At 68.6% G+C, this 57,671-nt stretch carries 53 protein-coding genes and 1 tRNA gene (1 of these 54 running past the window's edge); 29 read left to right on the top strand and 25 right to left on the bottom strand.

Going from position 1 to position 57,671, the window contains the following annotated elements; genetic code table 11:
- Positions 1–314: 314 nt before the first annotated feature.
- Positions 315–2,000: an MDR family MFS transporter gene (locus O3I_RS05785; RefSeq protein WP_014981961.1), complete on the bottom strand. Its 1,686-nt coding sequence runs from the start codon at positions 1,998–2,000 to the stop codon at positions 315–317.
- A 290-nt stretch (positions 2,001–2,290) separates the two neighbouring features.
- On the opposite strand from O3I_RS05785, the gene O3I_RS05780 reads away from it, so the two are divergent.
- The 6 genes from O3I_RS05780 (at position 2,291) to O3I_RS05755 (ending at position 5,782) form a co-directional block, all read left to right on the top strand.
- Positions 2,291–2,364, top strand: a tRNA-Met gene (locus tag O3I_RS05780).
- A gap of 248 nt (positions 2,365–2,612) precedes the next feature.
- The gene (locus tag O3I_RS05775; protein WP_167829103.1) at positions 2,613–2,996 is read left to right on the top strand and encodes a DUF4258 domain-containing protein; all 384 of its coding nucleotides are present in this window, start codon (positions 2,613–2,615) and stop codon (positions 2,994–2,996) included.
- Positions 2,997–3,147: 151 nt separating this feature from the next.
- A complete protein-coding gene (locus tag O3I_RS42405) occupies positions 3,148–3,567 on the top strand; it encodes a toxin C-terminal domain-containing protein (RefSeq protein ID WP_014981959.1) in 420 nt (139 codons plus the stop codon).
- The gene (locus O3I_RS05765) at positions 3,560–3,952 is read left to right on the top strand and encodes a hypothetical protein (RefSeq protein ID WP_014981958.1); all 393 of its coding nucleotides are present in this window, start codon (positions 3,560–3,562) and stop codon (positions 3,950–3,952) included. Before O3I_RS42405 ends, O3I_RS05765 begins: the two co-directional genes overlap by 8 nt.
- Positions 3,953–3,965: 13 nt before the next feature.
- The gene (locus O3I_RS05760; protein WP_014981957.1) at positions 3,966–4,262 is read left to right on the top strand and encodes a hypothetical protein; all 297 of its coding nucleotides are present in this window, start codon (positions 3,966–3,968) and stop codon (positions 4,260–4,262) included.
- 176 nt (positions 4,263–4,438) lie between these two features.
- Entirely contained in the window at positions 4,439–5,782 is a 1,344-nt protein-coding gene (locus O3I_RS05755; protein WP_014981956.1) for a hypothetical protein, read from the top strand.
- Position 5,783: 1 nt separating this feature from the next.
- Here the strand turns inward: O3I_RS05755 and O3I_RS42400 are convergent, their stop codons facing one another.
- Both O3I_RS42400 and O3I_RS05745 read right to left on the bottom strand, forming a co-directional pair.
- Positions 5,784–6,917, bottom strand: a complete 1,134-nt coding sequence (locus tag O3I_RS42400; protein ID WP_014981955.1) for a class I SAM-dependent methyltransferase — start codon at positions 6,915–6,917, stop codon at positions 5,784–5,786.
- Positions 6,918–7,015: 98 nt separating this feature from the next.
- A complete protein-coding gene (locus O3I_RS05745) occupies positions 7,016–7,384 on the bottom strand; it encodes a DUF2511 domain-containing protein (RefSeq protein ID WP_014981954.1) in 369 nt (122 codons plus the stop codon).
- Between the two features lie 203 nt (positions 7,385–7,587).
- Here O3I_RS05745 and O3I_RS05740 point away from each other — a divergent pair, with 203 nt between their 5' ends.
- The gene (locus O3I_RS05740; RefSeq protein ID WP_014981953.1) at positions 7,588–8,607 is read left to right on the top strand and encodes a glycosyltransferase family 2 protein; all 1,020 of its coding nucleotides are present in this window, start codon (positions 7,588–7,590) and stop codon (positions 8,605–8,607) included.
- Here O3I_RS05740 and O3I_RS05735 read toward each other — a convergent pair whose 3' ends face one another.
- The 5 genes from O3I_RS05735 to O3I_RS05715 are packed head-to-tail and all read right to left on the bottom strand — an operon-like array spanning position 8,608 to position 12,368.
- Complete coding sequence (locus O3I_RS05735; protein WP_014981952.1) at positions 8,608–9,483, bottom strand: ABC transporter ATP-binding protein; 876 nt, start codon at positions 9,481–9,483, stop codon at positions 8,608–8,610.
- A gap of 17 nt (positions 9,484–9,500) precedes the next feature.
- Positions 9,501–10,280 carry a hypothetical protein gene (locus tag O3I_RS05730; protein WP_014981951.1) on the bottom strand — a complete coding sequence of 260 codons (780 nt, stop codon included), beginning with the start codon at positions 10,278–10,280 and terminating at the stop codon, positions 9,501–9,503.
- Complete coding sequence (locus tag O3I_RS05725; protein WP_014981950.1) at positions 10,277–10,906, bottom strand: hypothetical protein; 630 nt, start codon at positions 10,904–10,906, stop codon at positions 10,277–10,279. Before O3I_RS05725 ends, O3I_RS05730 begins: the two co-directional genes overlap by 4 nt.
- Positions 10,903–11,802: a hypothetical protein gene (locus O3I_RS05720; protein WP_014981949.1), complete on the bottom strand. Its 900-nt coding sequence runs from the start codon at positions 11,800–11,802 to the stop codon at positions 10,903–10,905. The genes O3I_RS05725 and O3I_RS05720 overlap by 4 nt, the downstream gene beginning before the upstream one ends.
- The gene (locus O3I_RS05715) at positions 11,799–12,368 is read right to left on the bottom strand and encodes an RNA polymerase sigma factor (protein ID WP_014981948.1); all 570 of its coding nucleotides are present in this window, start codon (positions 12,366–12,368) and stop codon (positions 11,799–11,801) included. Before O3I_RS05715 ends, O3I_RS05720 begins: the two co-directional genes overlap by 4 nt.
- Before the next feature lie 245 nt (positions 12,369–12,613).
- On the opposite strand from O3I_RS05715, the gene O3I_RS43595 reads away from it, so the two are divergent.
- The 6 genes from O3I_RS43595 (at position 12,614) to O3I_RS05690 (ending at position 20,085) form a co-directional block, all read left to right on the top strand.
- Positions 12,614–12,790: a gallidermin/nisin family lantibiotic gene (locus tag O3I_RS43595; protein ID WP_115347074.1), complete on the top strand. Its 177-nt coding sequence runs from the start codon at positions 12,614–12,616 to the stop codon at positions 12,788–12,790.
- A 76-nt stretch (positions 12,791–12,866) separates the two neighbouring features.
- The gene (locus O3I_RS05710; protein WP_014981947.1) at positions 12,867–15,983 is read left to right on the top strand and encodes a lantibiotic dehydratase; all 3,117 of its coding nucleotides are present in this window, start codon (positions 12,867–12,869) and stop codon (positions 15,981–15,983) included.
- Entirely contained in the window at positions 15,980–17,356 is a 1,377-nt protein-coding gene (locus O3I_RS05705; RefSeq protein ID WP_014981946.1) for a lanthionine synthetase C family protein, read from the top strand. The genes O3I_RS05710 and O3I_RS05705 overlap by 4 nt, the downstream gene beginning before the upstream one ends.
- A gap of 16 nt (positions 17,357–17,372) precedes the next feature.
- Entirely contained in the window at positions 17,373–18,299 is a 927-nt protein-coding gene (locus O3I_RS05700) for an ABC transporter ATP-binding protein (RefSeq protein ID WP_014981945.1), read from the top strand.
- Entirely contained in the window at positions 18,296–19,093 is a 798-nt protein-coding gene (locus O3I_RS05695) for an ABC transporter permease (RefSeq protein WP_167829102.1), read from the top strand. The genes O3I_RS05700 and O3I_RS05695 overlap by 4 nt, the downstream gene beginning before the upstream one ends.
- A 5-nt stretch (positions 19,094–19,098) precedes the next feature.
- Positions 19,099–20,085 (top strand): DUF6895 family protein, encoded by a 987-nt coding sequence (locus O3I_RS05690; RefSeq protein ID WP_051066487.1) that lies wholly within the window; start codon positions 19,099–19,101, stop codon positions 20,083–20,085.
- 244 nt (positions 20,086–20,329) lie between these two features.
- On the opposite strand, the gene O3I_RS05685 is transcribed toward O3I_RS05690, so the two are convergent.
- From O3I_RS05685 to O3I_RS05665, 5 genes are all read right to left on the bottom strand, one after another.
- On the bottom strand, positions 20,330–20,539 hold the full coding sequence (locus O3I_RS05685; RefSeq protein WP_014981942.1) for a hypothetical protein: 210 nt from the start codon (positions 20,537–20,539) through the stop codon (positions 20,330–20,332).
- A gap of 14 nt (positions 20,540–20,553) precedes the next feature.
- Positions 20,554–21,264, bottom strand: a complete 711-nt coding sequence (locus O3I_RS05680) for an ABC transporter ATP-binding protein (protein ID WP_014981941.1) — start codon at positions 21,262–21,264, stop codon at positions 20,554–20,556.
- 2 nt (positions 21,265–21,266) lie between these two features.
- Complete coding sequence (locus O3I_RS05675; RefSeq protein ID WP_014981940.1) at positions 21,267–22,076, bottom strand: ABC transporter permease; 810 nt, start codon at positions 22,074–22,076, stop codon at positions 21,267–21,269.
- 73 nt (positions 22,077–22,149) lie between these two features.
- Positions 22,150–22,407: a DUF2283 domain-containing protein gene (locus O3I_RS05670; RefSeq protein ID WP_014981939.1), complete on the bottom strand. Its 258-nt coding sequence runs from the start codon at positions 22,405–22,407 to the stop codon at positions 22,150–22,152.
- A gap of 74 nt (positions 22,408–22,481) precedes the next feature.
- Positions 22,482–23,240 (bottom strand): helix-turn-helix transcriptional regulator, encoded by a 759-nt coding sequence (locus tag O3I_RS05665; RefSeq protein ID WP_014981938.1) that lies wholly within the window; start codon positions 23,238–23,240, stop codon positions 22,482–22,484.
- Between the two features lie 405 nt (positions 23,241–23,645).
- On the opposite strand from O3I_RS05665, the gene O3I_RS05660 reads away from it, so the two are divergent.
- On the top strand, positions 23,646–23,945 hold the full coding sequence (locus O3I_RS05660) for a hypothetical protein (RefSeq protein ID WP_014981937.1): 300 nt from the start codon (positions 23,646–23,648) through the stop codon (positions 23,943–23,945).
- Between the two features lie 122 nt (positions 23,946–24,067).
- Here O3I_RS05660 and O3I_RS05655 read toward each other — a convergent pair whose 3' ends face one another.
- Entirely contained in the window at positions 24,068–27,541 is a 3,474-nt protein-coding gene (locus tag O3I_RS05655; protein WP_014981936.1) for an indolepyruvate ferredoxin oxidoreductase family protein, read from the bottom strand.
- A 757-nt stretch (positions 27,542–28,298) separates the two neighbouring features.
- Here O3I_RS05655 and O3I_RS05650 point away from each other — a divergent pair.
- Entirely contained in the window at positions 28,299–29,456 is a 1,158-nt protein-coding gene (locus tag O3I_RS05650; RefSeq protein WP_014981935.1) for a lipase family protein, read from the top strand.
- 151 nt (positions 29,457–29,607) lie between these two features.
- On the opposite strand, the gene O3I_RS05645 is transcribed toward O3I_RS05650, so the two are convergent.
- Both O3I_RS05645 and O3I_RS05640 read right to left on the bottom strand, forming a co-directional pair.
- Positions 29,608–30,444 (bottom strand): SDR family oxidoreductase, encoded by an 837-nt coding sequence (locus tag O3I_RS05645; protein WP_014981934.1) that lies wholly within the window; start codon positions 30,442–30,444, stop codon positions 29,608–29,610.
- Positions 30,441–31,388, bottom strand: a complete 948-nt coding sequence (locus O3I_RS05640; protein WP_014981933.1) for a patatin-like phospholipase family protein — start codon at positions 31,386–31,388, stop codon at positions 30,441–30,443. Before O3I_RS05640 ends, O3I_RS05645 begins: the two co-directional genes overlap by 4 nt.
- 68 nt (positions 31,389–31,456) lie before the next feature.
- On the opposite strand from O3I_RS05640, the gene O3I_RS05635 reads away from it, so the two are divergent.
- Positions 31,457–32,080 (top strand): TetR/AcrR family transcriptional regulator, encoded by a 624-nt coding sequence (locus tag O3I_RS05635; protein ID WP_014981932.1) that lies wholly within the window; start codon positions 31,457–31,459, stop codon positions 32,078–32,080.
- Between the two features lie 6 nt (positions 32,081–32,086).
- On the opposite strand, the gene O3I_RS05630 is transcribed toward O3I_RS05635, so the two are convergent.
- Complete coding sequence (locus O3I_RS05630) at positions 32,087–32,632, bottom strand: histidine phosphatase family protein (protein ID WP_029898536.1); 546 nt, start codon at positions 32,630–32,632, stop codon at positions 32,087–32,089.
- Positions 32,633–32,748: 116 nt separating this feature from the next.
- Between O3I_RS05630 and O3I_RS05625 the strand changes: the two genes are divergently transcribed.
- From O3I_RS05625 to O3I_RS05590, 8 genes are all read left to right on the top strand, one after another.
- The gene (locus O3I_RS05625) at positions 32,749–37,401 is read left to right on the top strand and encodes an ATP-dependent helicase (RefSeq protein WP_014981930.1); all 4,653 of its coding nucleotides are present in this window, start codon (positions 32,749–32,751) and stop codon (positions 37,399–37,401) included.
- 27 nt (positions 37,402–37,428) lie between these two features.
- Positions 37,429–38,211: a DNA-formamidopyrimidine glycosylase family protein gene (locus tag O3I_RS05620; protein ID WP_014981929.1), complete on the top strand. Its 783-nt coding sequence runs from the start codon at positions 37,429–37,431 to the stop codon at positions 38,209–38,211.
- A gap of 235 nt (positions 38,212–38,446) precedes the next feature.
- Positions 38,447–38,632 (top strand): hypothetical protein, encoded by a 186-nt coding sequence (locus O3I_RS05615; protein ID WP_014981928.1) that lies wholly within the window; start codon positions 38,447–38,449, stop codon positions 38,630–38,632.
- 54 nt (positions 38,633–38,686) lie between these two features.
- Entirely contained in the window at positions 38,687–40,048 is a 1,362-nt protein-coding gene (gene hpnE, locus O3I_RS05610; RefSeq protein WP_014981927.1) for a hydroxysqualene dehydroxylase HpnE, read from the top strand.
- 101 nt (positions 40,049–40,149) lie between these two features.
- Positions 40,150–40,719 (top strand): TetR/AcrR family transcriptional regulator, encoded by a 570-nt coding sequence (locus O3I_RS05605; protein ID WP_014981926.1) that lies wholly within the window; start codon positions 40,150–40,152, stop codon positions 40,717–40,719.
- Between the two features lie 89 nt (positions 40,720–40,808).
- Positions 40,809–41,030: a hypothetical protein gene (locus O3I_RS05600; RefSeq protein ID WP_014981925.1), complete on the top strand. Its 222-nt coding sequence runs from the start codon at positions 40,809–40,811 to the stop codon at positions 41,028–41,030.
- A 48-nt stretch (positions 41,031–41,078) separates the two neighbouring features.
- A complete protein-coding gene (locus tag O3I_RS05595) occupies positions 41,079–41,753 on the top strand; it encodes a response regulator transcription factor (protein ID WP_014981924.1) in 675 nt (224 codons plus the stop codon).
- Complete coding sequence (locus O3I_RS05590) at positions 41,750–43,057, top strand: sensor histidine kinase (protein WP_014981923.1); 1,308 nt, start codon at positions 41,750–41,752, stop codon at positions 43,055–43,057. The genes O3I_RS05595 and O3I_RS05590 overlap by 4 nt, the downstream gene beginning before the upstream one ends.
- A 4-nt stretch (positions 43,058–43,061) precedes the next feature.
- On the opposite strand, the gene glpD is transcribed toward O3I_RS05590, so the two are convergent.
- Positions 43,062–44,828: a glycerol-3-phosphate dehydrogenase gene (glpD, locus tag O3I_RS05585; RefSeq protein ID WP_014981922.1), complete on the bottom strand. Its 1,767-nt coding sequence runs from the start codon at positions 44,826–44,828 to the stop codon at positions 43,062–43,064.
- 258 nt (positions 44,829–45,086) lie between these two features.
- Between glpD and glpK the strand changes: the two genes are divergently transcribed.
- Positions 45,087–46,586 (top strand): glycerol kinase GlpK, encoded by a 1,500-nt coding sequence (glpK, locus tag O3I_RS05580; protein ID WP_014981921.1) that lies wholly within the window; start codon positions 45,087–45,089, stop codon positions 46,584–46,586.
- A gap of 102 nt (positions 46,587–46,688) precedes the next feature.
- Positions 46,689–46,901 (top strand): hypothetical protein, encoded by a 213-nt coding sequence (locus tag O3I_RS05575; RefSeq protein WP_014981920.1) that lies wholly within the window; start codon positions 46,689–46,691, stop codon positions 46,899–46,901.
- A gap of 84 nt (positions 46,902–46,985) precedes the next feature.
- Here O3I_RS05575 and O3I_RS05570 read toward each other — a convergent pair whose 3' ends face one another.
- From O3I_RS05570 to O3I_RS05555, 4 genes are all read right to left on the bottom strand, one after another.
- Positions 46,986–48,161, bottom strand: coding sequence for a PLP-dependent aminotransferase family protein (locus tag O3I_RS05570; protein ID WP_014981919.1), 1,176 nt, complete (start codon positions 48,159–48,161; stop codon positions 46,986–46,988).
- A 95-nt stretch (positions 48,162–48,256) separates the two neighbouring features.
- Positions 48,257–49,276, bottom strand: coding sequence for a hypothetical protein (locus tag O3I_RS05565; protein ID WP_014981918.1), 1,020 nt, complete (start codon positions 49,274–49,276; stop codon positions 48,257–48,259).
- 76 nt (positions 49,277–49,352) lie between these two features.
- Entirely contained in the window at positions 49,353–50,342 is a 990-nt protein-coding gene (locus O3I_RS05560) for a hypothetical protein (RefSeq protein WP_014981917.1), read from the bottom strand.
- Between the two features lie 349 nt (positions 50,343–50,691).
- The gene (locus O3I_RS05555; RefSeq protein WP_014981916.1) at positions 50,692–52,095 is read right to left on the bottom strand and encodes an NAD(P)H-quinone dehydrogenase; all 1,404 of its coding nucleotides are present in this window, start codon (positions 52,093–52,095) and stop codon (positions 50,692–50,694) included.
- A 204-nt stretch (positions 52,096–52,299) separates the two neighbouring features.
- Between O3I_RS05555 and O3I_RS05550 the strand changes: the two genes are divergently transcribed.
- Positions 52,300–52,773: a gamma-glutamylcyclotransferase gene (locus tag O3I_RS05550; protein WP_014981915.1), complete on the top strand. Its 474-nt coding sequence runs from the start codon at positions 52,300–52,302 to the stop codon at positions 52,771–52,773.
- A gap of 57 nt (positions 52,774–52,830) precedes the next feature.
- Here O3I_RS05550 and O3I_RS05545 read toward each other — a convergent pair whose 3' ends face one another.
- The 3 genes from O3I_RS05545 to O3I_RS05535 all read right to left on the bottom strand — a co-directional run bounded on the left by O3I_RS05545 (position 52,831) and on the right by O3I_RS05535 (position 56,143).
- Entirely contained in the window at positions 52,831–54,018 is a 1,188-nt protein-coding gene (locus O3I_RS05545) for a M20 family metallopeptidase (RefSeq protein ID WP_041563415.1), read from the bottom strand.
- Between the two features lie 77 nt (positions 54,019–54,095).
- The gene (locus O3I_RS05540) at positions 54,096–55,334 is read right to left on the bottom strand and encodes a M20 family metallopeptidase (protein WP_014981913.1); all 1,239 of its coding nucleotides are present in this window, start codon (positions 55,332–55,334) and stop codon (positions 54,096–54,098) included.
- 104 nt (positions 55,335–55,438) lie between these two features.
- Positions 55,439–56,143 carry an enoyl-CoA hydratase-related protein gene (locus tag O3I_RS05535; protein ID WP_014981912.1) on the bottom strand — a complete coding sequence of 235 codons (705 nt, stop codon included), beginning with the start codon at positions 56,141–56,143 and terminating at the stop codon, positions 55,439–55,441.
- Positions 56,144–56,382: 239 nt separating this feature from the next.
- On the opposite strand from O3I_RS05535, the gene O3I_RS05530 reads away from it, so the two are divergent.
- Positions 56,383–57,162, top strand: coding sequence for a purine-nucleoside phosphorylase (locus O3I_RS05530; protein ID WP_014981911.1), 780 nt, complete (start codon positions 56,383–56,385; stop codon positions 57,160–57,162).
- On the top strand, positions 57,163–57,671 hold the 5' end (the start) of the coding sequence (locus O3I_RS05525) for a phospho-sugar mutase (RefSeq protein ID WP_014981910.1). Its footprint extends 988 nt past the window's final position; 509 of the gene's 1,497 nt are visible here — the first part of the coding sequence; it begins with the start codon at positions 57,163–57,165; its stop codon lies beyond the right edge, outside the window.

Raw genomic sequence — 57,671 nt, 5'->3', positions numbered from 1 at the left:
AATACAGTGAACCTGGGGCTAATGCTATTCAAGACGGTGTAGTCCACCTCACAAGACATTACGGATTCTTTACAGAAACAGGCCGCTGACCGGTTAGAAGAGTGCTCAAAACATCCGTTCTGACTTGGGATAATGCACAACGACTATCGACAGAATTGTCTTATTTTTCGCACTCGGGACCATTCCCGCAACCGGCGAATCGGAAATTATCATTTGCGCGAAACGGGCAAAGAATCCATTTCCATGAGAGATCTCCGTGATCCACAAACAGTTACCGCCGCGCACACACGGCAATTTCGACGCACGCCTGGCGCTTACCCGTCGAGGCCGCCGGATTCCCGTAGCGGGATCTCCTTCCAGCACAGCACGAGCACCAGCGCGAGCACCGCGAGGCCCGCGGACACCAGGTACACCGTCGACATGGCGTCGGCGAAACCGGTCTTCAGCGGCGCCGCCAACACCGGATTCAGCTGCTGGATCAGCGAACTGTCGTCGAGGATCCGCTGCACCGCCGCCGGGTCGTGCCGGACCAGACCCTGCGCGAACGCGACATCGGCCGGATTGCCACTGCGCAGACCGGCCGCGACAGCCCGCTGATAGTCCGGACTGGTGGCCGCCGTCGCGACGGCCGCGTCCACCCGCGAGGGCAGCAAGCCGAACAGCGTCGACAGCAGGGCCGCGACCCCCAGCGTGCCGCCGACCTGGCGGAAGAACGTCGCGGCCGCGCTCGACACGCCCATGTCCGCGGGCGCGGCGGCGTTCTGGATCGCCAACGTGATGGGCTGCAACAGATTTCCGAGCCCGACCCCGGTGATCGCCATGAAGATCATCGTGCGCCAGAGCGGCGTTTCCGGCGTCAGGTAGTGGAACAGGAACAGGCCGGCCGCGACGGCCGCGGTCCCGGCCAGCGGGAACACGCGATAGCGGCCGGTCCGGCTGATCAGTCGGTTGGACACGGCCGAGCCCACCAGCAGCCCGACCACCATCGGCAACAGTTGCAGACCGGCCGCGATCGGACTGGCGCCACGCACCACCTGGAGATACTGCGGCACGAGGATGATGCCGCCGAACAGCGCCGCCCCGACCACCAGCGCGATCACGACGCCCAGCGCAAACGTGCGATTCCGGAACAGCCGCAACGGAATCAACGCGGCATCACCCATCCTGGCCTCGATGGCGACGAACGCGATCAGCCCGATTCCACCGACCAGATAACAGACCACAGCGCTGGTGCCGGTCCAGCCCCAGCTGCGTCCCTGTTCCGCGACGATCAAGATCGGTGTGATGCCGACCGCGAACGCGGCGGTGCCCAGCCAGTCGACTGCGACCCGATCCGGATCCGCTCGCGGAATCCTGACCACGCGATACACCACCACCAGCGCGGTCAACCCCACCGGAACATTGACCAAAAAGACCCAGCGCCAGCCCGTTACGCCCAGAATGCTGTGCTGCCCGGCGAAGAGACCGCCGAGCACCGGGCCGATCACGCTGGCCAGGGCCCAGGTCGCCAAGAAGTGACCCTGATATTTCGCCCGATCCCGCGGGCTCACGATATCCCCGAGCACCGCCGAGGCCAGCGACATCAGCCCGCCCGCGCCGACGCCCTGGATCGCCCGGAACACCGCCAGCTCGTACATCGATTGCGCCACCGTGCACAGCAGCGAGCCGCCCACGAAAATCACGATCGCGGCGAGCAGAAAAGGCCTGCGGCCGTACATATCCGACAATTTGCCGTACAACGGCGTGGTCAACGTCGCGGTGATCAGGTACGCGGTGGTGACCCACGCCTGCAGCGAATATCCGGACAGATCGTCGGCGATGGTCCGCACCGCGGTCGCCGTGATGGTCTGATCCAGCGCCGCCATGAACATCCCGAGCACCAGGCCGCTCAGGATGATCAACACCTGCCGATGGGTGAATCCGCCCGGATTGTCCGAAGGAGCCACCACCGGTTCGGTCCGCTGCGTCCGTTTCCCGGTATGCCCGATAGGCAGCGCCATGAGCGCCTCCTGAAATCAGAAGAGAGAGTGCACGATCGGTTGTCAGCGGTCGCTCTCGTCCCCGGACCGCGGCGGTGATCCGCCCAGAAGCTACGCAATGCGAAGTAGTCACGATAAACCTGACACGGCGTCTCAGGTAACCCGGTGTGTCGGCTATCTCACCGCCACCCTTTTGGTGATGTGCGTCATATCTCAGCGGTCTTCGTCGCGGCCTTGCCGACCACAATCAGACACTCTCACCAGGCGTTTTCGCATCCGCCCCCAAGGTGTGTAAGGTTGGGGGCACCCGACGCGGGGTGGAGCAGCTCGGTAGCTCGCTGGGCTCATAACCCAGAGGTCGCAGGTTCAAATCCTGTCCCCGCTACAGCAGGCCCAGGCCGGAGACTTACCAAAGTCTCCGGCCTGGGCTATTTTTCGTCCCGGGTCAACGCACTGGGTTCCGGCTTCACTGCCACATTTACCGACCAGCTGCCACGCGAATGCCAAAGCTGGTTCCGGGCAACATTTTCGGGCGTTCCGCCGGGCACGATGAAACCGCTGGGTGCGCAGCCGGTTCGGTTGCCGCCCGATCATCCGGGCGTAGCGAGCCCAAGTAATCCAGGAGGGGAACCCTTGCGATCAATTATCCGTGCTGCCGCCGCGCCGGTGGCCGCCTTCGCCATTCTGCTGACCGGAATGCCTTTCGCTGCAGCAGCTTCCACGGCGACGCCGAATACCGCGGTCACGTTCGTCGCCGCCGAGCAGATCCCCGGCGCAGCCGATTTCAGGTTCGAGGAGGCAGCGGGTCGCCGCCCGCACTACATCTCCGGCTACACCGACCACGCCCGCCAGCGCATGGCTGAGCGCAGGATCAACGAGGACCAGGTCGAGAGCGCCATTTACAGCAAGTACGAAGGCCAGTGGCAGCCCCAGCACCGCACCTGGCTGGTGACCTGGGGCGGAGTCGCGGTAGCGATCAGCGAGGACGCCAAGATCGTCACGGTCGAGCGAGTCTAGCGCGGCTTCGCGCGTTGGCGTGGCAGTCGACCGCCACGCCAACAACGCCGCAGTGCATCACTACCACTCAATACCTGACTCACGCTTGCGCCCTCGTCGGCGCGGCGTGCGCCCCGAGCCGCCGGCTCGGCTGTAGACGATCGGAAGAACCTTGATCACTATCCGCAAATCCTTTGCCGCAGCGCTCTTCGCGACGCTGCCACTCCTCGCCCTGACCAGTGCCCAGGCGGCCGCCGCACCGTCCGAGAGCGCCGCGGCCCCCACCGCGACGATCGTCGTCGACGCGGACACCCCGGGCGTGCCACCCGCATTCCAAGCCGTCGCCGGTAAGCGGTTTACCGACGCCGAGGACCGGGCCGCGGCGCGCGACCTCGGCTACGCAGTGGCCAACGTCGGCAAGAGCCATGGCTGCCTGATCTTCAAGCACGAGAAGAAGAACCTGTACATTTCACAGGACGTCGACGGCCACAACGGGGGGCGCTGGAAGATGGCGAGCTCGCCGGAGAACCTTGCCTCGAAGAAGACCCGGATGGGGACCTACGACGCGAACCTCAACCGGATTGGTGACTGATTTGGACCATTCGAACAACGACACCGCAGACGCGCCGACCGCTGCCGGACCGTGGCAGATACGGTTCGAACCGGGGACAACGAAGGAAAACATCGCGCGCATCGCGGATTTCGCTGTTGCGGAAGGTATGTGCGATCCCGGCTCGGCGGATGTCGTCCGCGCGGGCCGGGATCCGCGGTTCTGGCACTCCGGTGCACTCGACCGCGCCGAAGTCGACGCGCACCGAGAGGTCTTGCGCAAAGCGCTGAACAACGAGCCGCTGAGCGCAGCCGACCTCGACCCGATTCGGGACGCAGTCCAGCGATTCGACGAATGGCTGGGCACGCTCGCCTATCCGCGCGAGGAGATCTACGACGCGGATACCACGTTCTTCGACTTCGACTAGGGAGGAGCTGCACATGACCGAGCCCGGAACACAACAATGGCAGATCCTGTTCCCGAACGGACTCACCGCAGATCAGGTGGCTCGCCTGGCAGAGTTCGCCGCGAACAACGGTATCGAGCAGGCGGCACACGGCGTCGACGATCGAGCGGTGTTCCGCTACGACTTCGACCGTGCGACGGTGGAGCTGTATCGCCACCTGTTCCAGAAGATGCTCGACGGCGCCGAGCTCACCGCGAACAATCGGCTCGTCCTCGCCGATCGGCTCGCCGAGCTCGACGCGTGGGCCGAAACCGCCTCCGCGACCGACTGATTCGACCGGCCACCCCGATGGCAGTACGGCCTGCCATCGGGGTGCCAACAACCGCGCAGGCTGATGGCGGCGCGTCCTTCCCGATGCACGATGGGATCCGCGAGGACCACCCGTCCACGCCTTCGACCGCACCGCTCACACCGGCGCGGCTGGGCCGAGCGAAGGATTGATGTCGAATGTCGGTGATCACGCGTGCCGAACCACAGCACGAACCGGCCGAGGAATCGGCGGTTACGGCATGGCGGCCGCTGACTCGCATCGTTTTTCGCTTCTGCGTCAGCTATTTCGGTCTCTATGCGGTGCTCACCCAACTCATCAGTCCGCTGTTCGGGTTCTTCAGCAGTCCGAGCGCCGGGGTGAACGTGAGCGGGCTGATGACGCCGTTGGTGGACTGGACCGCTGCACACATCTTCGGCGTGCGTGCACCCCTGGTGCATGCCGCGACGGCGAGCAGCGACCGCACCTACGACTGGGTCCTGCTGTTCTGCCTGCTCGTCATCGCCGCCGTGGCCACGCTCGTCTGGTCCGTGCTGGATCGACGCCGGACCAGGTATCCGACGCTGCTGGCCTGGTTCCGGGTGTTCCTGCGATTCACCCTGGCCGGACAGCTCATGCTCTACGGCATCGCCAAAATCCTGCTGACACAGATGCCGTCACCCCCGCTGACCACCCTGGTGTCACCGTTCGGCGAGCTGACCCCCATGGGCCTGCTCTGGTCGTCGGTCGGCGCCGCGCCGGGTTACGAGATCATGATCGGCAGCTTCGAGGCCATCGGTGGCCTGCTGCTCGTGCTGCCGCGGACAACCACCCTCGGAGCGGTGCTCGGCACCGTCGGTCTCACCCAGATCTTCGTGCTCAACCTGACCTACGACGTTCCGGTCAAGTCGATGTCACTGCACCTCTTGGTGATGACCCTGGTGCTGCTGGCACCGGAACTCGGCCGCCTGTTCGATGTGCTGCTGTCCAGGAGGCCGGTCGGCCTCTCGACTCAGCCACCGCTCTTCCGCGCCCACCGGGCGGCTCGGATCGCCCTTGCCGCACAGGTTCTACTCGGGTTGTGGATCGCGATCCCGATCGTCGGGGACTGCGCGGCCGCGTGGCGCGAGCACGGTGCCAGCCGAGCGAAACCGCCACTGTACGGGGTGTGGAACGTGGAGCGTGCGACCGAGGAGGGCAAGGAGGTGCCGCTGCTGATCACCGATGAGAAGCAGTGGCGACGCGTGTTCTTCGAGTACCCGGATGAATTCAAATTCCAGCGCATGGACGACTCGATCGGGTTCTATCGAGCCACCGTCGACGTCACTGGCCATCGACTGGCGTTGAGCCGATACGACCGTCCGGATCAGGTCACCGAACTCCGGGTCGATACCGCCGGACCGGACAGCCTGAAACTTTCCGGCACACTGAACGGCCACCGCACCGAGATCTGGTTGCGCCGGCTCGATCTGGCTTCACTGCCCTTGCTGAGCCGCAATTTCCACTGGGTGCAGGACTATCCCTACAACCCGAACAGCCGCTAGCTCACGCCCCGCGAAGCCAAGCCGGCGCTCCCTCGTCGCGATTCTCGCCCTTCTCGACGAACACGATGTTGTGATAGAAGTGCATCCCTTTGATCGCGGTATCGGTCCTCCTCGGCTCCCGACCGTCGATCTCGGCGAAGTTGAGTCCGTCGATCAAGGCCTTGAGGAACCCCATGCTCGTCGCAGTGTTGTCGTAGACACCGGATCTGCCACCGAAATGGGGCCAGTAGGACGTCTGCAGATCCTCGATCACGTACATTCCGCCCGGCCGGAGAGCGGGGAACAGCACGTCGAACGAGGCGATGACGTGGGCGCTGAGGTGGCTGCCGTCATCGATGACCAGGTCGAGCGGCCCGGTTGTCTCGAGCACCCTGGCGAGATCGGCCGGCGCGGATTGGTCAGCACGCAGCACTGTCATCCGTGGTTCCGACAGCTCGGACTTGTCGATGATGTCGATGCCGTACACCGAGGCCCGCGGAAAGTACCGTTTCCACATGCGCAGCGACTCGCCGCCGCGCCGTGGGTCGGCAAAACCACCGACCCCGATTTCCAACATGGTCAGGGGACGATCCCGAAGCATCTCGAAGTGCTTCGCGTAGTGCTGCGGGTACTGATGCACCCCCCACTTGTCCGAACCGGCGCGGACGCACAGTTCGGCGAGCGTGACGCGATAACCGTGGTCGATCGAATCGAGCAGCCGCCGAACGGGTTCGAACGCGGGTTGCGGCCTGCCGAACGTTTCGAAGGCGGACAGATCGGGCCAGTGCAGCACGCGGGTGGCACTCGTCGCTGCCCCGCGCGGCCCGAGCACACTGCGGACGAACTCGGGTAGTGACTGTTCGACCGTGGCCGCGACCGCACCGGACGACGGCGCGGATGGCGTCGTGGTGCTGCCGTCCGCGGCCACGCGCACGGTCACGTCGGCCGACTGCGCACCGGCATGCAGGCGGAACAGCACGTCGATCGGCGGGCAACCGCGCAGATCGACACGATCGAGCACTTCCCGGACGAGCGTCCGAGCGGTCCGCTCGACGCCCATCCACTCGATGTGCTCGGCGATCAGGTCATCGCCCGCCCCGGCGACGTGAATGAGGCGTTCGAGGTCGGGACGAGTGTCTGTGCCGCGCTTGGTCATGCGGCGACGCTGACACCGATCATCCACAGAGTCAACGGTTCAAAGTTTATGCGGCAGTGCCATTCCTACTGTGCCACAGCATGTTCGGTCTCCCCAGGTCAGTTCGCGAAGCGACACAGCTGCATCGCCCGGCTGCGCAGGGCGCCGAGACTGATCTTGTCGCCGCCGGCGCCGGTCGCCCGCAACGGCTCGACGCCGGGTAGGCCTGATTGTTCGGCCTTCTCGTTGAGCGCGTAGATCTTTCCATCCGGAGCGGTGAACGTCGCTTGCTCGCCCGCCCGGCATTCGATCGTGCCGCGATCGACGGTGAACGGCCAAAGGTAGCCGAGATTCTCGCTGCCGACAGCCTGGCTGCTCGACGTCGGCTCGGGCAGTGCCACACCGTCCCGATGGGCCGGGTCCTTCGGACCCGAGCCGCCACCGCACGCGCTGATCGCCACGGCGCCGCAGAGCGCCGCACCGGTCATCAGTAGTCCTCGAACCTGCGGGATCATGCTTTCCTCCAGCCTTCGGGTGTCCGTCTACCGATAACGTTGCGCACTGCCAAGTTTCGGTTCACGACCGTGGCTGTCAGCAGAGCTGGCAGTTCCGGCCGGATATGGTCGGAGCACATCCCTTCGCGCCCCATGGAGAGTCGTTGTCCGCATCCCGGTCGTCTCGAATCGACATCGTGTGTCCGACGTTCAACCGGTCCGCGGCCATCCGGGCCACGATCGACAGCGTGCTGGCGCAGACTGTGCCGGATTGGACGTTGCTGGTCGTGTCGGACGGCTCGACCGACGACACCGACGAGATCGTGCGCGCGTATCGCGATCCGCGGATCCGGCTCCTGCGCACCGGCCCGTACGGGCACCCCGGCGGCCCACGCAACGTCGGTGCCGCGGCGGCGACGGCCCCGGCGGTGGCCTATCTCGACCATGACGATCGCTGGCTACCAACGCATTTGGAGACTCTGCTCGGAATGCTCGACCGCGGTGCCGCCTTCGCCGCCACCGGTTGCCGCCGAGTCGACGAAACGGGCACGGAGCTGGATCGCACTCAGATCCCCGATCTGATCTGGCATCCGGAGCTACAGACCACCCATGCGATGTTCGAACCGTCCCGTGTCGGCCACGTGCGGACGCTGCTGGCCGAGGTCGGCGGTTGGACCACCGTGCGAGCCGGGTATGAGGACTGGGATCTATGGTTCCGGACGGCAAGGCACGGCTACGATTTCACGATTTCCGCCGAGCGCACCGCGCTCCTCACCGTCGGCCCGGGCACGCGCCGCAACGGCCTGCGGCCGCCACAGGCGGTAGTGCTTCAGCGGGTCCCGAATCTGTCCGCCGCGCAGGCGGTACTGGAGGCCATCGGGACGCCGGAGCATCGAAACGCCCTGCGCACAATCCATCTCACCGAGGTGGCGCACTGGTATACCAGCCTTACCGACTCCGATCGCTATCGGCTGGCCGAGGGCCTACGGCCCGACACCGTCGCGGGCGAGCTGCAAGCATACTTCGAGCAGCACGAGAAGCCCTGCCTACTAGAGGAATTGAATTACGCACCGATCGGCGACCACTACGCGATACTACTGCCGCTGTGGTGCGCCACCGGCGAGCACGCACGCGCGATCGGCACCGTGGTCCGCGAGCGCTTCCCCGCACAGCACAGGTATCTTCGCGCGCTGGCCGACGCGACCGCAGTGGCGTGATCAGCGGGTCCCGGCCCTGGCGGCACGGAGCAACGCGATGTAGCCATCGTCGAGAGTCGGTGCCACCGGCCATGATTCGGGCGGCGGTACCGGACCGACCACTCGATAGTGCACCCCGTCGCCGGTGCTGGTCACGTTGACGACGGTAAAATCGCCCACCGGCTCGTGCGCCGCACGCAGCACGTGCGTCTGACCGTCGGCCAGGGCGACCAGACCGCCGGTGGTGCCGTGATAGGCCATCCTGCCCTCGGTCAGCACGGCGGCCCTCGGGCAGCTGTGTGCGACGTCGTCGAGGATATGGGTGGACAAGACGACGATGCGGTCGCCACCGAGTTGGCCGAGCAAGGTGCGGAAGCGGATCCTTTCCTCGGGATCGAGCCCCGCCGTCGGCTCGTCGACGATGATCAGCTTCGGGTCCCCCAGCAGCGTCTGCGCGATGCCGAGCCGGCGCTTCATCCCGCCGGAGTATCGCTCGATCCGTTGGGTGGCAACGGCATCCAGTCCGACACGGTCCAGCAGGTTATCGATCTGCGACCGTCGGCGCCGCTTGTCGTCGATCCCCTTGAGCAATGCGACATAGTCGAGGAATTCGCGACCGGTGAGGTCCGGATAGAGCGCGAGTTCCTGGGGCAGATAGCCGAGTAGCCGTTTGACGGCGGTCCGTCCCGCGGCGGACGCCATATCGTGTCCGCAGACCGCAACCGTGCCCGAAGTCGGGCGAATGGTTCCGGTCAGAATGCGGATGAGGGTGGTCTTGCCCGCGCCGTTCGTGCCGAGCAAGCCGGTCATACCCTCGGTCACGGTCAGGTCGATCTCGTCGAGCGCGACCGTGCGCCCGCGGTAGACCTTGGTGAGCTTGCGCAGGTTGATCGTCATTCGAACTCCATTCCGGCTCAACGACCCTTGGTCGTGATCGCGTGGCCGATGAGAAAGGCGAGCGCCGTCACCGCGAGGGTGAGCCCGCAGGCGAGAATCGAGGACGTAACGCTCACCGCCGGATACAGCCAGCCGCCGGTTCGCCCGGGCAGTGCGACCTCGAGCCATTGCGCCGCTTGGTAATCGCCGAGCGGCGACCACACGGTCCGGGCCGGCGTGGGGATCGGGAGCAGTGGCGTGAGCAGCGTCGCCCAGTACCAGAACGGCACCAGGAGAACACGCGCGACGGCGCTGGGCAGCAGCAGGGCCGCGACGTTCGCAACCATGGTCAGCAGCAAGGATCCGGGCGCCACGACGGTGAGCACACCGATCACCGCCGCGCCGAGCGGTCCGGGTCCACCCGAGGTGATCGCCAGCCATCCCCCCATGCTCACCAGGACCACGGCCGCGGGCACCGAGGCGATCAGCCAGGGTCCCAGGACCAGGCCTGCCGTTCTGGCCAGTCCACCGGCTGGTGTGGCACCGAACAATTCACGCAATCCTGGTCGCCGCTGTCCGGCGAGCCGATCGGCGAGCACGATGGCGATACCGAGGGAGCCCAGGAAATTGATCAGCAATGCGGTCTCGCCCACGGCGGCGATATCGCCGGTTCGATTCCGGCCGTACGGGAATTCCCCGAGCACCATGATCAACGCGACCAACGGCAGCAACGACAGCCACACCGTGCGGTGCCGGAAGGAGAGCAACGCCTCGTAGCGGATGGTCGCCCCGAGCGCCCCGAAGGAGCGGCCCGTCATGCTCGCACCTCACGCAGCTGGGCCTCACTGTCCGCGACCCGCACCGCTGCGGCCCATGCGAACAGTGCCGCCAGCGTCACCGCGACCGCGGCCTGTGCCCACACGCCGCGCATGATCTGATCCAGAACTAGCAGCTTCGCCGACCAGACGGTCACGACGATCGCCGAGGCGCCCGCGGCGGAACCCGAGGCGACGACGACGAAGGTCGCGACACTGATCAGCGCGAGGGCGAACGCGGGCGTACTCACCAGCAGAGGTCCTGCGGCCACGGCCGCCGCGGACCAGCCGAGCGCGCCGATCGACGCCACCGCACCGCACACCGATGCCCCGACCAGGACGAGGCGGCGCACAACGGTCTGCGGGTACGGCGTCCGCACGGTCAGGTGCAACTCGAGCATCCGCTCTCGGCCCAGCACCGCCGCAGTGACCAGCCCGGCCGTCAGCGGGACGACCTCGAGGGCGACCGTGCGCAGGATCATCGCGCCGTCGAAAGCCACCAGCGCGATGCCGATGACGACGCCCGCCAGGGGCGTCGGCGCCAGCACGCCGAGCCCGCAGCGCCGGATCTCGTACCGCCAGATCGGGTTCACCTCGGTGTCGTAGCCGAGCCGCTCGATTCGGTTCATCCGGCCACGGTGCGGTAGCGCGGCCTGCTCATCCCGGCCGCGGCGGCGACCAGCAGCAGCGCGGCGACCGCCAGCGTGAGCACCGAGGTAGACCACAGCGGTGCGATCAACGCGCCGACGCGGTGCGCCGGTCCGGCGTCCGCGGCGGCCGCCGCACCGAGCAGCCACATCACCGCGCCCGCGGCGGCGCCCACCGGCGGGGAACGCCAGACCGCACCAGCGACGCCGACCGCGGAGGCGAGCAACGCGGGCCCGAGCCAACCCGCGACCATCGCGCCGAAATCGGCGGAGGCACCCAAACCGCTGGCGAGCAGCGAGGCGAGCAGTGCCAGCGCGAGATCGGCGGCGAGGACCACGATCAGCCGGCACGCGAACACCGCCGCCGGCGCGATGGGCACGGTGGCGAACAACTCCAACCGTGGATCGGATCGCGGGATGCAGGTTGCCAGCGTGCCGAGCTGGAAGAGCAAGGTCACAGCGAGACCGAACAGCGGTGCGGCGGCGCCGCTGTGCCGCGTCAGCACAGCGAGCAGCACCGACCCCACGAAGCCCAGCCCGCTCAGCAGAACCAGTGCCCGGGGCAGCAGCCGTAGCTGTGCCCGAGCCAGCGTCGCCGTCAGCAGCAGCGAGGCTCGCCACCCCGGCCGCACCGCTTCGTTCGTTGTCGCCCAGGGCATTCCGAGCGCATCGCCGAGCAACGTATCGAAGGAGGGCGTGCGAACCGTGCCCACCAGGTCGGCGGAAACCTGGCGGGCCGCGACTGCCATCTGCTGCCAAATCTGGGCGTGTGCCTGACATTCCGAGCAGGCGCGCAGGTGCGCTCTGGCGGCATCGTCCGGCACGCCGATCAGTTGATCGTCGGAGAGGTGTGGGCCCACGGTGTTCGGGCTGGTCATTGCTCGCCTCCGTAGCGAATGGACAGATCGGCGGTGGTGCCGGACAGGGTCTGCGCAAGTCGCTTGCGCGCGTGCGACATTCGGCTCTTCACCGTACCCACGGGGATGTCGAGCACCGTGGCGACATCCGGGTAGGACAGATCGTCGACCAGCACCAGCAACAGGACGTCGCGAAGATGTTCCGGCAGGTCGCGGATGCCGGCCGCGAGATCCCCGCGGGCGGCGTTGGCGAGCACGATGTCTTCCACCGTGCCCGCGTGATCGGATAGTTCCGGCGTCTCGTCGAGATCGACTGTTGTGAGCACCGACTTACGCAGGTAGTTGTGGGCTTGGCGTTTGGCGACACCGAACAGCCAGCCGCGCGCGGAGGATTCGCCGCGGAAACTGTCCGCCGAGCGCCACACGGCCAGCCAGGTCTCCTGCAGGATCTCCTCCGCGACCCCGCTCTGCGCGGTCATCCGGCGCACCACCCGCAGCATCGCGGGCGCGTGCCGGTCGTAGAGCACACGCAGGCACGCCTGGTCGCCCTTGGCCACCGCGGCCAGCAACGCTTCGTCCGAGTCCACACAGTCGTGTGTAGCGGGTGCGCGGCGAACGGTTCAACCCGGATCGGAATTCGGCGCGCCGCGCAGAGTTGGCAGCGGCCTCGGACGCTGCCAGATACCGGTCGAGACGTTGTCGCCGCGTGGGGTGCGGTGCTTGTCTCGTTACCGGGGGAACAGCACCGGCCGGCCGGCCCGGTGGGAACGCTGGGCCTCCCTCGGCCTGGTCGTTCGATCAGCCGGGCAGTGCCACAGAAGAGGAGAACACCGTGAGCACGGTGACCATGGAACCGGTGGAGACCGTCGAAACAGTCGATCTGTTCGATCTCGACATCCGCGTCGGCGTCGGCAACATCCAGGGCAACGCGGCGATCAACAGCTGGTCGTACTGCACCCCGGGCTGCACCAGCTCGGGTGGCGGCAGCGGCTGCAGCCACTGCTGTTGATCACCAGGCCCGGGCCGCGCCGCATCGCGCGGCCCGGGCGCCCCATGTCGTCGACCATCGCAAAGGATTTGGGCTGGTGTCGGATTCGATCTTCCGTGCCTGGGATGTCTTCATGCTCCGCGCTCCGCTGGCGCTCGGCCGCCCCGGCATACCGACCGGGGGCGGCCACCTCGGCATCGTGCGCGCCGCCGCGGCCGACAGCACGCTGCGCACCGCGATCACGCTCGCCAGCCCGAGTCTCGGCAACCTGCTCGACCGCGTCCACCGTGGCGAACACCGCGGCATCAAAGCGACACAGTTGCGCCGCGCCGCGCTCGCGGTACTCCGCTACGACATCAGAACGCGGATGCGCCCTACGCCGTTCGGCGTCTTCTCCGGCGTGACGGGTGGCCGATTCGATTTCTCGGCGAAGCTCGACCGCGGCACCCGCCACCGCACCAGGACACATGCAGACATGCAATGGCTGCTCGGTGTCGTGCAGCAGTTGCAGAGCAGGCCGGAGCTGCTACCCGGACTACGGGTGCTGGCCCACCCGGCGCTGTCCGGTCGGGGCGATCGGGTGGTGCTCGACTGCCCGTCACCGCTCGGCGCACCGCTCGACGGGCAGACCAGGGCGGTGGTGTCGCTACGGAACTCGCCGGTGGTCCAGGCCGCGCTGCGCGCCGCCGAGCGGATGGTCTCGATCGACGAACTCACGGCAACGATCGCGGCACGTTTCGGCGCCCCGCCGCGCCGCGTTGCCGAGGTGCTACGGGTCTTGGTCGAGCAGGAATTCTTGCTCACCGAGTTGCGGCCACCGCTGGACGGCGGCGACCCGCTCGGCCACGTGATCGACGTCCTCGCGTCCATCGAGGATCCGGCCACACCGATCGCGGCGACGCTGCGCGCACTGCGTGAAATCGATGACCGCAGGCGATCGAGTGATCTACTGCCCCTGGGGCCCGGGACCGCGCGGTTGATCGAGACCGCAGCGCAGGCGGACCGCCTGCACTCTTACGACACACCGCTGCACATCGACTCGGCGGTGGATATCGACGTCCAGCTACCGCTCGAGGTGCGCGCCGAGGTCGAGCGTGCGGCCGAGTTGATGTGGCGGATGTCGGCAGACAAACTTGGCCTCGTCGCACTGCGCGACTATCACGCGAAGTTCCTCGAGCGCTACGGTACCGATCGGCTGGTCCGCGTCGGCGAGCTGCTCGACGCCACGCGTGGCATGGGCGCACCCGCCGGGTACATCTGGCCGGAAAGCCAAGAGACGAAGCCGGATCCGGCGATCGGTCGCGAGCCGGCCCGAATTCGACTGCTGCACAACCTGGTCGGTATCGCACTACGCGACGGCCTGCGCGAGGTCGAGCTGACCGACGCGACGCTGAACGACCTGATCGGCGCGAACGACGGCGACGCGGACGCGCCGAACTCCTGCGAGATCACCTTCCACGTCATCGCGGCGTCGCTGGACGCGCTGTCCGCCGGGGACTTCCGGATCGTGCTGGCACCCAGCCCGGGCTCACACCATGCGGGGGCGACACTCGCCCGATTCGCCGACCTGCTGCCGGCGGAGATTCGGGCCGAGCTCGCGGCGGAGTCCGCGGCGATTCCGGTCCACGTGGACGGCGCGATGCGCGTCGACCTGTCCTTCATGACACGTTCCGGCAAAGCGGCGAACCTCGCCCACTGTGCGGTGCACAGCGGAGCCCGGATCAGCGTCGGACTGCCCGCCGCCCGCGGCACCGATGAGATCCCCCTCGCCGAGGTAGCCGTCGGTGCGACGACGGAGCGGTTGTGCGCGGTACATCTGCCGACCGGCCGGGAGATCGTTCCGGTGCTGAACAACATGATCAGCCCGATGACCCAGGCGCCCAACGCCGCCCGACTGCTGTGGGAGATCGGGTTGGAGGGACAACGACTGTGGGAGCCATGGACCTGGGCCGGGCTGACCGAACTGCCTTTCGTGCCGCGGATCAGGCACGGTCGTTTCGTGCTGGCTCCGGCGGTGTGGCGGATGGACACGCTCCTCGGCGTGGCCGAACCTGACTTCGCGGCCGCGGTCGCGGCCTGGCGGCGCGAGTGGCGGGTGCCCGAACGGATCCTGACCGTCCAGATGGATCAGCGGTTGCTGTTCGACCTGACCGATCCCGCCCATCTGGAACTGCTGTGGGACGAACTGCGCAAGGACCCCGGCCTCGTCGCGCACGAGTTACCCGGGGACGACGAGTATTCCGACGGTATCGACGGGCACGCGATGGAGATCGTCGTGCCGTTGTCACGGCGCGACACTCGCCCGGCCCGCTCGCCGCACGGTGGCCGCCTCGGGGTGGAACGGACAGCGGCCGGGCTCGGCAGCGACTGGCTCTCGCTCGAGTTGTATCTCCCGGTGGCGGAGCAGAGCGAGTTCCTCCGTGTGCACCTGCCCGGCCTGGTCGAGCGGGCTCAGGAAAACGGTTGCGACCGTTGGTTCTTCATTCGGTACACCGGGCCGAACGGGCCGCATCTGCGGATTCGATGCCACGGCACGGCCGCGGATCTGTGGGGTGCGGCCGCGTCGTCACTCGGACGTCGACTCGAGCAATGGCAGCACGAGGGGCTGATCAGAACGCACCGTATCGAACCCTACGAGGCCGAACTGGAACGGTACGGCGGTGTGGCGACCATGACGATGGCCGAGCGCGTGTTCGAAGCGGACAGTCGCGCGGCGATCCGATTTCTCGAGCTGGTGGACGATCCCTCGTGCCCGCACACACTGGACACCTTCGCCGCGGTCTCCGTCGCGGCGCTCGCCGCCGCCTACGGTCTGCCCGAGTCGAACCCGGCGCAGGACAACCGGCGGGAAACCGACGCGGCCTTCGCCTGGCTGTCGATGACCGGTGCACGAGCCGAGCTGCCTGCGGCCTACCGGGTGGACGCACAGAACTGGCGGCGGCTCGTCGACCCGCACGGCGGGTGGGACGGACTGCGCGCCGACCCGTACGGTGCGGCTGCGCTGGACGTCCTCCACGCCCGCGACACCGCCGTCCGCGAACTGCGCGCAGTATTGCCGGACCCCGGGATCCGGCACCAACGGCTCGTCGGCAGCCTGATGCACATGAGCTGCAATCGACTCTTCGGTGGTGACTCCGACCGCGAGCGCGCGGCGGTCGCCATTGCCCGCGGCGCCGTGCAGGACAACTTCAACAAAAGAAGGCACGCACGATGAGCACCGCGCTACCGCAACAAGTTTCGCCGGCCGAACGGGCGGCCGAACTCGTCACCCTGGTCGCGGAACGGCTGGCCGATCCCGCCGCCGTCGCGACGATCGCGGATCGCCCCGACAATCACGACCCCATCTACGGGTCGGTGATGTGGGGACCGATGACGTTGTCCACCGGATTGCCCGGCACAGCGATGTTCTACGCGGAGTTGGCGCGCCGGACGCCGTCCTGGTCGAGCACGACCCACGACCACGTCCGCGCGGCGGGCGAGACGATGTCGAGTCAGCCGAGCCGGGGGCTGTACGCGGGACCGGCGGCGCTGCTGGCGGCCGCGCAGACCTGCGAGGGCCACTATCCCGGATTGCGCCGCAAGCTCGCCGCCTGGCTGGCCGACGACCAGCTGACCCGACTGCGGCGCCTACGCGCCCAGCCGGGGCCCGGAATTTCCTGGGAGTGCTACGACATCGTCAACGGATTGTCCGGCACCGCAAGAATATTGCTCGATTCGCTCGACGATCCCGTCGAGAACGGCGCGGAGGTCCGGCGCGCCCTCTACGACACCTTGCAGTACCTGGTGCAGATCAGCGAACCGATCACCGTGGACGGCCATGTCGTGCCCGGCTGGTGGGTTCCCGCGGCGCGGCAAGCGGTCGAGCAGGACCGGCTCGACTATCCGCGCGGCGATTTCAATCTCGGTCTCGCACACGGTATTCCAGGACCGGTATCGGTTCTGTCGACGGCCTTGCGCCGCGGGCACGAGGTGCCGGGACAGCGGGCGGCGCTGAAGCGCATGGTGCAGTGGCTGATCCGCTGGCTTCGCACGGACGATCAGGGCAGCTACTGGCCGTGTCGCATACCGTTCGATGACGAAATCGCCACCACCGCAACGGAAGATCTGTTCACCAGGACAGCATGGTGTTACGGTGCGCCGGGCGTCGCGGCAGCGGTACACCACGCCGGCCAGACCCTCGACATCCCCGAATGGCGCACGCACGCCGTCCAGGCACTACACGACGCACTCGCCCGGGACGAATCGCGATGGACCCTGGCGGGACCGACGATTTGCCACGGTTACGCGGGGTTGCTCCAGGTGGTCCATCGGATCGGCACCGCCGAACAGGACGACGTGCTCCTGGCCGCCAAGCACCGGCTCGCCGCAACGATCCTCGACATGGCGGATCCGGCCGCACCCTTCGTGTTCCGGCAGCCGATGCGATATCCGAGATCCGCGCCGGGGCCGAGCGAATTCAAGCTGCTCGATATCGCCGGACTGCTGGAGGGTGCGGCCGGGGTGGCGTGCGCGCTGCTGTCGGTGCTCCCGGACAGCAGTGCCGAGACGGCACGGCATCCCTGGGATCGTGTCCTCGCGCTGAGCTGAGAAAGGGGATCCTCCGATGGCAGTCAACGCCTTCGAGCTCTCGGATATCGTCGTGCGCTACGGCAGCACACTGGCCGTCGACTCGGTCTCGTTGCGTTCCGTACCCGGCAAGCTGACCGCGCTGCTCGGGCCGAACGGTGCGGGAAAGTCGAGCCTGCTCAATGTGCTCTCGACAGCAGCGCGGCCGGCCTCGGGCACTGTTCGGATCTTCGGCAGCGATGTACGGACGGCACCGATGCGGGCCCGCGCCCAACTCGGTCTGGTGTTCCAGGAACGCACCCTGGACAAGGAACTGACGGTCGAGCAGAACCTCTGGTTCCATGCCCGGCTTTTCGGCATGCGCCGAGCCGACACCGCCGCGCAGATCGACCGCTTGCTCGACCTGCTCGAGCTCACCGCGCAGCGACGCACCGCGGTCGAACGACTGTCCGGCGGCACGGCGCGACGCGTGGAACTCGTTCGCGCACTGCTTCATCGCCCCGGACTGCTCATCCTGGACGAACCCACGACGGGTCTCGATCCACGATCCCGTCGCGTCGTTTGGCGAGATCTTCTCCGAATGCGCGACGAACTAGGTGTCACCACCCTGTACTCCACCCACTATCTCGACGAGGCCGAATACGCCGACGAGATCGTGATCATGTCCGACGGCCGGATCGGTCGCTCCGGTTCGCCCGTCGAGTTGAAGGACGAGTTACGGGTCTCCTGTGTTCGGCTGCGGACACACGACGACGAGGCCGCCGCCGCGCAGTTGCGCACGGCAGGTTTCGAGGTCGTCACCGGCTTCACCGAGCTCGAGGTGCGATGCACCGACCCCGATCGCCGCGTCGCCGATATCGTGCGCGTCCTCGAACTGCCGATCTCGAGCGTCACCGTGCACAACCCGTCGATGGACGACGTCTATGTCGCGGCCACCGCCCGCGCCGGGAAAGGCATTTCATGACAACGATGCACCCGACTGCCGCCCCTGCGCGGGAACACGCGATGGTCAGCGGTGTCCGGGCGATCGCGGTGATCGCGGGACGGGACCTGCAACGTCAGCTCCGCCGTCCCGGGCTGCTACTCAGCAATGCCGCGCAACTGCTGTTCTTCATCGCGATCTACGCCGTAGGTTTCGACGCCATGGTCGGCACCGTCGACTCGGTGTCGTTCAGCGCGTACATCCTCCCGGGCATCATCGCCATTCAGGTGGCGACTATCGGCATCGCTACCGGCCTGTCCTATGCCTGGGACCGCGAGTTCGGCGTCCTACGCGAGATGACCGTCGCCCCGGTACCCCGGATGTGCCTGCCGCTGGGCAAAGTGGCGAGCACCGGCGTCATCGTCGGAATACAGAGCCTGCTGTTGCTTTCGTGCGCACCGGTTTTCGGACTGACACCGACCATGGGTCAGATCGCCGTCGCCATGCTGATCTACCTGTTCGGTTCCGCGGTGTTCAGTCTGCTCGGCTTGTTTCTGGCCACCGCTTTCCGCCAGATCCAAACGCTGCAGGCGAGCGTGCAGATGATGATGCTGCCGATGCTGTTCCTCTCCGGGTCGGTGTTTCAACCCGAGGTGGTACCCACCTGGCTGTCGGTGCTGATCCGGATCAACCCACTGACCTACCTGGTCGATCTCGGCAGGCACGTCCTGGTGGGTGCCGAACGCGGCCTCGTCCCGGCCGGGGTGGATGTGCTGGTGCTCGCGGCGCTCGCGGTGTTCTTCGCGGTGGCGATCCGCCTCAGGATCGGACAGTGACGCCGATGGCCGGCCGCTACCTCGACGCGGGCCTGCGCGGACAGGTCACCGGCTACCCGGTCTGGCCTCCGCCCAGCCGGATCGAATACCGCGGCGACGGGCCGATTTTGGACGAGGCGGTGGCGTGGCTCCACGCCAACCTCCGTTGGTTCGACCCGGACAGGTGGGAGCGCATGCTGCCGCCCCGGCCATTCCGCGAAGGCGCCGCGCTCGAACTGCTCATGCTCTGTCGCATCCTGCGCCGTGGCCGATTCCACGATCATCCGCTCATCGAGGGGGCGGTCGAGCTGGCACATTCGCTGGCCGCCACGGACTCGTTCCACGCGGCACTGGGTCTCGGTGACGACAAATTTCCGTATCGCACGTACCTGGTCGCGCTGCTCGCCGATCTCGGTAGGCCGGTGCCGAGTGCCGCGGAGCGCGTTCGGACGGTCCTCGCCACCGGTTGCGGCGGCCAGCACGGTGCCTGGCGTACTCCGCTCAGTCGCCTGGAGTTGCACTATGTCCTCGAGCTCGGCCAGTTCCCCAACCCGTTGCCGCCGATCGCCGAGCTGCTCGAACTCTCCATCGTCGCGGCCGCGCCAGACCCCCTCTATCTGCGGGATGACGAGGTCTACGCGCTCACCCACGTCCTTTTCTACGCAACGGATTTCGCCGCACGGGCGACGCCGGCCGAGCCGGAACTCGTCGAGGCCCTGCGCACGCTGCTCGGCACCTATCTCGCCCTCGGAGACATGGATCTAGCGGGTGAACTACTGCTGTGTCTGCTGGCCATCGGACAGCCCGACTGCGCGTTGACCACGCACGGCTGGCACACACTGGCGCGGCACAGGCTGTCCGACGGCGCCGTGCCCGGTCCGCTCTTCGACCCGGCCCGCTGGTCGACTTTGCGCGGCGAGGTCGCCGAGGGCTATTCCTTCGGAACCTGCCACCACACCACCATGGTCGCGGCGATGGCCGCAGCAGAACGGGAGCGCCACGGTGCTCGATGATGTCGCCGAAACACAGCGGTCCCGCACACAGCACGCACTCGGCGCTGCCCGAACGTGGCTGATCGGCATCGACAACGCACTCGACGACGGAGTCGGCTCGATCGCCGAAGCCAGTACGCAGGAGCATGTTTCGGAGCCGGCACCGATGGACCTGCTGTGCGCGGACCCGGTGCGCTGGCGCGCCCTCGACAACCTCGCCGCGTCAACCGCACCCGTGACCACGTGGGCGGTAGTACTGGATTCGCTACTGGTGCTGGCGATTCGGCGCTACGACCTCGAAGCGCTCGCCACGCTGCTGTGCGGCTGCGCCGAACTCGGGCTGACCGAACGTCCCCTTCCGTTGCGCGCGACAGGTTTCCTGCTTGCCCAGCAGCAGGCCGACGGCGGCTTCGGCTTTGCGAGCCAGGATGCCGGGCGATCCGAATCGGCTGTTCGGATCGCCCTTACTCGGCACTGCGCCCGCGCGCTTCAGCGAATACGCGAATCACAGGATTCGAGGATGCGGAAGAATCCTGCTTCGAGATCACCGTCGCCCGCGATGCCCTCCAGCGTTCCCTCGTAGCGGGTTTTTCCCGCTACCAGCACCGCAACTCGGTCACACACCTGCGCGATCTCGGACAGCTGGTGACTGGAAATAAACACCGTGGTGCCGTTGGCAGCGAGCGAACGGATGATCCCGCGCATCTCCCGGATGCCCACCGGGTCGAGTCCGTTGGTCGGCTCGTCGAGCAGCAACAACTTCGGTCGCGCGAGTAATGCGATGGCGATGCCGAGCCGCCAGCGCATACCGAGCGAGAAGGCTTGAATCTTGCGATCCCGCACGTCGTTCAGTTGCACCACGGCCAGCGCCTCATCGATCCAGGCCTCGGGCACGCCGCGCAGCTTCGCGTGGATGCGTAGATGGGTCAGTGCGTCCAGCTTCGGCCACAGTCCTGGAGTCTCGATCAGCGCGCCGACATCGACCAACTGCGCCCGGTGGTAGGGCCGGCCGAACAGTTGGATGTGTCCGCTGGTCGGCCGCTGCAGCCCCAGCACGGTCTTCATCAGGGTGGACTTGCCTGCGCCGTTGGGGCCGAGCAGACCATAGACCTCGCCCGTTCGGACCGACAGCTCCACGCCGTCGAGCGCGCGATGTTTTCCGTAATGCTTGTGCAGTTGCGAGACTTCCAACGCCGACACGGTCAGATCTCCTTGCGCTCGAGGTGCGCCGAACCCAGCGCCAGGACAACCGCCGCCAGTCCGAACGACAGGGCGATCGCGGGGAGAATCACCCCGTGATCGCGGACCGGGCTATCGGCGGGCAGCGGAACTCCGTTGGGTCCGATGCCGGCCAACGGGAGGATGACGCGCATCGGCCAGGCGAACGGCACCGCCATCCACCACGTCTTGTCCGCGATGAGCATGCCGCTCATCATGCCGACTACGCCGATCGCGATGGTCGGCCCGAGACCCCACACCATCGAGACGACCAAAGCCACTGCAGCACAACCCAATCCCGCCAGCCAAGGCAGGAAGCTCGCCGCGACGATGGTCCCGATGCTGCTGCCGAGCCGACCGCCGAGCGCCGCACCGACACACAGCAGTGCCGCCAGGAGTGTCGTCGAGACCGCGGACAATGCGGCCAACGCGAAGTACTTGCCCAGCAGGTACTTCGTTCGCGGTACCGCATACGAGAAGAGCAGCCGCCAGGCATCCTGGTCGGCCCGCACCGAGAGCGCGGCGAGCAGAGCAGCCGTCATCGGAATGAGGACGCCCCAACCTTCGAGCGTGACGTCGCGAAACACCATCCACGCGTGGCCGGACTTGCCCTCCGGCGAAGCCAGCGACATCGGATAGAGCGGAACGGTGAGGACGATGGGCACCAGGATCACGAACCAGCCGATGAAGCCGCGCCGCATCCTGGACAGTTCGGTCGCCGTGACGTGCCACAGGCTGGGTTGGTCCCGCCTGGGGCGTATTTCGAGCCCCTGATGTGGTGCGGTGGTGGCCATGGATCTCCTCGTTCTTTCGGTCTCCTCGGGTAGGTAGCGAGTAGCAGCCGGACGGTTCACGGCAAATCGCCGATCACTCCGTTTCGGATGCTGTGCGCGCCTTCGCCTTCAGTGCGGCGCTCAACTGTGAGTCGGCTCGCAGGAGTTCGATGCCGATCAGTTCGCCGTCCGCGCCGAAGTCGAGTGCGGCTACCACCTCGTTGTCCGTGCTGTCTTGGACCGGGAGGGTTCGTGCGGCGTAGCGCGGGCCGGCGGTGTTCTGCCGTAGTGCGAGGTAGGCAACGTTGTGCTGGTCGTCCCAGGTCACGTAGTCGATGAGGTCGGGGTTCATGCTCGGATCCTTCGGTAGTCGTGGAGTCGCCGCGGACGCTGCGTGCGGCTGCCGTGCGTCCGGTCCGCGCCCGGTCAGCCGCGAAGCACGGTGAGCGGAGCCCGGGGATGGTCGTGCGCACCCGAGTTCACCAGATCGTTGCGCCCCGAGACGCCCAGGACGTCGTAGAGATTACGGATGCGGCGGTACATGGACCGCTCCGAAAGGTAGTTCTGCCGGGCGATTTCGGCGACGGTCATCGAGGTCTTCAGCATCCGCAGGAGGCGGGCGTCGAATTCGTCCAGCTCGGGTCGGTTGATCGGCGTGGCGGCGCGCAGGCCGTTCGGGGCGGCGGGCACTGCGTCGCGGGCGGGGCGCGGTTCGCGAGCGGCGGTGGCGCGATCGGGTACCGCGCCCAGGACCGGCGGACGCGGCCTTCTCGGCTGCGCGCTGACATGGTCGAGCAGCCGGGCGCGCAGGACCTCGGCTTGCCGCTCGATCGAGATCGCGAGGTTGATGACGAAGTTGGCGCCGGCCCGGATCGCCAGGTAGGTCGAATGACCGGTGACGTCGTTGGTGACCGCGACGAGCAGGGTCATGGCGTGCCGCGCCCGAATCGAGCGCAGCTGTTCGGCCTGGCACTCGGTGTGCACGGGGAGCACGATCGGCGCCCCCTCGGTGTCGTGACGGACGCCCAACTCGTCGTACTCGGCGAACTCGAGCCGCAACGGTGCGGCGAACAGACCGGCCCACCGCCCGTCCGCCGGATCCAGATAGTCGCGCAGGCTCGGATGCGCGAACGCGGTGGTCGTGGCCGTCGCCTCGATGCCCTGACTCAGCTGCAAAGCGTTCATGGAAACCCCCACCTTTTGTCCTTACTGTGTCTAGTCAGGGGATTAGACGCGGCGGATGACCGATCGGTTCCATTTCGGGGCAACAGATTTGAGAAGCTCTCCCGGCGGCCCCGGCGACGGCCGCGCGGAAGGCGTTGCCGCAGCACAGGCCTCCATGCGCATCAGCTATGATGGGTGCACGTCAGGTACGAACTCCGGCGTGCGGCAACGAGATCCCCGCACCACGCCGGTGGGCCGTCCAGTGTTGCTCCCGGTCCGGAGTTCGTCGCCCGCGACCGGCCCGGTGCACGATCGAGGTTCGGATGGCCGCGGCGGTGTCGGAAAATCAGACCGATTCGGGCTGATTGAGCCGCCGGCGAACGGGTATTGCCTGCGCGACTTGTCCACTGACCCTGAGAGACGACAGTGCCTCTGCTCACGCCCGATCCCGTCCGCAGCGATGCCGCCGTGGCGGGTCCCGCACCCGATCCCGCGCCCCTCGCCCCGCTGCCGGCCCCGCGCGGCCGCACGCTCGGCCGCCGCCGGACCTGGCACGGCTTCGGCGTGTCCGTACTCGCCCTCGTCATCACCGCAGGCGTGGTCGCCCTGTGCCTCGCCCTGCCCGCGCAGGCGCCGCTCGTGGTGGCCGTGCTCGGGATTCTCACGCTGACCCCGCCGGCCACCCTGGCCGTCACCGTCTGCCGCCACCGCAGGCCGAACACCTGACGCGTGGTCCCGACAGCGAAGCGACCCGGAACCGATGCGGTTCCGGGTCGCTTCTCATATGCCTGGGAGCGTGGCCTTTACGCTCGACCAGGCGCGCGGCCTACTGCCCAGGCCGCGCTGCTTCACACCTGCGGCGGCTCGATGCCCAGGTCGCGCAGGCTGTTTCGGTACACCTCCACATTGGCGAGCTTGACGCCCTCGTAGCCACGCACCGTGTCGGCCAGCGCGGCGGCCTGGACCGCGCGGTCGTAGCTCGCCTCGTCGAGCGAACCCGCCAGTGCCAGCACCATTTCCGTGTAATGCGCCAGCAGTTCCCGCTCGACGCGACGGACGTGCGCGTAGCCGAAGATGTCGAACTTGGTGCCGCGCAGCCGCTTTCCCTTGGCCAGGACCTTGAGGGCGAGATGCCCGCGCGGCCCGATGCCGATCTTCTTCTTGCGGCCCATGGCGCGCAGGATCGGGGGGTGCAGCTTGTAGGTGAGGTTGGTGCCCTCGGGCAGCTGATCCGCCACCTGGTTCAGGAAGGCCGGGTCGATCAACTGCCGCGCGACCTCGTACTCGTCCTTGTACGCGGTGAACTTGAACAGACCCCGCGCCGCCTGCTCACTGAACTCGGTACGTCCGGTGACCTGCTCCTGCGCCGTCCACACCCGCTGCATCGTCGTCACGTAGTCCCGGGCGACCCGGACACCCTGGAACCCGATCAGCTCCGCGGCGCGCAGCTCGATCAGCCGCCGGGTCTCACCGGTGGCGGTCAGCGTGTCGAAAAGGTCTGCCGGAACCTTGATCTCGGCGTGTTCGGGCTGCGGACGGCCGATCGCCGCGGCGAACTCGTCCGGGCGGGCGATCGCGACCCGGCCCCACCGGAAGGCCGCGATGTTCGCGTTCACGGCGACCCCGTTGATCTCGATGGCCTCCTCGATCGCCGCCGCCGGCAGCCGCAGGCCGCCGAGCTGGTAGGCGGCGCCGACCATCAGGAAGTTGGCCGCCGCGGTGTTGCCGAACAGCACCTCCGCCGCGCCGAGCGCGTCGAACGAACGCAGGTCCCGCGAGGCCTGGTCGAGCCGGGACAGCAGCGCGGGCGTCTCCGGGTACTGCACCGACTTGTCGTAGACCATGTCCCCGGTCGGGGTCTTGCTGGTGGAGGCGACCGAGAGCGTGGTCTCCTTCGACCCGTAGGCCAGGTTCTTGTTGTCGGTCGCGGTGAGCAGGTCGAAGGCGACGATGCAGTCCGCGGAGCCGGGGGTCAGCCGGTTCGCGGGCTCCAGTTCGCCCGCGACGAACCGCAGGTGCGAGACGACGGGGCCCGCCTTCTGGCTGAGCCCGATCTGGTCGAGGCTCGCCACGTCGTAGCCCGCGCGCAGCGCCGCGGTCGCCAGCACCTGGTTCACGGTGACGATGCCGGTGCCGCCGATGCCGGCCAGGAAGACGTTCTGCGTCGTGGTCGGCGGATCCTGCCGGAGGTCGGGCAGCACGGGCGGGGTGGGACGCTGAGTGCTCTTGCGCTTCTTGGCTTTCCCGGGATCGGGCAGTTCCACCGTGACGAAGGACGGGCAGTCGCCGTCGAGGCAGCTGTAATCGGTGTTGCACGAGGTCTGATCGATCCGGGTCTTCCGGCCGAACTCGGTGTCCACCGGCTGCACCGACAGGCAGTTGCTCTTCACGCCGCAGTCACCGCAGCCCTCGCAGACCGCCTCGTTGATGACCACCCGGGTCTGGCGTACCGGCAGGGTGCCCCGCTTGCGCTGACGACGCGCGTCGGCGGCGCAGTGCTGGTCGTAGATGAGCACGGTGACGCCGGGGATCTCGCGCAGGATGCGCTGCGCTTCGTCGAGCCGGTCGCGGTGCCACAACCGGGTGCCCGCGGCCAGGTCACGCTTGCGGTACTTCTTCGGCTCGTCGGCGCAGATGATGATCTGCGCGACGCCCTCGGTGGCGAGCTTGTGCGTCAGCCGCGGCACCGCGAGCGCGCCCTCGGCGTCCTGCGCGCCGGTCATCGCGACGACGTCGTTGTAGAGCAGCTTGAAGGTGATGTTCACCTTGGCCGCGACACACGCCTGCACGGCGAGCTGGCCGGAGTGGAAATACGTTCCGTCGCCGATGTTCTGGAACAGGTGCGGCACGTCGGTGAACGGCGCCTGACCGATCCACTGCGCGCCTTCGCCGCCCATCTGGGTGAGGCCGGTGACCTTGCTGTCCTCGCGACCGGACATGGTCACCATGGTGTGGCAGCCGATGCCGCCGCCCGCCAGCGAGCCCTCCGGCACGGCGGTCGAGCGGTTGTGCGGGCAGCCGCTGCAGAAGTAGGCGGCGCGCTTGGCGGGCAGCACGGCCAGCGACAACGGCTGCGGCAGCGGTCGTTTCATGTCCACGAAACCGTCGAGCGCGCGGCACAGCGGCTTGGCGATCCGGCCGGTGGTGAGCTCGCCGTCCTGACTGAACAGCGGGCGGCCCGCGGCGTCGCGCTTACCGATGATCTCGGGGGCATCGGCGGTGCCGTAGAGGATTTCACGCAGCTGCGTCTCGATGAACGCGGTCTTGTCCTCGACCACCACCAGCCGGGTGAGCCCCTTGGCGAACTGCCGGACCCGTTCCGGCGCAATCGGATACGGCATGCCGATGCGCAGCAGCCGGACCCCGGCCCGCATGAGCGCCTCGTCGTCCACCCCCAGGTCGATCAGGGCCTGCCGCACCGCGTCGAAAGTCGTTCCGGTGGCGGCGATCCCGATCGTGGCCTGGGCCGGGTTCACCTCGATCACATCGAGTTCGTTGAGCGTGCTGTACGCCTTGACCGTCTCCCAGCGCGGCCCGTACAGATCCGCCTCGGCGATCACGCTGTCGGTCGGCGCGGCCATCGGACGCTGCAGGTAGCTGAACGGGCGCCCCTCCCAGGTGATCTCGGGCACCGTGATGTCGATGTCGCCCACGTTGCCCTCGACCGTCCAGGCGCCGTCGGCCACATCGGCGACGATCTTCAGCGCAACCAGGCAGCCGGAGGCGCGCGACAGCGCGACCCCGTGCAGACCCATCGTGATGATCTCGCGGGCGTTGCGCGGGAACAGCACCGGAATGCCCATCGCGGCCAGCGAGCGTTCGCTCACCGCGGGCACGGTCGAAGACTTGGAGGCCGGGTCGTCGCCGACGAGCAGCAGCACGCCGCCGCGCGCGTTCGCGCCGTACATATTGGCGTGCCGCAACGCATCCGTCGCGCGGTCAAGGCCGGGGCCCTTGCCGTACCAGACGCCGACGACGCCGTCGTGCGTGGCCGCACCGGCCGGCAGGTCGGCCTGACTCCCCCACACCGAGGTGGCCGCGAGTTCCTCGTTCAGGCCGGGGACGAACGCGATGTCGTGCTCGGCCAGCACATTCGGCATGCCGCTGAGCATCTTGTCGACGCCGCCGAGCGGGCTGCCCTGGTATCCCGAAACGAAGGTGCCGACCCGGCGCCCCGCGCGCAGATCGCGCACGTGCTGCTCTACCAGCTGTCGGGCAATCGCCTGGACGCCAGTGAGGACAACGGTGCCCGCGCCGACGCGGTAACGGTCGGCGAGGTCATACGGAGCCGGGATCAGGTCGTGATCGGCGAGCTCGGTCATTCGGTCCACCTCCGGTCAGCACCGATCGGGCGCCTTCCTAGTTGAGCACTTCTTGCCGCATACCCTGCCTTTAAAGCGCTACTTGAACAACCTTTGTTCACTTTGTTGAGCATGTTGCCCAATTCGATCACCTGTGAATGGGCACACACTATGCATGATGTGCGGTCTGTTGTGACTGCCACCACTCGGCTGCGTCGCGCGGCCCGCATGCCCGCGGCGCAATCGGCGCGGCGGAGATCGCGGCGACATCCCGGCGAACGCGCGCAGCGCCGACTCGGCGACCCGCCCTATCGGCGACGACAGCACCGGACGGCGTGCGCGCCGACGCCGACCGCGTTTCGCCACGCCAGCCCTACTGCGGTGATAGCAAACGGCTTCCGTCGCCGACGGGCAGGAGTTGCGCCGGTTTGGCAATAGTGATCTTGTGCAGGTGCACAGGTAGCGCATTGTTACTTGTCCAATATGCCGGGGCCGGGTGCGCGGGGCCGCGGTCGCGACGCTACTTTCGCTGCGGATGGTGCCGCCTGCTGCGGCGATCCGCAGCGTCGAGTCGAAAGGTGGTGTGCCGGTCCGCCCCTCGGTGCGGCTGTGGGTTCCTGCTTACCGTCCGCGCAGCGAACGATGACGTTCGCCGCGATCTCTCCATGCAGTGGTGGTCCGTCCGAACTGCCGAACGAAAGTCGGGGTCGGCGAGTCGATGACGGCCGAGATTCGAAGGAAAGCCGTGCGAAGAGTTCCGTTCAGGATCGCGATCCTGATGTTGAGCATCGTCTCGATAGGCCTGGTCGGCCTGCCCGCGACGACCGCTCAGCCGCTGTACCCCACCCCTGACCCGGATGTGTTCTACAGTGCGCCAGCGAATTTGGCGGACCTGAAACCCGGTGATGTCGTGCGTTCCCGCAAGATCGACACCGGCCCGTACGTCGGGACCGAGGGCTGGCAGGTCGCCTTCCGGTCCACCAATTCCCAGAGCAAGCCGGTCATGGGCGTGACCACGGTGCTGCTGCCGCTCGGCGTCAAGAACCCGCCGCTGGTCTCCTACCAGGCGCTCATCAACTCCCTTGGCACCCAGTGCAACCCGTCTCGCTCGCTGTTCAACGGCGAACTCCAGGACGCGGTCGGCGCGATGCTGCCGATCGGGCGCGGCTGGGCGGTCTCGCTGCCCGACTACCTCGGCCCCACCTCGGCTTACGGCGCCGCCCGGCTCAGCGGCATGATGACGCTGGACAGCGTCAAGGCCGTGCAGAAGGTGACCGAACTCGGGCTCGGCAATTCGCCTGTCGCCATTGCGGGTTACTCCGGCGGCGGCATGGCCACCGCATGGGCGGCCGCGTTGCAACCCACGTACGCCCCCGACCTGAAGCTCACCGCGGCGGTCGCGGGCGGTATCCCCGCCGATCTCGAGGAGATGGCGATGGCGCTGGGCTTCGCGCCGCATCCCGGCTTCGGCCTGGCCTTCGCCGCCGCGATGGGACTGGAACGCGAATACCCGGAGCGGCTGCCGGTGTCGGATCAGCTCAACGAAAACGGTTTGTGGTTCCGGGAATTCACCCACGACGCCTGCCGCCGGTTCCTGCTGTTCCACGGCGCTTTCCGCAACGCCGAGCAGATGGCCGCGTCGAAGAGCCTGATGGACAGCCCGGTCGCGCATCAGGTGCTGCGGGAGAACAGCCTGCGCTACTACGACGGCGTCCCCAGCATCCCCACCTTCATCTGGCAGGGTCGCTTCGATGAAATGACCTTCTTCCCACCAGTCGAGGAGGTCGTCGACCGCTACTGCAAGGCAGGCGCCCGAGTCGAATTCCGCCCGTACGAGATCGCCGAACACCTGACCACCGCCGCCGCGGGCTTCGTCGAGGCCTGGAACTACGTGGAAGCCCGCTTCCGCGGCGACCCCGCCCCCACCACCTGCTGATCTCCCTGAAAAGTGGCCCCGGAGTTCAACTCCGGGGCCACTTGCGTTCGCCGGTGTCGACGAGTCGGGCGATGCCGCCGCGCCCGCGAAAGTCATCCTCGAAGCCACCCGGTCGAGGAGACCTGGACTGCTTGCGAGCCGATCGGGCGGGTCAGCTGATGTCGCGGACCTGCGCTTCGTATTCGGCGCGGGTCTTCTCGTCGGCGGGGTGCAGGGCGCGGTCGCCGTCGAAGAGGCGGCGGACCAGGCGGACGGCGCGTTCGGGGGCGGCGGCGAGGGCGACGTCGATGGGGCCGAGGTAGTTGGGGACGGCGATCTCGGCCTTGCGGGTGTCGACGGTGCGCACGATGGCGGCGGCGACATCCTCGGGATCGACGGTGGGCATGCCGTGGCCGAGGGTCAGGCCGGAGGACAGCCGGGTACGCACCGCGGAGGGCAGCACGCAGCTGACGCTGACGCCCTGCGGTGCGAACTCCAAACGCGTTGCGGCGGAAAGGCCTACAGCGGCGAACTTGCTCGCGTTGTAGACGGCGAGGCCGGCCACCGGGATCTTGCCCGCCAGCGAGGCCACGTTGACGATATGGCCGCGGCCGCGCTCGATCATGCCGGGCGTGACCGCGCGCATGCCGTGGATCAGACCCCACACGTTGATATCCATCGTGGCCTGCCCCACCACATCCGGCTCGTCCAGGAACGCGCCCGCGGGCATCACACCCGCGTTGTTGACGAGGATGTCGACGTGGCCCAGATCGGCGATCACCTTGTCCCACTGGCCCCGGGAACGCACGTCGAGCTCGACGGCAGCGGCACCCATTGCGGCAGCGGCGGTTTCGGCGGCGGCGGTATCGACATCGGCGATCACCACCTCGGCGCCCTCGGCCGCGAACAGTTCCGCGGTGGACTGCCCGATGCCCCGGCCGGCGCCGGTGATCAGCACCCGCGCGCCTTTCAGATCGATGCCGGGGTAACCGTGACCGAGAATTCTCATGCGAAGGCTCCTTGTTCGACCGCACGGCGCGTGCTGGTCAGGCTGTGCTGGAAGGTGTCGAGACGGCGGCGGCCGTCCATGAAATTGGGGCCCATGACCGCGAGATCCTCGGCGGTGGCGTCGATGCGCAGCACCTTGGTACCGGTGGCGCGCAGCTGGGCGATCTCCGCATCGAGCACGGCACTCATGCGATTGCGCAGCTGCCGTTCGAGGAAGTGACCCGGCCCGCTCGCGGGGATCTTCCCGGTCGAGGCCATCGGCGCGAGCACGACGAGTTCGTCCAGCTTCGCCGGCCCGAGCAGATCCACCGAGGCGGTCGAACCCGCGCCGCCGTCGATGAACCGGCGGCCGTCGATCGCGACCGGCGGGAACCACCCGGGCACCGCCCACGAAGCGCGCAACGCGGCCCCCAGCGGGGCCGTCGGTGCGTCGGGTGCGCCGAACGGAACCCGCTGTCCCGTCGCGTAATCCATACTCACCAACCAGGTCGCCGGGTGCGGTACCCAGGCCCGGCCGGGATTCAACCGCTCGGCCAGCTGCTGCAACCAGCTCGCGTCGCCGCCGCCGACCGGCAGCAACCCACTGCCTGCGGTGAGCAGCCGCTGCCCGGACTCGGTGCGCCGCAACGGCAATCGGAGCGAGCCGAGGCGCGGCCGCGGCACGGGCGGGAACCGTCCCGGACCGGACCGCAGGTGCGCGGTGAGGATCGGGTTCGCCGAGGTGCCGTCCTGCATCGCGACCAGCTCCGGCACCGCGACACCGCTGCCGAGCATCGTGACCAGCTCCGCGCCCGCCGAGGTGCCGATCAGCACGTCGGCCTCGCGCGGATCCCAGTCGAGCACTTCGCGCACCGCGACGAGCGCCGCGACGATCCAGGCGGCGCCCAGCGTGCCACCACAGCCGATGGCCAGGCCGCGTCGCTGCGACCCGTTCTTGTTACCCATGGTCTCAAACACTAGCAGAATTCAAATACCCGCGGTATCCGAAATCTTCCGGTACGTAGAATCACGGCATGGCACGACTGACCCGATCCGAGAGCCAGGCCCGCACCCGCGCGGACTTGATCGCCACGGCCCGCGACCTCTTCCTGGCCGACGGCTACGCCAGCACCAGCCTGGAACGGGTCGCCGAGGAGGCCGGGTACTCCAAGGGCGCCGTCTACTCGAACTTCCGCACCAAGAAGGAACTCGGCCTCGAGGTGCTCGAGCTGATCCACGCGACCAAGTTCCAAGAGGTGACCGACCTGCTCGCGGTGAGCGACGACTTCGAGGAGCGGCTCGAGCGATTCCAGGAGTGGGCCGAGCACACCGTCGGCGACGTCGGATGGACCATGCTCGAATTCGAATTCGCCACCGTCGCCCGGGACGACCCGGCACTGCAGGCGGCGCTCGTGTCCAGCCTCAGCGTGCTGCGCGGCGCCGTTGCCGCGCAGGTCCAGACGCTGGCCGACACGATCGGGATAGAGCTGCCGGTGCCGGTCGAGGACGCCGCGACGGGAATCCTCAGCATGGGCATCGGCCTGGGCATGCAACGCGCCATCGACCCGTCCATCCCGGCCAGGTTGATCACCGACGCGCTGCGCATGCTGCTCACCCTCGGGACGGGGCCGCTCGCCACGAAGAGTGCCGCCACTTGACGGCCGTCATGCGGTGAAGTGCAGCGTCCATTCCCCGCGGTAGTGCAGCCGGGTGACACTGCCCGGCGGAATATCGATCCGCCAGAACGACTTCGGCGGCGCGTCCAGCGTCACCAGCAGCGCCGCGCGGATCACCGCGGGGTGGGTGACGGCAATGGTGGATTTCCCCTCGGAAGCGATCTCGGCCATCCAGTACCTGGTCCGCTCGATCACGTCCACCACGGACTCACCGCCGTGGCCGCGGAACTTCGGGTCGGTGAGCCACGCGTACAGCTCATCCTGCGGCACCGACATCAGTGCGCCACCGCGCCAGGCCCCCGCGTCCAGATCACGTAGCCGGGTGTCCTCTTCGCCCGGCAGGCCCAGCAGCGCTGCCGTTTCGACCGTCCGGCGTTCCGGACCGGTGAGCACCCGGGGAGCGGCCAGCGCGGTGCTGCCGGAGATGGCGCGGCGGCCTGCTTCGGTCAGCGATTCGTCGACTGGAAAACGTGCCTTCCGCATCGCCTCGGTCATTCCATGGCTGACCAGGTCGAGTCTCAGCACCTTGTGCACGGACAGAAGCGTACGGCTATGCGCATGTGGCCGTTCCACCTCTCCGGAATTCGGTTCATATCGGTGGGCTCGGCGATGCCACGGTTGTTGTCGGTGGTCGGGTGCAGACTGAGGACATGGCTCAGTTCTCCCCGGCTACCCAGGAGTGGTTCGACGGCGCGTTCCCGGCGCCGACGTCCGCGCAGCTGGGGGCGTGGGAGGCGATCTCGGCGGGTGAGCACACGCTGGTGATCGCGCCGACCGGCTCGGGTAAGACGCTGTCAGCGTTCCTATGGGCCATCGACCAGCTGGCGACGCGGGAACAGTCCGCGCCGCGCACCGGTACCTCGGTGCTGTACGTGTCCCCGCTCAAGGCGCTCGCGGTGGACGTGGAGCGCAACCTGCGGGCCCCGTTGGTCGGCGTCACGCAGACCGCCAAGCGACTCGGCCTGGATCCCCCGGAGATCAGGGTCGGCGTGCGCTCCGGCGATACCAGCGCCGCCGACCGGCGGACGATGCAGCGCACCCCGCCGGACATCCTGATCACCACACCCGAGTCGCTGTTCCTGATGCTCACCTCCGCGGCCAAGGAGACGCTGCGCGACGTGCGCACCGTGATCGTGGACGAGGTGCACGCGATCGCCGGGTCCAAACGCGGCGCGCACCTGGCCCTTTCGCTGGCCCGGCTCGACCTGCTCACCTCGGAGCCGCGCGACGAGGACAGCCGGGCGCCGAGCGGTCCGGCCCAGCGCATCGGCCTCTCGGCGACCGTGCGGCCCCCGGCGGAGGTCGGGCGCTTCCTGGTCGGCAACGCGCCGATCACCATCGTCGCGCCGCCCGCGCCGAAGACCTTCGACCTGTCCGTGCGGGTGCCGGTCGCGGACATGACCGAGCCGGGAGACTCCGATCAGCCGGGCTCGATCTGGCCGCACGTGGACGAGGCCATCGTGGATCTCGTGCTGGAGCACCGGTCGTCGATCGTCTTCGCGAACTCGCGCCGGCTCGCCGAGCGGCTCACCGCACGCCTCAACGAGACCTACGCGGAGCGGCTCGGCACCCCGGTGGAACTCGAGCACAAGCCGCCCGCCCTGATCGGCGCCAGCACCGAGGTGGTGCACGGCGCGAGCCAGCTGCTCGCGCGGGCGCATCACGGATCGGTGAGCAAGGAGCAGCGCGCGCTCATCGAAGACGACCTGAAGAGCGGGCGGCTGCGCTGCGTGGTCGCGACCAGCAGCCTCGAACTCGGCATCGATATGGGCGCGGTCGATCTGGTGGTCCAGGTGGAGGCCCCGCCGTCGGTCGCGAGCGGCCTGCAGCGGGTCGGGCGGGCCGGGCATCAGGTCGGCGAGATCTCGCGCGGCGTGTTGTTCCCCAAGCACCGCACCGACGTGATTCATTGCGCGGTCGCGGCCCAGCGGATGACCACGGGCCAGATCGAGGCCATCCAGATCCCGGCGCACCCGCTAGACATCCTGGCCCAGCAGACGGTGGCCGCGTGCGCGCTGGAACCCATCGACGTCGACGCCTGGTTCGAGATCGTCCGCGGCACCGGCAGTTACGCGACGCTGCCCCGCTCGGCCTACGAGTCGGTGCTCGACCTGTTGTCCGGGCGCTACCCGTCCGACGAGTTCGCCGAACTGCGCCCGCGACTGGTGTGGGACCGCGACGCGGGCACCCTCACCGGACGGCCCGGCGCGCAACGGCTCGCGGTGACCTCGGGCGGCGCGATCCCCGACCGCGGCCTGTTCGCGGTGTACATGGTCGGGGAAAAGGCCTCGCGGGTCGGCGAACTCGACGAGGAGATGGTGTACGAGTCGCGGGTCGGCGACGTCTTCGCGCTCGGCGCGACCAGCTGGCGGATCGAGGAGATCACCTTCGACCGGGTGCTGGTGACGCCCGCGTTCGGGCAGCCGGGCCGGCTACCGTTCTGGCACGGCGACGGATTGGGCCGCCCCGCCGAACTCGGCGGCGCGCTCGGCGAATTCGTGCGCAAGGTCGGCCAGCATCCGGAGAACCTGGAAAAGCTCACGGCCGCAGCGGGTCTGGACACCTTCGCGACCAGCAATCTCGGTGCCCTGCTGGACGAGCAGCGCACCGCGACGGGCCACCTGCCGAGCGACAAGACCCTGGTGGTGGAGCGTTTCCGCGATGAGCTCGGCGATTGGCGGCTGGTGCTGCATTCGCCGTACGGCCTGCCGGTGCACGCACCGTGGGCGTTGGCGATCGGTGCCCGGCTGCGCGAACGGTTCGGTGTGGACGCGGCGCCGAACGCCTCCGACGACGGCATCGTGGTGCGCCTGCCGGACACCACCGACGATCCGCCCGGTGCTGAGCTGTTCGTCTTCGAGCCCGACGAGATCGACGACGTCGTCACCGAACAGGTCGGCGGCTCAGCGCTTTTCGCCTCGCGTTTCCGCGAGTGCGCTGCCCGCGCGCTGCTCCTGCCGCGGCGCGATCCGGGCAAGCGCGCCCCGCTGTGGCAGCAGCGGCAACGCTCGGCACAGCTGCTCGACGTCGCCCGCAAATTCCCCGACTTCCCGATCCTGCTGGAGACGGTGCGCGAATGTCTGCGCGACGTCTACGATCTGCCGTCGCTGCGCGATGTGCTCAGCCGGGTGGCGCGCAGGCAGTTGCGACTCGTCGAGGTGGAGACGGCGACTCCGTCGCCCTTCGCCAACGCGCTGCTGTTCGACTACATCGGCCAGTTCATGTACGACGGCGACAGCCCGCTGGCCGAACGCCGTGCCGCCGCCCTCTCGCTCGATTCAGGCTTGCTCGCCGAACTGCTCGGCCGGGTGGAACTGCGCGAACTGCTCGACGCCGCGGTACTCGACCTGACCGAACGCGAGCTCCAGCGCCTTACCCCGGAGCGCCACGCCCGCGACGCCGAGGGACTGGCCGATCTGCTGCGCCTGCTCGGTCCGCTCACCGCCGCGGAGGCCGCCGAACGCTGCGTGGACGATCCGGCGAGCTGGTTCGCCGACCTGCTGGCGGCGCGACGCGCCATGGAGGTGAGCTTCGCGGGCCGCAGCTGGTGGGTGGCCGTGGAGGACGCGTCCCGGCTGCGGGACGCACTGGGCGTGCCGCTACCGATCGGGACGCCCGCGGCCTTCATCGAACCGGTCGCCGACCCGCTCGGCGATCTGGTCGGGCGCTACGCCCGCACGCACGGCCCGTTCGGCACGGAGGCGGTGGCGGCGCGGTTCGGGCTCGGCACCGCGGTCGCCGCCACCGCGCTGCATCGCCTGGTCACCGAAAAGCGCCTCGTGGAGGGCGAATTCACGCCCGGCACGGCGGGATCCGAATGGTGCGACGCGCAGGTGCTGCGCCGGCTGCGCCGCCGCTCGCTCGCGGCCGCCCGGCACGAGGTCGAACCGGTGTCGACGGCCACGCTCGGCCGCTTCCTGCCGGCCTGGCAGCACATCGGCAGTGGCGAACTCCGGGGCGTCGACGGCGTGGTCGCGGTGGTGGAACAGCTGGCGGGCGTACCGATTCCGGCCTCGGCCTGGGAATCACTCGTCCTGCCCGCGCGGGTGCGCGACTACTCCCCCGCCATGCTGGACGAGCTGATGGCCACCGGCGAGGTCAGCTGGTCCGGCCACGGCTCGATCACGGCGAAGGACGGCTGGATCGCCCTGCACCTGACCGACCAGGCCGCGTTCACGCTGCCGCCGCCCGACGACATCGAGCTCTCCGAGGTGCAGCTCAGCCTGCTCACTGCGCTCGGTGCGACGCTCGTGCCGCGACCGGCGAATACCGCGCTACCCCAGCAGCAACCGGTCGAACTGGATCTCGACGCGGCCGTCGCCGCACCGCCCGGAGCCGGTGCCCCGGCTCCCCGGCTCGCGCCGATCCAGCACGGCGGCGGCGCCTACTTCTTCCGCCAACTGTCCGACGCCACCGGTTTGCTGGACGACACCCAGGTGGCCGCGGCGCTGTGGGAATTGGTCTGGGCGGGAATGGTTTCCGGCGATACCTTCGCACCCGTGCGCGCGCTGTTGTCCGGCACCACGCGCACCACGACCGCGCACCGGACCCCGCGCCGCGCCCCGCGCGGGCGGGCCTATCTGCCGCGACCGAGCATGCCGACCCGGTCCGGTCCGCCGATGGTGGCCGGTCGATGGTCGCTGCTGCCGGAACGGGTGTCGGACAACACCGTTCGCGCGCACGCGACCGCCGATCTGCTGCTGGAGCGGTACGGCGTGCTGACCAGGGGTTCGGTCCAGAACGAAGGCATTCCGGGCGGTTTCGCGCTGATGTACCGGGTGCTCACCGAGTTCGAGGACCGCGGCCGTTGCCGCCGTGGCTATTTCGTCGACTCGCTCGGCGGCGCGCAGTTCTCCAGCACCGACGTGGTGGACCGGTTGCGCTCGTTCGACACCGAACGCCGGCTGTCGGAGACCAAACCCCAGGCCGGGCAGGCCCTCGCGCTGGCCGCCTGCGATCCGGCCAATCCCTATGGCGCGGCGCTGCCATGGCCGAAGGGCGAGGGCGACGGCGGACATCGGCCCGGACGGAAGGCGGGCGCGATCGTGGTGCTCGTCGACGGCGATTTGGTGCTGTATCTCGAACGCGGTGGCAAGACACTGCTCACCTTCACCGAGGACCCGGACGCCCGCCAGTCCGCCGCACACGCCATGGCGGGCCTCGTGCACAGTCGGCGCGTCGACTCTCTCGTCATCGACAAGGTGGACGGGGAAACGGTGCACGGCAACACCTTCGCGGGCTTCCTCACCGAAGCGGGCTTCTCCGCCACCCCGCGCGGCCTGCGCCTGCGGACGCGGCCGTGAGGGGCGACCACCCGGCACGGTGGTGTCATGCCCGAGGGTGACACGGTCTACTTCGCGGCGGCCCGGCTGCGGGCCGCGCTCGAAGGAAAGACCTTGACCAGCAGCGACTTCCGGGTGCCACGCTACGCCACGGTCGATCTCCGCGATCAGGTCGTGCAGAGCGTCGGCAGCTACGGAAAACATCTGTTCATCCGGACCCCTACGGTGAGTATCCACACGCACCTCAAGATGGAGGGCGTCTGGCGGGTCTTCCATTGCGGACAGCGCTGGACCAGGCCGCGGGTCACCGCGCGGCTGGTGTTGCGCACGGACGAGGTGGAGGCCGTCGGGTTCTCGCTGGGCAAGGTCGAGGTGCTGCGCCTGGCCGAGGAGCACACGGTGATCGATCATCTCGGCCCCGACCTGCTCGGGCCGAATTGGGATGTCGCCGAGGTGATGACCCGCCTGCAGCGGCGGCCGGAGCAGTCGATCGGGGTCGCGCTGCTGGATCAGCGCAACCTCGCCGGTATCGGCAACATCTATCGCAGCGAGATCTGCTACCTGCGGCGCGTGCATCCGGCGACCCCCGTCGGCGCGGTACCCGACCTGCTCGCGCTCGTGCACGAGGCACACCGGGTGCTGAACAAGGCCGTGCACGAACCGCCCTGGCGCCCACTGGCCTACGGGCGGACCCGCTGGCCGTGCCAGCGCTGTGGCACCCAGATCACCGTGCGCCTGCTCGGCGACACCGCGCCGGAGACGGATCGGCTCGCCAAACGCGAGCGTGGCATCTACTTCTGCCCGCGCTGCCAGCCCGAGCCCACCGGCTGAGCCACCCACTGCCCAGTTGCCGCCGATCCGCGGCGTCGACGCAGGTCACCGCCTCCCCAGTTGATCACCGCTTCCGGGTGAGCGCCCCGGCTCCTACCGTCCGAACATGGCGAATACCGGCGAGCCGACGCGCTATCACCCGACCGGCACTGTAATTTGCCACTCAGTTGCTAATGCTCGGCGCGCGCGACACGACTACATCCGTGGCAGTCACGACACAGCACAGGAGCAAGCCATGACGACGGTACCGAGAACGAGCGGACGACTGTTCCTCGCGATCGCCGGACGCTTGTTCTTCGCCACCCTGGCGACGCTGGCCACCGTGCTGTTCAGCTACCTTCTGCTGCACCCGAATTCGGCCGAGGGCTCGACGCCGCAGGCGCCGCATCCGTCGATGTCCGCCGTCTCCCCGCACCCTTGACGAAGTGAGCACGCCCACATAACTTGCAATATGTAAGTTATCGAGGAGTGCGGCATGAACGATCCACGGCAGTACGTGGTCATCGGCGGTGGACTGGCCGGGCTCGCGGCCGCGGTCTGGCTCGCCGAGGCGGGCAAGCAGGTCACCCTGCTGGAACGACGCGGCAGGCTCGGCGGCCGCACCCACGCGATGAAGGTCGACGCCGCGGACGATCTGCCGGACAACGGGCAGCACGTGATCGCCAGCGGTTACGAGCACCTGTTCCGGTACCTCACCAGTGTCGGCACCCGGCAGTACGTCGCCTTTCCGCACCAGGCCACGCTGCGCTGGCCGGACGGGCGCAGCGTCACCATGCACACCAGGGGGCTCGGCGCACTGCGCACGCTGTCCGGCGCCCACCCCGACGCCTCCCCGCTGGAGCGCGCTCGCGCCGCCCTCGCCACCGCGAGACTCGGCTGGCAGTGCCTGCACCAGCCCGCGGACCTGCCCGGCCTGACCACCGCGCAATGGTTCGACCGGGTCGGCATGCCCGCCAAAGCCCGTGAGGCGCTGTGGGATTGGCTGGCGCTGGGCGTCGCCGCCGAACCGGTGCAGCAGGAATCGGCAAAGGTGCTCGCCGATGTGATGGCGACGGGCATCCGCCTCGGCATCAGACATCGGCGGCCCGCCACCATCGGCTACCCGACCACCGATCTGGACACGCTCTACGTCACCGGCGCGTTGAAAGTCTTTGCCCGGCACGGAGTTCAGGTGCGCCACCGCGCCGTGGCACGGCGGATCGACATCGCCGACGGCCGGGTTACCGGGGTGGCGCTGGCGGACGGCAGCACCGTGCCCGCCGACGCGGTGGTCTGCGCGGTACCCAACTCGAATATCAACGGACTGCTCGACGACCTGCCTGAGCACGCCGAAATCTACTCGGCCGCCGACAAATTGGGCTACACGCCGATTGTCAGCACCAATCTCTATCTGGATCGGCCGCTCGGGACGACGGCCGAATTCGAGGCGCTCATCGGCGGCACCGGCGTGATCGACGAGGTCTTCGACCGCCAGCGGATGACCGGCCGCAGCACCGAGCGGGCCTGGCTGTACTGCCTGACCACCAGCGGCGCCTACGAGCAGATCCACAAATCGAACGAGGAGATCGTCGCCGAACAGCTGGCGCTGCTGCGGCGCTACTATCCCGCGGCACGCGAGGCGGTAGTCGTGCAGGGGCACGTGGTGCGGATGCCCAGAGCAACATTCTCCCAGGTGGTGGGCACGCACGGGCTGCGCCCGACACAACGGACCTCGGTGCCGACACTGGTCCTGGCCGGTGACTGGACCGCCACCGACTGGTCGGCGACCATGGAGAGCGCGGTGCAGAGCGCGGCCACGGCGGTGGACCTACTGCTTGCGCTACCGTCGGTGCGGTGACCACGGATCGCGCCACGTCCGAGCTCGCCGCTCAATCCCCGCCGCCTGGATCCCGGCCCGCCGCAGACCCGCCGAACGGTCCGGCAACCCCGAAGCGCCGGATGTCGGCCGCCGATCGACGCGCCCAGCTGCTGGACATCGCACGCGACATCGTCGCCGAGGACGGCTTCGCGGCGGTAACCATCGATCGGGTGGCCCGCGCAGCACGGGTCGCGCGGGCCCTGGTGTATCAGCAGTTCACCGATCTGTCCGGGCTGATGACCGCGCTGCTCGATCGGGAGTCGGCGATCGCGCTGGCCGGCATCGGCACGGTGGACTGGCCGGGCGAGATCGATATCGATCAGGTCGGCCGCGGCATCCTCGCGTATCTGCATGCGGCCCCGACCAGTTGGCGGATCATCCTCAGCCCGCCGGACGGCGGCCCGCCCGATCTGCGCGCCCGGCTCGAACTCGGCCGCTCCTACGCCAGGGCGATCGGCGCGCGGCATCTGTCCCGATACACCGGCGTCACCGTGGATCCGGACGGCCCGACCGAACGAATCCTGTTGGCGGCCATGGAAGAACTGGCCCGGCTGCACCTCACCGATCCGGCCGCCTATCCGGAGGAGATGGTGTTGCGCTATCTGCGCTCACTGGTCGGCTGGGCGGTCCGGCAGGAAGCACCGCACTGATGGCCACCGCGGTCCATCACGAAATTCTCACGGACAGCTTGGTTTTCTGATGCCGGGCGCGGAGCACGCGCCAGGGAGAAAGGAAAATCATGAAGATCAGCACCTTGCTCGCCGCCGTCGCGCTGTCGGCGGGCCTCGTCGCCGGGGGGTCGGCGGTGGCCAACGCGGAGACGATCTATGTCGGCACGTACGGCACCGAGGCGGCCTGCCGCGCCGACGGCGCCGACGCACCCGCGCACCCCGACTGGAAGTGGTGGGAGTGCAGGCAGACCCCGACCGGCGAGTGGGACCTGTACTACTCCACCAACTGAGTCGTCCGGCGGGCGCACGAGGTCTGAAATGCCCTATTCTCAGACCTCGTGCGTGTGCTGGTGGTGGAGGACGACGAGGGTCTCGGCAGCGAAATCGCCGCCGGGTTGCGCGCGGCGGGCTGCGCAGTGGATCTGGCCCGCCTGCTCGCCGACGCCGATCTGAAGATCACCGTCAACACCTACGACGTCCTCGTCGTCGACCGCGGCCTGCCCGACGGCGACGGCCTGCGACTCGTCGCCCACCACCGCGCGGCAGGCCTGCGGGTACCGGTATTGATGCTCACCGCACGCGACGGGCTCGCCGATCGCATCGCCGGCTTCGAGCACGGCGCCGACGACTACCTGGTCAAGCCGTTCGCCCTGCCCGAACTCGCCGCCAGGGTGCGGGCGCTGAGCCGCCGCCGCGAACACCCGGCGCCCGCGCGCATCGTGCTCGGTGACGTCGATATCGACCTGCCGCGACGCCGGGTGCAGCGCGCGGGCATCCTGCGCTCGCTGACGCCGAAGGAATTCGCGGTACTCGAACTGCTCGCCACCCGCGCGGGCACCGTGGTGTCGCGCAGCGAGCTCATCGAGTGCTGCTGGGACGAGATGGCCGAGCCCGCCTCCAATGTGGTCGACGCCGTCATCGCCCAGCTGCGCCGCAAACTCGGACCGCCGCAGGTGATCGAGACCGTGCGCGGCACCGGGTTCATGATCGGAAGTGCAGCATTCGCACGTTGAGTCCCGGCCCGAGCCGCGGCGGCATCCGTTCGGCCGGCTTCACCGGCACGCGGCCGGCGGTGGCCCGGCTGCGCCGCACCCGATGGTTGCTGACCGCGCTCATCACCGGAATCACCGCCACCTGCCTGATCATTCTCGGTGTCGTCGCGGCGACCATCGATGCGCGCTCGCGGCACAACGCGATCGACAACAGCCTCGACCGGGTGGTGACCGGCCTGTGGCGCAGCATCGACTTCGATCTCGACGCGCAGGCCATCGATCTCGAACAGGTGAAACGGGACGACCTCGCCAACGGCGAGACCGCGGTGCTGATCGTGCGCACCGACGAGAACGGGCACTGGCGCGAGATCTACGGGCACCTGCGTTCCTGGTTGCCCGCGTCGGTGGGCGCCGAGGCGCTCGCCGACGACGCCGTCCGCGCCTCCGGCACCGTCTTCCAGGACGACCACGACAGCGCGGGCCGTCCGGTGCGGCTGGCCGCGACGCCGGTGTCCTGGGAAGACACCACGACCCAGGCGGTGGTTATCGCGGGCACGAATCCCGGTCTGCGCGACCGTGATCGCGCCCTGTTGCTCTGGGGCCTGGTGGTCGGCGGCCTGACCCTGGTCGCCCTGTCCGCCCTTGCCGCCCATGCGCTTTCGGGTCGCAGCATGCGGCAGGCGCTGGTGCTGATCGAGGAACAGGAACGGTTTCTCGGCGATGCCGCGCACGAGTTGCGCACGCCGCTCACCACTTTGGGTCTGGTCACCGCGCCGCGGCGGCGCAACCCACACGAGGTGGAACGCGCGCTGGCCGACGCGGGCGCGCTCGGCGCCCGGATGGAACGGATCGTCACGGGACTGCTCGCGCGGGCCCGGATGCAGGCCGGGGTGACGACGATGGAGCGCGTGCAGTTGCTGCTCGATCAACTCACCGAGTCGGTCGTCGAGGAATTCCAGTCGACCATCATCGTGCAGAGCAATCCCACCGTTGTGGTCGGCGACCCGAATCTGCTGAGCCTCGCGGTGCGCAATCTGCTCGAGAACGCGATCACGCACGGCGCGATCAACCCCGGCGCCCCGATCGAGGTGCACGTCGCCGACGGCCGGGTCAGCGTGCGCGATCACGGCGCCGGACTGCACCCGCAGCTGTCCAGCAATCCGTTCGAGCGAGGCGTCACCGGCGGCCGAGGCAGCGGCATCGGCCTCGCGCTGGTCGCGTGGATCGCCGAATTGCACGGCGGCACAGCCACGATGGAACCCGCGCCGGGCGGCGGCACCCTCGCGACCATCGCGCTACCGCCGCCGACGCTCGGCCTGGGCTGAACCGCTACGAATTCGGTTGCCGCACAGCCTTGCTCGCCGAGCCGTCGGCCGGCACCGGCTCCAGGATCTCCGGCCGCGGTTCGGGCGCCGCGATGCGCAACGCGTCTGCCGAGGCGTCGTCGGGCTGGGTCTGCGAGCGGATCTCCGCCTCGACCCGCGCCCGGTAAGTCGTTACCTCACGGTCGATTTCGGCGTCGTCCCAGCCGAGGACCGGGGCGACCAGCTGCGCCACCTCCTCGGCGCAGTCGGCGCCGCGATGGGAGTACTCGATGGAGATCCGGGTGCGCCGGGCCAGGATGTCGTCCAGGTGCAGCGCGCCCTCGGCCGCGGCCGCGTAGACGGCCTCCACCTGCAGATACGATGGTGCGTCGGTGATCGGTTGCAGCAGTTCCGGTTTGCCGTCCGCCATGGCCATCACCTCATCGATCAGCGAGCCGTAGCGGTCGAGCAGATGCTTGACCCGATACGGGTGCACGCCGTAGGCCTCGGCCAGCTGCACCGTCTGATTGACCAGCGCGAAATAGCCGTCCGCGCCGAGCAGCGGCACCTTCTCGGTGATCGAGGGCGAAACCCGGGCCGGAATGTCCTGTGCCGCCTCGTCGACCGCGTCGTAGGCCATCACCCGGTAGGTGGTGTACTTACCGCCCGCGATGCCGACCAGCCCGGGCGCGACCCGGGCCACGGCATGTTCGCGCGACAGCTTGGAGGTCTCGTCGCTCTCCCCCGCCAGCAGCGGCCGCAGCCCCGCGTAGACCCCGTCGATGTCGTCGTGGGTGAGCGGGGTGACCAGCACCTCGTTGACCCGGTCGAGCAGATAGTCGATATCGGCCTTGGTAGCGGCCGGATGCGCGAGATCGAGATTCCAGTCGGTGTCGGTGGTGCCGACGATCCAGTGGGTGCCCCACGGGATGATGAACAGCACCGAGGTCGGCGTGCGCAGGATGATCGCGGCATCGCTGACGATCCGGTCCCGCGGCACCACGATGTGCACGCCCTTCGACGCGCGCACGTGGAACCGGCCCCGCTGATGCGCCAGCGCCTGCACCTCGTCGGTCCACACGCCGGTCGCGTTGATCACCACGTGCGCCCGCACCTCCGCGGTGCGGCCGTCCTCGCTGTCGCGCACCCGCACGCCGACCACCCGATCCGCCTCCCGTAGGAAGCCGACCACCTGGGTGGAGGTGCGGATCACCGCCCCGTAGTGCGCGGCGGTACGCGCCACCGTCATGGTGTGCCGGGCGTCGTCGACGACGGTGTCGTAGTAGCTGACGCCGCCGATCAGCGCGCTGCGCTTGAGTCCGGGCGACAGCCGCAGCGCCCCCATCCGGGACAGATGCCGTTGACCGGGAACCGATTTGGCGCCGCCCATGGTGTCGTAGAGCACCAGCCCGGCCGCCACGTACGGGCGTTCCCAGGCGCGATGGGTGAGCGGGTAGAGGAACCGCAGTGGTTTCACCAGATGCGGCGCCAGCGTGGACAGCGCCAGCTCGCGCTCGCGCAACGCCTCGCGCACCAGGCCGAACTCCAACTGCTCCAGATAGCGCAGGCCGCCGTGGAACATCTTCGACGACCGGCTCGACGTGCCGGAGGCGAGGTCACGGGCCTCGACCAGCGCGACCTGCAGGCCGCGGGTGGCCGCGTCCAGGGCGATACCCGCGCCGACCACGCCACCACCGATGACGACCACGTCGAAATGGTCCTTACCGAACCGTTCCCAGGCCGTCCTGCGCTGCTCCGGACCGAGGAACTGGGATTCCGGCTTCTTGGTCATGCTCGACTCCTCCAGCCGCGCCGGTTGCCGACGACGTTGTGGTCTTCTTCGGGCATAGCTCGAGCTGCTCTGCTAACAGGCTAGGCGAACGGCCCGCGATCTCGTCGACCGCGACGTCCGCCCGTGTCGTCGAACGCTACCCGGCGGTAACCACTACCAACCTACTCGAGGCGCGCGCCCGCGGCGATGTGAAACCGGCGGCAACCCGCGCGCGCGACAATCGGCCACAGCACGTTGTGCGTTTAGTAACCTGCACGAATGCGTCGCTATGTGGCCGCCATCGACCAGGGCACGACCTCGAGTCGGTGCATCGTCTTCGATCGGCAAGGGCGCGTCGTCGGCGTCGCCCAGCGCGAACACGAGCAGATCTTCCCGCGCCGGGGCTGGGTCGAGCACGACGCCGAATCCATCTGGCAGAACACCGAAACAGTGCTCGGCGAGGTGCTCGACGAGCACGATCTGAGCGCCGGCGACATCGCCGCCGTCGGGGTCACCAATCAGCGCGAGACCACCGTGGTGTGGGACCGGGCCACCGGCAAGCCGATCCACCACGCCATCGTGTGGCAGGACACCCGCACCGACCGGCTCACCACCGAACTCGGCGGCGATATCGGGCCGACCCGCTACCAGGAACGCACCGGGCTGCCGCTGTCCACCTACTTCGCCGGGCCGAAGCTGCGCTGGCTGCTGGACCACGTGGACGGCGCCCGCGACCGCGCCGAGGCCGGCGAGCTCTGCTTCGGCACCATCGACAGCTGGGTGCTGTGGAACCTCACCGGCGAGCACATCACGGACGTGACCAACGCCTCGCGCACCATGCTGATGGATCTGCGCACCCGGCAATGGGATTCGCAGATCTGCGCCGAGTTCGGTGTGCCGGAGGCGATGCTGCCGCAGATCCGCAGCTCCTCGGAGGTGTACGCGGAGATCAATTCCGGCCCGCTGCAAGGGGTGCCGGTCGCGGGCATCCTCGGCGACCAGCAGGCCGCCACCTTCGGCCAGGCCTGCCTTTCGCCCGGCGAGGCCAAGAACACCTACGGCACCGGCAATTTCATGCTGCTCAACACCGGCACCACACCGGTGGTGAGCCAGCACGGCCTGCTCACCACCGTCTGCTATCAGCTCGGCGACGCGGACGCGGTGTACGCGCTGGAAGGCTCGATCGCGGTGACCGGCTCACTGGTGCAGTGGTTCCGGGACAACCTGGGCATCATCTCGTCCGCCGAGGAGATCGAACCGCTGGCGCGCAGCGTCGAGGACAACGGCGGCGCCTACATCGTGCCCGCCTTCTCCGGGCTGTTCGCGCCGCGCTGGCGGCCGGACGCGCGCGGGGTGATCGCCGGGCTGACCCGCTTCGTGAACAAGGCCCACCTGGCCCGAGCGGTGCTGGAGTCCACCGCTTTTCAGACCCGCGAGGTGGTCGACGCCATGCGCGCCGACGCCGAATCCGAGCACCTCGACCTGGAACTCACCACCTTGAAGGTGGACGGCGGCATGGTCGGCAACGATCTGCTGATGCAGTTCCAGTCCGACATCCTCGACGTGCCCGTGGTGCGCCCGGTGGTCAACGAGACCACCGCGCTCGGCGCCGCCTACGCCGCGGGCCTGGCGGTCGACTTCTGGTCGAGTACCGATGACATCAAAGAGAACTGGTCCGCGGACAAGACCTGGGAACCCACCATGTCCGATGCGGACCGCGACGAGCATCTGCGGGCCTGGAACAAGGCCGTAGAGCGCACCTACGGGTGGGCCGACTGAGCTGCAGGAGAGCAGTGATCTGCGTCACTCGCCGGAACCGCCGGCGCGCTGCCGCCGTCGAATCCGACGTACCGATCGTTCTCTCGAAAGGCATGAAAAGCCATGAGCCGCACCCTATCCGCGCTTGCCATCGGCGCACTGACCGCCGGCGCGGTCGCCCTCGTCGCACCGTCTGCGCAGGCCGCCCAAGCCTACGAACCCTGCCCGATCGCGGGGCAGACCCTGCGCGATCAGAATCTCGTCTGCGCCTGGGGCGGTAACGGAAACGTGTGGCTGCCCATCGGCGGCAAGCAGCCGGGCATCAACAAGCGCTGACGTGCCTCGCCCGCGGCCGCCGGGCCGCGTGACTCACGCGCACTGACGGCCGCGGCCCGCCGGCGAAAGCTGCAGGCGGGCAGGCTATTCCGCGGCACTGGCCAGGCGGCGCACCGCCTCGGCGAGGGTATCCGCGTCGGACGTGGTGAAGCACATGCGCATCGAGTTCCGGTAGCCGCCGTCCACCGCGAAGGCCGCGCCCGGCACATAGGCGACACCCGCGTCCAGCGCGCGCGGCAGCAGCTCTGTGGTGTCGGTGCCGTCGGTGAAATCGGCCCAGACGAACATCCCGCCGGTCGCGTCGGTACAGCGCACCCGGTCGCCGAAGCGGGTGCGCACCGCGTGCACCAGCGACTTGGCGCGCTCGCCGTAGGCCGTCCGCACGTGATCGATATGCGCGGCCAGCCAGTCCCGGTCGGCGAGCAGATCGGCCGCGATCTGCTGGGTCAGGGCCGAACCACACAGGTCCGCACCCTGTTTCAGCAACTCCACCGCGCGGCACACCTCGTTCGGCGCGACCAGCCAGCCGGCCCGCAGCGACGGCGCGAGGATCTTCGACGAACTCGACAGCCGAATCACGTTGCGGGAGTACGTGGCCACCGGGGCGGGTGCGGGCTCGTCGAACCACAGCTCGCCGTACGGGTCGTCCTCGATCACCCAGAAACCGTGCGCGTCAGCAAGTTCGGCGAGTTCGGCGCGGCGGGCGGGACTCATCGTGACTCCGCCCGGGTTGTGGAAATTGCTCACCGTGTGCACCACCGCGGGACGCTCGCCACGGGCGAGCAGGTCGGCGAGCACGTCGGTGCGCATTCCCTCGGCGTCCAGCGGCACGGCGACGATGCGCGCCCCCGCGGCCCGGAAGACTTGCAGCGCACCGACATAGGCCGGGTCCTCGACGATCACCAGCGCACCCGGATCGAGCAGCACCTCGGCGAGCAGCGACAGCGCCTGCTGCGAACCGTGCGTCACGAACACCTCGTCGACCGGCACCACCCGGCCCAGGCGCGCGGTTTCCCGTTCCGCGAGCACCGCGCGCAGCGGCGCCCAGCCCGGCGACTCCGTGTACTGCAGGCAGGCCGCTTTGCGCAGCGCCGCGTCGGCAGCCTCGGCGATCCGCTCGCGCGGCATCAGCGCGGCGTCGGGCAGGCCGCCGGCGAGCCCGATGATCTCGGCCCGAGCGGTGAGCTTGAGCAGGTCACGAATCGCCGAGCTCTGCAGTCCTGCGAGCTTGGCCGCGAGCGCGGGACGGGTCGGCGACATGAGGAACCTCCGAACGAACGCCAGATATGCGAAAGTCTACTTTCGCATGGCGCCGACCAATATATGAAACGAATTTCTCATATACTGAGAAATGTTCACACCTCGCGCGGCTTGATCGAGTAGACGAGCACCTTTCCGTCCCGGACCGCGGTGGTGATGGTCTGGTGATAGATGGTCTCGGTGCCGTCCGGTTTGCGCTGGGTCAGGTCCACGTCGAAGGTGTCGCTCGCCACCTCGGTGATCCGCAGGCAGTGCTTGGTCCCGACCGGGACCTCGGCGTTGATGCCGCCCTGGATGATCTCCGCCGACGAGACGTTCTCCGCGTCGGGCGCGACGAAGGCCCGGGCCTGCGCACCGCTGCGCTGGACGTAGAAGGCGTACTGGAAGCCGAGGATCGCACCGGGCCCGCTCGCGGTGTCGCCGTTGCCGTTGCCGACCGTCACCTTGCCGTCCTTGCCGGTCGGACAGGTCAGCCCGGCGGCGGTGGTCGATCCGGGCGGCACGGGGCTGTCGTCGCCGCCGTTGCTGGACACCACGATGACGGTGATCGTCAGGCCGATCAGGATGACGACCGCCAAGAGACCGGCCAGCGCGTTGCGGCCCCGGTGCGAGCCGGTCTTGCGCGGGGGCGGAGCCACCGCGGGCGTGCTCGGCGCCAGCCGCTGCGCGATCGGATCGTCCGCCCAGGACAGCCCGGGCGAGGTCAGCGGCGGCGGCTTCGGCACGCTGCCGGTATCGGTGGGGCGGGTCCACCACGAGTCCTTGTCGGCGTCGGCGGCCGGGCTCGCGGCCTGCGCCCGGTCCGGCTGCGGCGCGGGCGGGCTCGGTCGCGGGCCGGGAGCCGGGGGCGTCGTGGCATCGGGCGCGCGATACTGCGGTGCGGGCGGAGTCGTCGGCTCCCACTCGTCGGCGGGCCGCCACACCAATTCGGGATGATCGGCGGTCTGCTCCGGCACCGGCCACCGCGGCCCGGTATCGCCCATCGGCGGACCGAACTCGGCAACGGGCGGCCCGAATTCCGAAACAGGCGGGCCGAATTCGCCCACCGGCGGGCCGAAATCCGACGCGGACCGGTCGTCGGTTTCGGCCTTGCTCGGATCACCGTCGGAGGTCACACCCCATCCTTTCCCCAGGACACACGTGTGGGGCGGTCGTGAACGACCGCCCCACCCGTCGAAAAATCAGATCGTGTCAGTACTGGAGTGAACCACCCCATTGGGTGGTGACACCACCCACATCGACAGTCTGCGGTGCCAAATCGCCCGGCTGGAGTGGAAGTTTAACCTGCGCAGCGGCTTCGAGTGCGGCGGCGCCGCCCGGCTGCTCCCGGATCCAGTTCTCCACCGCCGCCTTGGCCAGGTTGGCCTGGGTGGTGTCGAACACCGAGATGGTCTTGTTGTCGGACAGGCCCTCGCCACCGGTGTAGGTGGTCACCTTGACCGTGTTGGCGTCGACGTACTCGACCGAGACGCCGGCCTCGCCCGCGCCGGTCGGCGTGCGGTACCCGACGGTGCCGACGTAGCCGTGCTCGTTGTTGAAGTGGTGCGTGTTCGCCACGTAGCCGGGCAGCACGGTGCCACCGTCGATGTTCGCACCGATCTCCTGGTGCGGACCGGTCATCTCGACCACCGGCGCGGGCGGCGCGGCCTGCAGCTGCGGCGCCTGCCAGCGCGGCTGCTGCTGCGGCTGCACCAGCGTCTCGGGCTGCTGGGCCTGCGCGTTCTCGCCGGTGCCCGGCTGCGCCTGGGTGCCCGGCGCGTTGGTGCCCGGCTGGGCCTGCTTCGGCTCGCCCGACTGCTCGCCGGGCTGCTGCTCGCCGGCCGGTGCGTCCGGCGCGACCGCGGGCTGGTCCTTCTGCCCCGGCACCGGCAGCGGCGCGATCCGCGGGGTGGTGACACCCGGCTGCGTCGGCTGGGCCAGCTTCGGATCCTTCGGCGGATTCGGCATGACCTGGTTCGGGTCCGGGGTGGTGACGCCCGGCTGGCTCGGACTCGGCGCCGGCGGCACGGTCGGCTTGTTCGGGTCCGTCGGCTTGTTCGGATCCGGCTTGGTGGTGTCGGGGCTCGGCGGAGCCTCGTTGACCCCCGGCTGCGCCGGTGCCGGAGCCGGCGGCGCGGTGGTGGGTGGAACGGTCGGATCCCCTGGAGCTGCCCCCGCCGGCGCCGCGAACAGAGTGGCCACGGCAGCCGCGGTAGCCAGTGGCAACGAGGTGCTAGCCATCGCTCGCTGCGCCCGACTCGGCTTACGATGTTTCACTTTTCGCATTCCCTTTCCCGGGTGCGACCTGGTTCGGCCACACACAGTTGTCTCTGTCGAGACGCCCGGTCGCCGAACGACGCGATGGTCGTTCGCCGTTTCGACTGGGAAAAGATCCATCCCCCCGAACACCGAACCACGCGACCGCCCGCCGATCGCATCTCTGCGGGAAGTGAACCATATGTAGGCCTGATGAGCAATGTGAATGGAGACCTAAAGTCCGCACGAACCGCGCTGGAACGCAACCCCATTCGAACAAGGTTCGATCCGGTCCTCAATCCAGGTCGTCGTGCCGCATCAGCTGGCGGGCCGCCTCGGTGACCGACCCGGTCAGCGAGGGGTAGACCGAGAACGTCTGCGCCAGGTCGTTGACGGTCAGATTGTTCTGCACCGCGAGCGCGATCGGCAGGATGAGCTCCGAGGCGATCGGCGCCACCACGACGCCGCCGATGACCACACCGGTGGCCGGGCGGCAGAAGATCTTCACGAAGCCGCGGCGCAGGCCCGACATCTTGGCGCGCGGATTGGTGTTGAGCGGCAGCATCACCGTGCGCGCCGGGGTCTCGCCGTTGTCGATCGCGGTCTGGCTCACGCCGACGGTCGCGATCTCCGGCCGGGTGAACACGGCGGAGGCCACCGTCTTCAACCGAATCGGGCTCACGCCCTCACCGAGCGCGTGGTACATCGCGATGCGGCCCTGCATCGCGGCCACGGAGGCCAGCGGCAGCAGGCCGGTGCAGTCGCCCGCGGCGTAGATGCCCGGCACCGAGGTCCGCGAGACCCGGTCCACCCGCAGGTAGCCGCCGCGGTCGAGTTCGATGCCGACCCGGTCCAGGCCGAGGCCCTCGGTGTTCGGCGTGGAACCGACCGTCATGAGCGCGTGCGATCCGGACACCGTCCGGCCGTCGGACAGCTTGACCACCACGCCCTGCGCGGTGCGCTCCACCGCGTCGGCCCTGGCGTGCTTGACCAGCTCCACACCGCGTTCGGCGAGCGCGTCCTCGAGCACCAGGGCGGCGTCGGCGTCCTCGCCGGGCAGCACGCGGTCCCGGCTGGACACCAGCCGCACCCGGACACCCATTTCGGTGTACGCCGAGACGAATTCGGCGCCGGTGACACCCGAGCCGACCACCACCAGCGTCTCCGGCAGCTCCTCGAGGTCGTAGAGCTGGCGCCAGTTCAGGATGCGTTCGCCGTCCGGCTCGGCACCGGGCAACACGCGCGGGCTCGCGCCAGTGGCGATCAACACAACTTCGGCCTCGATGGTCGCCTCCGTGCCATCCGCCAATTTGGCGAGCACCTGATGAGCGGCGAGACCGGTGGCGGGGCCGACCAGTTCGGCGCGACCGGCGAGCACCGTCACGCCGACGGTCTGCAACTTCGACCGGATATCGGAGGACTGGGCCAGCGCGAGCGCCTTCACGCGGCCGTTCACCTCCGACAGCTGCACGGTCGCCTGGTTCGGGTCGAGGGTGATGCCGAGATCCCGGGCCCGGCGCAGGTCGGTGCGCACGCCGGTGGACGCGATGAAAGTCTTCGAGGGAACGCAGTCCCAGAGCACACATGCCCCGCCGATGCCGTCGCTATCGATCAGCGTCACCGACGCACCGTGCTGGGCCGCCACCAGCGCCGCCTCGTAGCCGGCCGGTCCGCCACCGATGATCGCTATGCGGGTCATGGATACCTCCGCTTCAGGGTTGCGCACCGGGATCTCCGGTACCTGTCAACGTTATCGGGCGAGACAGGTCACACCATGTTTGCCCGCCCGGCCTGCCGCGTCAGCCGGTGCCCCCCAGGTCGCCGCGCCCGGGGCGCGCCACAGGAATACCGCATCTGGCCGGGATAGAGTCGATCCCAGGATCTTATTGGCTACCCTTTGCTGGTGCCGATCTACGCCGCCTACGGGTCCAACATGGACTCAACCCAGATGCTCGAGCGCTGCCCGCACTCGCCAATGTCCGGAACGGGCTGGCTGGAGGGCTGGCGGCTCACCTTCGCCGGTGACGACATCGGCTGGGAAGGGCCCCTGGCGACGGTGGTCGAGGAGCCGGGCTCCCGCGTCTTCGTCGTCCTCTATGACGTGTCACCCGAAGACGAGCAGCGGCTGGACCGCTGGGAGGGCTCGGACTTCGGTATCCACAAGAAGATCCGGCTGCGCGTGACCCGCAGCGAGAGCGGCGCCGACCCGACGCTGGCCTGGCTGTACGTGCTCGACGCCTACGAGGGCGGGCTGCCGTCCGCGCGCTACATCGGCGTCATCGCCGACGCGGCCGAAAAAGCCGGTGCGCCAGAGGATTACGTGCATTCGCTGCGGACCCGGAACAGCCGCAACGTGGGCCCCGGCAACTTCGGCTGACAGACGAGAACGACGTGGCCGGGCCCGCAGGCCCGGCCACGTCGTCCGAATAGCAGATCAGCGCAGGTCGGGATCCGCGTTGAGCACGATGTTGCTCATCACCCGCACGCCCACCGCGAGCGCCCGCTCGTCCAGGTCGAAGGTCGGCTGATGCAGATCGAGCTGCTCGCCGTGCCCGGACCAGACACCGAGGCGCGCCATCGCACCCGGCACCTCCTCCAGGTACCACGAGAAGTCTTCGCCGCCACCGGATTGCATGGTGTCGGCCAGCGCGTCCGGGCCGATCATCCGGATCGCGTCCTCGAACATCCGGGTGGATTCCTCGTCGTTCACCACCGGCGGCACGCCACGTCGGTAGTTCAGCTGGTAGCGCACGCCGGTCGGCGCGAGCAGCCCGTCGACGATCTCGCGGACCATCGGCTCCAGCAGCGACCAGGTGGCGTGGTCGCCGGTGCGGACGGTACCGGTGAGCATGCCGGTCTGCGGAATCGCGTTGGGCGCCTTGCCCGCACTCACCGCGCCCCACACCATGACGGTGCTGGTCCGCGGGTCGATGCGCCGGCTGAGCAGACCGGGCAGGCCGGTGATCACGGTGCCGATGGCGTAGACCAGATCGCTGGTCAGGTGCGGGCGCGAGGTGTGCCCGCCCGGCGAGTCGAGCACCAACTCGATGGTGTCGGCGGCCGAGGTGATCGCGCCGACCCGGATGCCGATCCGGCCCACTTCGAGGCGCGGATCGCAGTGCAGCGCGAAGATCCGCTCCACGCCCTCCATCGCGCCGGTGGCGACCACGTCGATCGCGCCGCCCGGCATCACCTCCTCGGCGGGCTGGAACACCAGGCGCACGCCGACCGGCAGCTCCGGCACCTCGGACAGCGCGAGCGCGGTGCCGAGCAGGATCGTGGTGTGCGCGTCGTGGCCGCACGCGTGCGAGACGCCGGGCACGGTGGAGGCGAAACTGAGACCGGTGAACTCCTGTAGCGGGAGCGCGTCCATATCGGCGCGCAGGCCGATGCGCGGGCCCTCCGGGCCGATGTCACAGATGATCCCGGTGCCACCGGGTAACAGCTGCGGGGTGAGTCCCGCCTTGGTCAGCCACGACGAGATGAACTCGGTCGTGGCGAACTCGGTCCGGGAAAGTTCCGGGTTGGCGTGGATGTGCCGACGCCACTGCACGAGATCGACCGCGTGCTCGGCCAGCCATCCTTCGACGGCCGCCCGCCCGGTTACCGTGGTGTCCGGCATCGCGATGCTCTCGGGGCCCATCGTGACCAGGCACGCCCCCGCCTCTGAACCTCGCGCCGCCGAACGGCCGGTATTGCTCACCGAATATCCTCCTGTCGTTGAACGAGCCGTTGCAACAACCTGTCCCTGTGTTCTTCATCGCCCGCGGCGGTGATCGCGGTACGCGCGAGTGCGAGCGAACCGTCGAGCACCGCTCGATCTGCCGAGGCGTTGACACTCGCCGCGGCGAAACCTGGCTGGTGGGTCACCGCGCCACCGGCATCAATGCCGATAACTGGGTGGATGCCCGGAATGACGTTGGTGACGTTGCCCATGTCCGTGCTTCCGAGCGGCCGCTGTGCCTCGAGCTCGGGTGCGATCGGCACTCGCCCCAATCCGGTTATCTGTTCGCGGTAGGCAAACAGTAACTCCGGATCGGGTGTCAGCTCGGTATATGTCGGCGCGACAGTCCGGATTTCCTGGTGGCAGCCGGTCGCGAGGGCGCCCGCCTCGAAACACGCCGACGCTCGTCGCATCAGATTGTCGAGTGACGCCGAGTCGACTGCACGTAGGTAATACAGCAGTTCCGCACGTCCGGGCACGATGTTGGGGGCTACCCCACCGTCGCCGACTATACCGTGAAGTTGCTGACCAGGCTGGAGATGCTGCCTCAGCAATCCGAGGGCAACCTGGGTGACGGTGACCGCGTCACCCGCGTTCAAACCCAGGTGCGGCGCGGCGCTCGCGTGCGCCTCGCGACCGTGGAACACCACCGACAGATCGGCCATCGCGAGCGAATGCGCGCCGGCGATATCGAGCGGACCGGGATGCACCATCATCGCCATCGCCACGTCGTCGAAGACGCCGCGCTCCAGCATCAGCACCTTGCCGCCGCCGCTCTCCTCGGCGGGCGTGCCGAGCACCAGCACGGTCAGTCCGAGCGCGTCGGCGACCTCCGCGAGACCGAGCGCGGCGCCGACCGACGCGGCGGCGATGATGTTGTGCCCGCAGGCATGTCCCATGCCCGGCAGCGCGTCGTACTCCGCGCACAGCGCGACCGTGAGCGGACCGCTACCGAAGCTCGCACGGAACGCGGTCGGCAGCTCGGCCACGCCGGTCTGGATCTCGAAGCCGCGCTCGGCGAGCGGCGCGATGGTCTTGGCCATGCTGCGCGTCTCTTCGAACGCCAGCTCCGGCTCGGCGTGGATCGAGTGCGAGAGATCGATCAGCAGATCGCCCGCGGTCTTGATGGCGGCATCCGACAGCTGCACGGCATCGGCACGCGCGCTGCGATAGTCGCTGCGTGATTCCTGGTGCCCGCTGCGCGGTGGTGGCATGGCACACAGTCTTGCACTGCACCGCAAACCGAGCGTGGCTCAGATCGCGGCTACTGCCCGGGCAACCTCGCCCGAGCTGCGGTTTCGGCTGTTCGCGGGAGCGGTCAGCCCGCGGCGAAGGCGAGGTTGTCCGGAGTGGTCGGCACCGCGAGGCCGGCGAGCGCCTTGGCGTGCAGCGCGCTCTTGATCACCGGCAGATTGGGCTTGCGGTTGCTCGCCAGGGCGGCGGCGCGCGCGATGGCGGTCGCCAGCAACGACTCGGCATCGGCCTTGCCGTCGACGATGCCCGCGGCGATCGCCTCGTCGGCCGGGTAGCGGTGGCCGGTCGTCATCGCCTGCACGCAGACCTGGTTCGCCAGCCGCTCGGTGAGCAGCGCGTTCATGCCGACCGTGAACGGCATGCCCAGGTGCACCTCCGGCAGGCAGTAGAAGCCGCGGTCGGCGCGCATCACCCGGAAGTCGTGCGAGGTGGCCAGCATGGCGCCCGCGCCGAACGCGTGACCGTTGATCGCCGCCACCGTCGGCATCGGGAACTGCAGCAGGCGGGTGTACAGCGTGTGCACCCGGTCCAGGTAGGCGTGCGTCTTGTCCAGATTGCCGAACAGCCAGTCCGTGTCGAGCCCGTTGCTGTAGAACTTGCCGGTCGCCACGGTCACCAGCGCGGCCGGGCCCTCGGAGCCCTCCACCTTGTCCAGCACCCGGTGGAACTCATCGATCCAGTCCGGGTGGAAGCGGTTCTCGCTGTCGGTCTGTCCCTCGTTCCCGAGGTACACGACGAACACTTCCCCTTCACGTTCCAGATACGGCATGCGAGGAGCGTATCCGGCGCACACCGAACTTCCTACTCATGGGTAGCAACATCACAGTTGACGGCTGCGCACGTCGAACCCGCTGCACTACCCCGCCGAAACACGCAGTCCGCAACACCCATCCCGCGGTACACACCACCACGCCACTCCCCCACCCACGTCCCCACCACGAAGCGAGTCTTACGAGCGACCCGTTCGCCGCGCCCGCGCGGCCAAAAACCCGACTATCGTGTGATTCCATGCTTGCCGAACAGGCCGCCGAGGCGATCGCCGAACGTACTGGAGTGCCGCGTCATCGCGTTGCGGTGGTGCTCGGATCGGGTTGGCAGGAGGCGGCGGCGGAGATCGGTTCGCCGGTCGCCTCGATTCCGATGTCGGAGTTGCCCGGCTTCGGTATGCCGAGCGCGCAGGGGCACGGCGGCATGGTGCATTCGGTCGGCGTCGGTGATACGCCGGTGCTGCTGCTGATGGGCCGTCAGCACCTGTACGAGGGCTATCAGCCCGGCGATGTGGTGCATCCGGTGAGTGCGGCGATCGCGGCCGGTGCCGAGATCGTGCTGCTCACCAATGCCGCGGGCGGTATTCGCGAGGGGCTGCGGGTCGGCGAGCCGGTGTTGATCAACGATCATCTGAACCTGACTGGGCGGACCCCGCTGACGGGCGCCACCTTCGTCGATCTGGTCGACGCCTGGGATCCCGAATTGCGGGCCGTGGCAAAGGAAATCGATCCGAGCCTGACCGAGGGCGTGTACGCGGGCCTGACCGGCCCGCAGTACGAGACGCCCGCGGAGATCCGGATGTTGCGCACCATGGGCGCCGACCTGGTCGGCATGTCGACGGTGCTCGAAGTGATCGCGTGCCGGGCGCTGGGCGCACGGGTGCTGGGTATCTCGCTGGTCACCAACCTGGCCGCGGGTGTCACCGGCGGGCATCTGTCGCACGCCGAGGTGCTCGCCGAAGGGCATGCCGCCGCACCGCGTTTGGGCAAGCTGCTGCGCGGCGTGCTGGAACGGGTCTAGATGCTGCGCTTCGGCACCGCCGGGCTGCGCGGTCCGTTGCAGGACGGCCCCGACGGCATGAATGTGCAAACGGTGTCCAGGGCGAGCGCGGGCTTGGTCGAGTGGTTGCGCGGCCGCTGCCTGGGCGGTGGCGCGGTGATCGTCGGCCGCGACGCCCGGCACGGGTCCGCCGAGTTCGCCACGGCGACCGCGGAAATCTTTGCCGCAGCGGGCTTTCCGGTGACCTTGCTGCCGCGTCCGCTGCCCACCCCGGTGGTCGCCTACGCGGTGCGCGAACTCGGCGCGGTGGCGGGCGTGCAGATCACCGCCTCGCACAATCCGGCCACCGACAACGGCTACAAGGTCTATCTCGACGGGGGCTCCCAGTTGCTCGCCCCCGCCGACACCGAGATCGAACGCTGCATCGACGCGGTCATCGAGCCGATCGCGCGCACGCCGGTCGCACCGTCGGACGACGACGTGGTGCGGCGCTATCTGGCACGAGTGACGTCGTTGCCGGCCCTGATCGG

Source organism: Nocardia brasiliensis ATCC 700358 (assembly GCF_000250675.2).
GTDB lineage: Bacteria > Actinomycetota > Actinomycetes > Mycobacteriales > Mycobacteriaceae > Nocardia > Nocardia brasiliensis_B.
Note: the sequence above shows the minus strand (reverse complement) of the source record. Positions and strands in the feature narration are given on the sequence as shown.

Excerpts from the sequence above, each read along its gene's own strand:
- O3I_RS05670 (WP_014981939.1), bottom strand. The coding sequence starts at position 22,407 with ATGAACCCCGACCTCATCGACTACGTGACCTGGGACGACCAGCACAAC.
- O3I_RS42400 (WP_014981955.1), bottom strand. The coding sequence starts at position 6,917 with ATGACCAAGCGCGGCACAGACACTCGTCCCGACCTCGAACGCCTCATT.
- O3I_RS05700 (WP_014981945.1), top strand. The coding sequence starts at position 17,373 with ATGGCAGTCAACGCCTTCGAGCTCTCGGATATCGTCGTGCGCTACGGC.
- O3I_RS05675 (WP_014981940.1), bottom strand. The coding sequence starts at position 22,076 with ATGGCCACCACCGCACCACATCAGGGGCTCGAAATACGCCCCAGGCGG.
- O3I_RS05705 (WP_014981946.1), top strand. The coding sequence starts at position 15,980 with ATGAGCACCGCGCTACCGCAACAAGTTTCGCCGGCCGAACGGGCGGCC.
- O3I_RS05625 (WP_014981930.1), top strand. The coding sequence starts at position 32,749 with ATGGCTCAGTTCTCCCCGGCTACCCAGGAGTGGTTCGACGGCGCGTTC.
- glpK (WP_014981921.1), top strand. The coding sequence starts at position 45,087 with ATGCGTCGCTATGTGGCCGCCATCGACCAGGGCACGACCTCGAGTCGG.
- O3I_RS05785 (WP_014981961.1), bottom strand. The coding sequence starts at position 2,000 with ATGGCGCTGCCTATCGGGCATACCGGGAAACGGACGCAGCGGACCGAA.
- O3I_RS05650 (WP_014981935.1), top strand. The coding sequence starts at position 28,299 with ATGTTGAGCATCGTCTCGATAGGCCTGGTCGGCCTGCCCGCGACGACC.
- O3I_RS05645 (WP_014981934.1), bottom strand. The coding sequence starts at position 30,444 with ATGAGAATTCTCGGTCACGGTTACCCCGGCATCGATCTGAAAGGCGCG.
- O3I_RS05545 (WP_041563415.1), bottom strand. The coding sequence starts at position 54,018 with ATGCCGGACACCACGGTAACCGGGCGGGCGGCCGTCGAAGGATGGCTG.
- hpnE (WP_014981927.1), top strand. The coding sequence starts at position 38,687 with ATGAACGATCCACGGCAGTACGTGGTCATCGGCGGTGGACTGGCCGGG.
- O3I_RS05540 (WP_014981913.1), bottom strand. The coding sequence starts at position 55,334 with ATGCCACCACCGCGCAGCGGGCACCAGGAATCACGCAGCGACTATCGC.
- O3I_RS05760 (WP_014981957.1), top strand. The coding sequence starts at position 3,966 with ATGACCGAGCCCGGAACACAACAATGGCAGATCCTGTTCCCGAACGGA.
- O3I_RS05570 (WP_014981919.1), bottom strand. The coding sequence starts at position 48,161 with ATGTCGCCGACCCGTCCCGCGCTCGCGGCCAAGCTCGCAGGACTGCAG.
- O3I_RS05665 (WP_014981938.1), bottom strand. The coding sequence starts at position 23,240 with ATGAACGCTTTGCAGCTGAGTCAGGGCATCGAGGCGACGGCCACGACC.
- O3I_RS05725 (WP_014981950.1), bottom strand. The coding sequence starts at position 10,906 with ATGAACCGAATCGAGCGGCTCGGCTACGACACCGAGGTGAACCCGATC.
- O3I_RS05755 (WP_014981956.1), top strand. The coding sequence starts at position 4,439 with ATGTCGGTGATCACGCGTGCCGAACCACAGCACGAACCGGCCGAGGAA.
- O3I_RS05655 (WP_014981936.1), bottom strand. The coding sequence starts at position 27,541 with ATGACCGAGCTCGCCGATCACGACCTGATCCCGGCTCCGTATGACCTC.
- O3I_RS05615 (WP_014981928.1), top strand. The coding sequence starts at position 38,447 with ATGACGACGGTACCGAGAACGAGCGGACGACTGTTCCTCGCGATCGCC.
- O3I_RS05640 (WP_014981933.1), bottom strand. The coding sequence starts at position 31,388 with ATGGGTAACAAGAACGGGTCGCAGCGACGCGGCCTGGCCATCGGCTGT.
- O3I_RS05735 (WP_014981952.1), bottom strand. The coding sequence starts at position 9,483 with ATGACGATCAACCTGCGCAAGCTCACCAAGGTCTACCGCGGGCGCACG.
- O3I_RS05730 (WP_014981951.1), bottom strand. The coding sequence starts at position 10,280 with ATGACGGGCCGCTCCTTCGGGGCGCTCGGGGCGACCATCCGCTACGAG.
- O3I_RS05620 (WP_014981929.1), top strand. The coding sequence starts at position 37,429 with ATGCCCGAGGGTGACACGGTCTACTTCGCGGCGGCCCGGCTGCGGGCC.
- O3I_RS05600 (WP_014981925.1), top strand. The coding sequence starts at position 40,809 with ATGAAGATCAGCACCTTGCTCGCCGCCGTCGCGCTGTCGGCGGGCCTC.
- O3I_RS05555 (WP_014981916.1), bottom strand. The coding sequence starts at position 52,095 with ATGACCCGCATAGCGATCATCGGTGGCGGACCGGCCGGCTACGAGGCG.
- glpD (WP_014981922.1), bottom strand. The coding sequence starts at position 44,828 with ATGACCAAGAAGCCGGAATCCCAGTTCCTCGGTCCGGAGCAGCGCAGG.
- O3I_RS05745 (WP_014981954.1), bottom strand. The coding sequence starts at position 7,384 with ATGACCGGTGCGGCGCTCTGCGGCGCCGTGGCGATCAGCGCGTGCGGT.
- O3I_RS05690 (WP_051066487.1), top strand. The coding sequence starts at position 19,099 with ATGGCCGGCCGCTACCTCGACGCGGGCCTGCGCGGACAGGTCACCGGC.
- O3I_RS05635 (WP_014981932.1), top strand. The coding sequence starts at position 31,457 with ATGGCACGACTGACCCGATCCGAGAGCCAGGCCCGCACCCGCGCGGAC.
- O3I_RS05695 (WP_167829102.1), top strand. The coding sequence starts at position 18,296 with ATGACAACGATGCACCCGACTGCCGCCCCTGCGCGGGAACACGCGATG.
- O3I_RS05530 (WP_014981911.1), top strand. The coding sequence starts at position 56,383 with ATGCTTGCCGAACAGGCCGCCGAGGCGATCGCCGAACGTACTGGAGTG.
- O3I_RS05535 (WP_014981912.1), bottom strand. The coding sequence starts at position 56,143 with ATGCCGTATCTGGAACGTGAAGGGGAAGTGTTCGTCGTGTACCTCGGG.
- O3I_RS05575 (WP_014981920.1), top strand. The coding sequence starts at position 46,689 with ATGAGCCGCACCCTATCCGCGCTTGCCATCGGCGCACTGACCGCCGGC.
- O3I_RS05605 (WP_014981926.1), top strand. The coding sequence starts at position 40,150 with ATGTCGGCCGCCGATCGACGCGCCCAGCTGCTGGACATCGCACGCGAC.
- O3I_RS05720 (WP_014981949.1), bottom strand. The coding sequence starts at position 11,802 with ATGACCAGCCCGAACACCGTGGGCCCACACCTCTCCGACGATCAACTG.